Annotated in this window: 55 protein-coding genes and 5 tRNA genes (1 of these 60 running past the window's edge); 30 read left to right on the forward strand and 30 right to left on the reverse strand. The window is 39.3% G+C overall.

Annotation, left to right across the window (positions count from 1 at the left end; genetic code table 11):
- Positions 1–107: 107 nt before the first annotated feature.
- The 12 genes from OCV82_RS07635 to OCV82_RS07695 form a co-directional block, all read right to left on the reverse strand.
- Complete coding sequence (locus tag OCV82_RS07635; protein WP_154043857.1) at positions 108–983, reverse strand: DNA-methyltransferase; 876 nt, start codon at positions 981–983, stop codon at positions 108–110.
- On the reverse strand, positions 980–2647 hold the full coding sequence (locus OCV82_RS07640) for a DUF262 domain-containing protein (RefSeq protein WP_154043858.1): 1668 nt from the start codon (positions 2645–2647) through the stop codon (positions 980–982). The genes OCV82_RS07635 and OCV82_RS07640 overlap by 4 nt, the downstream gene beginning before the upstream one ends.
- Before the next feature lie 220 nt (positions 2648–2867).
- On the reverse strand, positions 2868–3647 hold the full coding sequence (locus OCV82_RS07645; RefSeq protein ID WP_154043859.1) for a type II restriction enzyme: 780 nt from the start codon (positions 3645–3647) through the stop codon (positions 2868–2870).
- Complete coding sequence (locus tag OCV82_RS07650; protein WP_154043860.1) at positions 3634–4455, reverse strand: type II restriction endonuclease; 822 nt, start codon at positions 4453–4455, stop codon at positions 3634–3636. Before OCV82_RS07650 ends, OCV82_RS07645 begins: the two co-directional genes overlap by 14 nt.
- Positions 4456–4503: 48 nt before the next feature.
- Positions 4504–5481 carry a DNA adenine methylase gene (locus tag OCV82_RS07655; RefSeq protein WP_154043861.1) on the reverse strand — a complete coding sequence of 326 codons (978 nt, stop codon included), beginning with the start codon at positions 5479–5481 and terminating at the stop codon, positions 4504–4506.
- Between the two features lie 163 nt (positions 5482–5644).
- Positions 5645–7060, reverse strand: coding sequence for a hypothetical protein (locus OCV82_RS07660; protein WP_154043862.1), 1416 nt, complete (start codon positions 7058–7060; stop codon positions 5645–5647).
- Between the two features lie 1217 nt (positions 7061–8277).
- Positions 8278–9099, reverse strand: coding sequence for a Fic family protein (locus OCV82_RS07670; protein ID WP_154043863.1), 822 nt, complete (start codon positions 9097–9099; stop codon positions 8278–8280).
- A gap of 156 nt (positions 9100–9255) precedes the next feature.
- Entirely contained in the window at positions 9256–10767 is a 1512-nt protein-coding gene (locus tag OCV82_RS07675) for a DUF3843 family protein (protein ID WP_154043864.1), read from the reverse strand.
- Between the two features lie 20 nt (positions 10768–10787).
- The gene (locus OCV82_RS07680) at positions 10788–12068 is read right to left on the reverse strand and encodes an ATP-binding protein (RefSeq protein WP_154043865.1); all 1281 of its coding nucleotides are present in this window, start codon (positions 12066–12068) and stop codon (positions 10788–10790) included.
- A 343-nt stretch (positions 12069–12411) separates the two neighbouring features.
- Positions 12412–13005 (reverse strand): HU family DNA-binding protein, encoded by a 594-nt coding sequence (locus OCV82_RS07685; protein ID WP_154043866.1) that lies wholly within the window; start codon positions 13003–13005, stop codon positions 12412–12414.
- Positions 13006–13265: 260 nt separating this feature from the next.
- A complete protein-coding gene (locus OCV82_RS07690; protein WP_154043867.1) occupies positions 13266–13937 on the reverse strand; it encodes a bifunctional 4-hydroxy-2-oxoglutarate aldolase/2-dehydro-3-deoxy-phosphogluconate aldolase in 672 nt (223 codons plus the stop codon).
- Positions 13938–13967: 30 nt separating this feature from the next.
- Positions 13968–14990, reverse strand: a complete 1023-nt coding sequence (locus OCV82_RS07695) for a sugar kinase (RefSeq protein ID WP_239469235.1) — start codon at positions 14988–14990, stop codon at positions 13968–13970.
- 214 nt (positions 14991–15204) lie between these two features.
- On the opposite strand from OCV82_RS07695, the gene OCV82_RS07700 reads away from it, so the two are divergent.
- From OCV82_RS07700 to OCV82_RS07715, 4 genes are all read left to right on the forward strand, one after another.
- Positions 15205–16293, forward strand: a complete 1089-nt coding sequence (locus OCV82_RS07700; RefSeq protein ID WP_154043869.1) for a LacI family DNA-binding transcriptional regulator — start codon at positions 15205–15207, stop codon at positions 16291–16293.
- Positions 16294–16301: 8 nt separating this feature from the next.
- A complete protein-coding gene (locus OCV82_RS07705; protein ID WP_154043870.1) occupies positions 16302–17603 on the forward strand; it encodes a Na+/H+ antiporter NhaC family protein in 1302 nt (433 codons plus the stop codon).
- 117 nt (positions 17604–17720) lie between these two features.
- Positions 17721–17794: transfer RNA gene (locus OCV82_RS07710), tRNA-Arg, on the forward strand.
- Between the two features lie 27 nt (positions 17795–17821).
- A tRNA-Arg gene (locus tag OCV82_RS07715) sits at positions 17822–17895 on the forward strand.
- A gap of 68 nt (positions 17896–17963) precedes the next feature.
- Here OCV82_RS07715 and OCV82_RS07720 read toward each other — a convergent pair.
- A complete protein-coding gene (locus tag OCV82_RS07720; protein ID WP_235339686.1) occupies positions 17964–18929 on the reverse strand; it encodes an alpha/beta hydrolase in 966 nt (321 codons plus the stop codon).
- A 66-nt stretch (positions 18930–18995) separates the two neighbouring features.
- On the reverse strand, positions 18996–19556 hold the full coding sequence (locus OCV82_RS07725; RefSeq protein WP_154043872.1) for a sugar O-acetyltransferase: 561 nt from the start codon (positions 19554–19556) through the stop codon (positions 18996–18998).
- A gap of 155 nt (positions 19557–19711) precedes the next feature.
- Between OCV82_RS07725 and OCV82_RS07730 the strand changes: the two genes are divergently transcribed.
- The 5 genes from OCV82_RS07730 to OCV82_RS07750 all read left to right on the forward strand — a co-directional run bounded on the left by OCV82_RS07730 (position 19712) and on the right by OCV82_RS07750 (position 24912).
- Positions 19712–20614, forward strand: coding sequence for a helix-turn-helix domain-containing protein (locus tag OCV82_RS07730; RefSeq protein ID WP_154043873.1), 903 nt, complete (start codon positions 19712–19714; stop codon positions 20612–20614).
- A 62-nt stretch (positions 20615–20676) separates the two neighbouring features.
- Positions 20677–22665 (forward strand): OPT family oligopeptide transporter, encoded by a 1989-nt coding sequence (locus OCV82_RS07735; protein WP_154043874.1) that lies wholly within the window; start codon positions 20677–20679, stop codon positions 22663–22665.
- Between the two features lie 6 nt (positions 22666–22671).
- Positions 22672–23511 (forward strand): alpha/beta hydrolase, encoded by an 840-nt coding sequence (locus OCV82_RS07740; RefSeq protein WP_375338170.1) that lies wholly within the window; start codon positions 22672–22674, stop codon positions 23509–23511.
- Positions 23512–23631: 120 nt separating this feature from the next.
- On the forward strand, positions 23632–24171 hold the full coding sequence (locus OCV82_RS07745) for a 30S ribosomal protein S16 (protein ID WP_154043876.1): 540 nt from the start codon (positions 23632–23634) through the stop codon (positions 24169–24171).
- A gap of 192 nt (positions 24172–24363) precedes the next feature.
- Positions 24364–24912, forward strand: coding sequence for a sigma-70 RNA polymerase sigma factor region 4 domain-containing protein (locus OCV82_RS07750; protein WP_154043877.1), 549 nt, complete (start codon positions 24364–24366; stop codon positions 24910–24912).
- 523 nt (positions 24913–25435) lie between these two features.
- On the opposite strand, the gene rplT is transcribed toward OCV82_RS07750, so the two are convergent.
- From rplT to OCV82_RS07795, 9 genes are all read right to left on the reverse strand, one after another.
- Positions 25436–25786, reverse strand: a complete 351-nt coding sequence (gene rplT / locus OCV82_RS07755; protein ID WP_007560377.1) for a 50S ribosomal protein L20 — start codon at positions 25784–25786, stop codon at positions 25436–25438.
- 109 nt (positions 25787–25895) lie between these two features.
- Positions 25896–26093, reverse strand: a complete 198-nt coding sequence (gene rpmI, locus OCV82_RS07760) for a 50S ribosomal protein L35 (RefSeq protein ID WP_154043878.1) — start codon at positions 26091–26093, stop codon at positions 25896–25898.
- Between the two features lie 75 nt (positions 26094–26168).
- On the reverse strand, positions 26169–26753 hold the full coding sequence (gene infC, locus OCV82_RS07765) for a translation initiation factor IF-3 (RefSeq protein ID WP_154043879.1): 585 nt from the start codon (positions 26751–26753) through the stop codon (positions 26169–26171).
- Positions 26754–26861: 108 nt separating this feature from the next.
- The gene (gene thrS, locus OCV82_RS07770) at positions 26862–28802 is read right to left on the reverse strand and encodes a threonine--tRNA ligase (RefSeq protein WP_154043880.1); all 1941 of its coding nucleotides are present in this window, start codon (positions 28800–28802) and stop codon (positions 26862–26864) included.
- Between the two features lie 88 nt (positions 28803–28890).
- Positions 28891–30891 carry a tetratricopeptide repeat protein gene (locus tag OCV82_RS07775; RefSeq protein WP_154043881.1) on the reverse strand — a complete coding sequence of 667 codons (2001 nt, stop codon included), beginning with the start codon at positions 30889–30891 and terminating at the stop codon, positions 28891–28893.
- Positions 30888–31442 carry a peptide deformylase gene (gene def, locus OCV82_RS07780; RefSeq protein ID WP_154043882.1) on the reverse strand — a complete coding sequence of 185 codons (555 nt, stop codon included), beginning with the start codon at positions 31440–31442 and terminating at the stop codon, positions 30888–30890. The genes OCV82_RS07775 and def overlap by 4 nt, the downstream gene beginning before the upstream one ends.
- Before the next feature lie 21 nt (positions 31443–31463).
- Complete coding sequence (gene ruvX / locus OCV82_RS07785; RefSeq protein WP_154043883.1) at positions 31464–31880, reverse strand: Holliday junction resolvase RuvX; 417 nt, start codon at positions 31878–31880, stop codon at positions 31464–31466.
- Between the two features lie 71 nt (positions 31881–31951).
- On the reverse strand, positions 31952–32905 hold the full coding sequence (locus OCV82_RS07790; protein WP_154043884.1) for a PCMD domain-containing protein: 954 nt from the start codon (positions 32903–32905) through the stop codon (positions 31952–31954).
- A gap of 109 nt (positions 32906–33014) precedes the next feature.
- Positions 33015–33512, reverse strand: coding sequence for an SPOR domain-containing protein (locus tag OCV82_RS07795; protein WP_154043885.1), 498 nt, complete (start codon positions 33510–33512; stop codon positions 33015–33017).
- Positions 33513–33803: 291 nt separating this feature from the next.
- Between OCV82_RS07795 and OCV82_RS07800 the strand changes: the two genes are divergently transcribed.
- The 7 genes from OCV82_RS07800 to OCV82_RS07830 all read left to right on the forward strand — a co-directional run bounded on the left by OCV82_RS07800 (position 33804) and on the right by OCV82_RS07830 (position 39009).
- The gene (locus OCV82_RS07800) at positions 33804–34007 is read left to right on the forward strand and encodes a YtxH domain-containing protein (RefSeq protein ID WP_154043886.1); all 204 of its coding nucleotides are present in this window, start codon (positions 33804–33806) and stop codon (positions 34005–34007) included.
- A gap of 155 nt (positions 34008–34162) precedes the next feature.
- Complete coding sequence (locus tag OCV82_RS07805) at positions 34163–34546, forward strand: phage holin family protein (RefSeq protein WP_154043887.1); 384 nt, start codon at positions 34163–34165, stop codon at positions 34544–34546.
- A gap of 6 nt (positions 34547–34552) precedes the next feature.
- Complete coding sequence (locus OCV82_RS07810) at positions 34553–34816, forward strand: hypothetical protein (protein WP_154043888.1); 264 nt, start codon at positions 34553–34555, stop codon at positions 34814–34816.
- Positions 34817–34894: 78 nt separating this feature from the next.
- Positions 34895–35482 (forward strand): LemA family protein, encoded by a 588-nt coding sequence (locus OCV82_RS07815; RefSeq protein ID WP_154043889.1) that lies wholly within the window; start codon positions 34895–34897, stop codon positions 35480–35482.
- 7 nt (positions 35483–35489) lie between these two features.
- Positions 35490–36422 (forward strand): TPM domain-containing protein, encoded by a 933-nt coding sequence (locus tag OCV82_RS07820; RefSeq protein ID WP_154043890.1) that lies wholly within the window; start codon positions 35490–35492, stop codon positions 36420–36422.
- 140 nt (positions 36423–36562) lie between these two features.
- Entirely contained in the window at positions 36563–37642 is a 1080-nt protein-coding gene (gene aroC / locus OCV82_RS07825) for a chorismate synthase (RefSeq protein ID WP_154043891.1), read from the forward strand.
- A gap of 2 nt (positions 37643–37644) precedes the next feature.
- The gene (locus OCV82_RS07830; protein WP_154043892.1) at positions 37645–39009 is read left to right on the forward strand and encodes a dipeptidase; all 1365 of its coding nucleotides are present in this window, start codon (positions 37645–37647) and stop codon (positions 39007–39009) included.
- A gap of 73 nt (positions 39010–39082) precedes the next feature.
- On the opposite strand, the gene OCV82_RS07835 is transcribed toward OCV82_RS07830, so the two are convergent.
- The 3 genes from OCV82_RS07835 to OCV82_RS07845 all read right to left on the reverse strand — a co-directional run bounded on the left by OCV82_RS07835 (position 39083) and on the right by OCV82_RS07845 (position 44603).
- Positions 39083–42040, reverse strand: coding sequence for a PEP/pyruvate-binding domain-containing protein (locus OCV82_RS07835; RefSeq protein WP_154043893.1), 2958 nt, complete (start codon positions 42038–42040; stop codon positions 39083–39085).
- A gap of 89 nt (positions 42041–42129) precedes the next feature.
- Positions 42130–43143, reverse strand: coding sequence for an endonuclease/exonuclease/phosphatase family protein (locus OCV82_RS07840; protein ID WP_154043894.1), 1014 nt, complete (start codon positions 43141–43143; stop codon positions 42130–42132).
- A 2-nt stretch (positions 43144–43145) separates the two neighbouring features.
- On the reverse strand, positions 43146–44603 hold the full coding sequence (locus OCV82_RS07845; RefSeq protein ID WP_154043895.1) for an aminoacyl-histidine dipeptidase: 1458 nt from the start codon (positions 44601–44603) through the stop codon (positions 43146–43148).
- Positions 44604–44838: 235 nt separating this feature from the next.
- Here OCV82_RS07845 and OCV82_RS07850 point away from each other — a divergent pair, with 235 nt between their 5' ends.
- The 3 genes from OCV82_RS07850 to trxA all read left to right on the forward strand — a co-directional run bounded on the left by OCV82_RS07850 (position 44839) and on the right by trxA (position 46162).
- On the forward strand, positions 44839–45066 hold the full coding sequence (locus OCV82_RS07850) for a hypothetical protein (RefSeq protein ID WP_154043896.1): 228 nt from the start codon (positions 44839–44841) through the stop codon (positions 45064–45066).
- 25 nt (positions 45067–45091) lie between these two features.
- Positions 45092–45694 carry an OmpH family outer membrane protein gene (locus OCV82_RS07855; RefSeq protein WP_154043897.1) on the forward strand — a complete coding sequence of 201 codons (603 nt, stop codon included), beginning with the start codon at positions 45092–45094 and terminating at the stop codon, positions 45692–45694.
- 168 nt (positions 45695–45862) lie between these two features.
- On the forward strand, positions 45863–46162 hold the full coding sequence (trxA, locus tag OCV82_RS07860) for a thioredoxin (RefSeq protein ID WP_154043898.1): 300 nt from the start codon (positions 45863–45865) through the stop codon (positions 46160–46162).
- A gap of 92 nt (positions 46163–46254) precedes the next feature.
- Here trxA and OCV82_RS07865 read toward each other — a convergent pair whose 3' ends face one another.
- On the reverse strand, positions 46255–47646 hold the full coding sequence (locus OCV82_RS07865) for an MltF family protein (RefSeq protein ID WP_154043899.1): 1392 nt from the start codon (positions 47644–47646) through the stop codon (positions 46255–46257).
- 424 nt (positions 47647–48070) lie between these two features.
- On the opposite strand from OCV82_RS07865, the gene OCV82_RS07870 reads away from it, so the two are divergent.
- The 8 genes from OCV82_RS07870 to hisB all read left to right on the forward strand — a co-directional run bounded on the left by OCV82_RS07870 (position 48071) and on the right by hisB (position 55019).
- The gene (locus tag OCV82_RS07870; RefSeq protein WP_154043900.1) at positions 48071–48490 is read left to right on the forward strand and encodes a hypothetical protein; all 420 of its coding nucleotides are present in this window, start codon (positions 48071–48073) and stop codon (positions 48488–48490) included.
- Positions 48487–49443: a PDZ domain-containing protein gene (locus tag OCV82_RS07875; RefSeq protein ID WP_154043901.1), complete on the forward strand. Its 957-nt coding sequence runs from the start codon at positions 48487–48489 to the stop codon at positions 49441–49443. The genes OCV82_RS07870 and OCV82_RS07875 overlap by 4 nt, the downstream gene beginning before the upstream one ends.
- A 115-nt stretch (positions 49444–49558) precedes the next feature.
- Positions 49559–49858: a Dabb family protein gene (locus OCV82_RS07880; protein ID WP_154043902.1), complete on the forward strand. Its 300-nt coding sequence runs from the start codon at positions 49559–49561 to the stop codon at positions 49856–49858.
- 12 nt (positions 49859–49870) lie between these two features.
- On the forward strand, positions 49871–50362 hold the full coding sequence (locus tag OCV82_RS07885) for a PaaI family thioesterase (protein WP_154043903.1): 492 nt from the start codon (positions 49871–49873) through the stop codon (positions 50360–50362).
- 253 nt (positions 50363–50615) lie between these two features.
- Positions 50616–51467: an ATP phosphoribosyltransferase gene (hisG, locus tag OCV82_RS07890; protein ID WP_154043904.1), complete on the forward strand. Its 852-nt coding sequence runs from the start codon at positions 50616–50618 to the stop codon at positions 51465–51467.
- A 95-nt stretch (positions 51468–51562) separates the two neighbouring features.
- Positions 51563–52837, forward strand: a complete 1275-nt coding sequence (gene hisD, locus OCV82_RS07895) for a histidinol dehydrogenase (protein ID WP_154043905.1) — start codon at positions 51563–51565, stop codon at positions 52835–52837.
- 11 nt (positions 52838–52848) lie between these two features.
- Positions 52849–53886 carry a histidinol-phosphate transaminase gene (gene hisC / locus OCV82_RS07900; protein ID WP_154043906.1) on the forward strand — a complete coding sequence of 346 codons (1038 nt, stop codon included), beginning with the start codon at positions 52849–52851 and terminating at the stop codon, positions 53884–53886.
- Positions 53887–53897: 11 nt separating this feature from the next.
- Entirely contained in the window at positions 53898–55019 is a 1122-nt protein-coding gene (gene hisB / locus OCV82_RS07905; protein WP_154043907.1) for a bifunctional histidinol-phosphatase/imidazoleglycerol-phosphate dehydratase HisB, read from the forward strand.
- A 337-nt stretch (positions 55020–55356) separates the two neighbouring features.
- Here the strand turns inward: hisB and OCV82_RS07910 are convergent.
- The 3 genes from OCV82_RS07910 to OCV82_RS07920 form a co-directional block, all read right to left on the reverse strand.
- Positions 55357–55430: transfer RNA gene (locus OCV82_RS07910), tRNA-Thr, on the reverse strand.
- A 36-nt stretch (positions 55431–55466) separates the two neighbouring features.
- A tRNA-Thr gene (locus tag OCV82_RS07915) sits at positions 55467–55540 on the reverse strand.
- Between the two features lie 36 nt (positions 55541–55576).
- Positions 55577–55650, reverse strand: a tRNA-Thr gene (locus tag OCV82_RS07920).
- Positions 55651–55951: 301 nt separating this feature from the next.
- Here OCV82_RS07920 and OCV82_RS07925 point away from each other — a divergent pair.
- The 3 genes in view from OCV82_RS07925 to OCV82_RS07935 are tightly spaced (at most 33 nt apart) and all read left to right on the forward strand, a layout consistent with a single transcriptional unit that may run on beyond the window.
- On the forward strand, positions 55952–56485 hold the full coding sequence (locus OCV82_RS07925) for a DUF4199 domain-containing protein (protein WP_154043909.1): 534 nt from the start codon (positions 55952–55954) through the stop codon (positions 56483–56485).
- 33 nt (positions 56486–56518) lie between these two features.
- Positions 56519–57469 (forward strand): glycosyltransferase family 2 protein, encoded by a 951-nt coding sequence (locus OCV82_RS07930; RefSeq protein ID WP_154043910.1) that lies wholly within the window; start codon positions 56519–56521, stop codon positions 57467–57469.
- 6 nt (positions 57470–57475) lie between these two features.
- Positions 57476–57671 carry the start of a DUF6452 family protein gene (locus tag OCV82_RS07935; RefSeq protein WP_154043911.1) on the forward strand. The gene runs 353 nt beyond the window's last position, so only the first 196 of its 549 coding nucleotides appear in the window; it begins with the start codon at positions 57476–57478; the stop codon falls past the right edge of the window.

Below are 57671 nucleotides of genomic sequence, written 5' to 3' on the forward strand. Positions count from 1 at the left end.
AATATCTTCAACATTTTCAGAGACAAGTCGAAATTTTTAATAGACAATCTATGCCGGCTTTACCAGTTCTAATCATACGGGGTTTACTGAATGCTTACAATACATTACTACCACGGAATATTATAATCATGTTTTGCTTCTTCTGCAACAAAAAAATTATCTGGAGGAAGAATGTTCTTTTTTTTCGCTAATCGTTCTAAATACTCAGAACGTACTTGAATATTTTCTATCTCCTCTCTACGCGCTTTACTTATGGATAGGAATTCTTCTTCTACTTCTAAACCAAGGTATTTTCTACCAAGTAAAGATGCAGCAATACCTGTTGTAGCACTTCCGCTAAATGGATCAAGTATCCATGAGTTAGGCCTTGTTGAAGCCAAAATAAGGCGAGCCAACACACCTAAAGGCTTTTGTGTAGGATGCTTTCCACACGATTTTTCCCACTTGCCAATAGCTGGTAAATGCCAAACATCAGTCATTTGCTTATTCCCATTAAGTCTCTTCATCAAATCATAGTTGAAATAATGAGGTTTCTTCTGAGACTTTCTTGCCCAAATAATAAACTCTGTTGAAAAAGTGAAATATCGGCATGAAATATTTGGTGGAGGATTTGTCTTTGCCCAAGTTATCACGTTTAATATCTTAAAACCAAGTTTCACTAGTTGCTGTTGGACACTAAAAATATTGTGATGTGTACCCGAAATCCATATTGTTGCATCCTCTTTCATATGGTCGCGTACTGAAGTAAGCCAACGAAGGTTGAACACATCCATTTCCTCTGGGGCTGTTGGTTTATCCCATTCACCTTTATCCACACACACAATCTGGCCACTTTGATAGCTTATACCACCTCCAGAGAGGAAATACGGTGGATCGGCAAATACCATATCAAAGCCGAACTTAAACTTTGATAATGTCTCAACGCAATCTCCTTGTATGAGAGTGAAATCATTGTTAGGGGATTTGTAATAAGAAGGAATCATTTAAGCCACATTTTTTTATACATTTCTTCTATTAATTCATCTCTCCTTTGTTTTATTTCTGTATCTGTCCAACTTTTGTATTTATTAAATAATTGCTTTGCCGTTATCATCTGGCTATTATTTAAAACATAAGTTTTTTTGTCATCATACTCTTTGTTGCCAATTTTGGAGTTTACAGAGTCTTCAAGAAGAACTAGATTTCCAATATTTATTATTAGATTGGGATCTGTAAGTGTCATATTCTTAGGCGTTTCTGGATAAATATGCTCAATACTTGTTGCTATAGGAATAGAGTGTGTATTCTTTTTTCGTTCCAGTTTCATTAATACATATTTTACAAGTTCTTTCTGTTTCTCATCTTTTCGGGTATAATAAAGTTTACTGTCAACACTTGCTTCAAAGTCTGAGAGAGTTGCAACTCTTTTTGTTAATTCTTGACAAATATTAGTTATAATTATATGTTTTTCTTGTTTGGATTTTGCTTGATATAAATCATGTGCATATTTTGCATACAAAAGATCTATGCCAGATGATCTCTTTGAACATACAGCGTTATTAACGAAATGGAATCGTTCCATTACAGATAAAATCTTTATACACATTGATTTTGAAACAGTATTTTTCTTATAGTCTCTAATTAAAGCAATTAGAAATGAATTAGAAACTTGTATCTTAAATTGTTTCGTTATTGCATAAATAGATTCATATATGTCATAATCATTTTTATTAAAATTAGTTGATACGGGGGTATTTATTAGTTTAAATAATTCAGAATCTTCTAACATTTGTTGCAAAAACTCTTTTGCTGCAACACCATGGTCTTTATGGTTAAGGTTTTTAATTGTATTTTCCACTTCATAAAAAATTCTTTTATCTGAAACTTTTTTATATCTAGAAGCATAAAAATTATTTAAGAACTTAACATTATTATTTATGTTATCACTTATTTTCTTCCATGTGTCATTGGGCTCATTGACGAGAGGCACTTTTTTATATTTACTAAAAATGAGAGATTTAACCAAATCTAGTGGAGTCAAATCTTTGCCTGTTGAATTCAATGTCATAAAAATAGTACATGCATTAGAAACACCTTCTGCAACTACAGATACTGTTTCTAAATTAAGTATTTTATCTCTAAAACTTTTAAGCTCATCTATTGTCTTTTCTTGAAATAAGGAGTGAATTTTCACATATGCATTTATTATCTTCTTTTCTCCATTTTTCTTGGGAACAATACTGTTATCTTTTTCCTGAGGTATATTTTGAACTCTTGCTTGTAAAACTGGATATGGCATATCATTTACTAATCTCGCAAATTTCTTATTGTCATCGTTTATGGAAAATATGTATTTGTCATTAATACCATTTCCCAAATCTATCTCCTTTCTCTCATAGAATATATCACGAAGACAACACAAGATAATAGTTATGGTTGTTATACGCTGTTGTCCATCAATAACAATATATTTTGTACCATTCCTTTTGCCTTCAAAAACCATGTGGCCAATAAAATAGCTCTCATCATTACTGATTTCGTTTATATCATTTATAAACTCTATTATTTCTTTTTCTTCCCAATCATATTCTCTTTGATAATCAGGAATAATATACTTGCCTTCTGTAAGTAATTTCCTTATTGGCATTCCTTGAGCATCAACTATCATATTATTTCTTTAATTTCCTAGATTAACTCATAAAATATTACAAATAATGTCTGAACTAGAATCTGATAATTCTAATATCATTGATTAATCTTTGACATACTCCGTTGTAAAAACAAGAGCAAAGCAGCACATAAACTTTCTTTCCGTGCACCAATCTGGTTCTCTTCGAAACAGTGGCTAAGTCTAAATGATTTTTATTACATGCTATAAATATAAGAGCTTATTTTGGATTTTTTATGCGATACCTACCTGATTTAACAAGTTGAATACTATTATAGTCCTCAATATCAGTAAATTCAAATTGCCAAATGTAGAATATATTTTCATTATTTAGTTTTCTCTTTTCAAAAAATACAGGATAAACTTTCTTTGTGGTATTCTCACTCCATTGTCTAAATGGATAATACAATTGTCTTATAATTACATCTGTAGCCGAAAAATTTTTTGCTTCAATTAGAACGATTGATTCTTTTCCCTCATAACCTGCATCAACCTCAGTTTGGACACTTTCTGTGTCCAAAGAATTCGTTCCCACGTTAAAAGAAAATGGAGGTGTATATTTTCTACCTCTAATTGTTAAAACAAGAGAGGGATCATTCATAAACGTTCTAATTAAAGAATTTGCATATGCGAAATCCAAAAACTGCATTTCTGAATCACCAATCATCGAACTCTCTAACTCAAAGTCAAGTTTGCTTTCGTAATCTTCTATTGGTGTTGTTATATCAGGAACATCAACATAACCTTCTCCTTTTAGAATATAATACGTTCCATTTTTCTTGGGTAAAATAAACAATCCTTTCTTGACAAAAACATCAGGTCTATCAAAACGAGTATCTTGTTTACATAAGATTCGTGGTTCCTTATCTGCAGTTTCTGTAAAAGCTTGACAAGATCTCTTTATTTGATTAGCAGTTAGTTCAAATGGACCTTTATCAAAATCATGATTATTAATTCCATAATCACGAAATATTTTATTCCATGCTTTATTTGATGCCATTTATAAATTCATTTATGTTTGTTAAGTTATATATACTTGGAATGATAGAATAAGCTTCCTGAAGTTTATTCTTTGCACTTTTCCATCCAATACCATCTGTAATCCAGACGAACTCAAAACTAGGAATAGAGTTAATCTTAGGAGCAATATCCGAATAAGAACGTGCAACTTCATTTAATTTGCTACCGCCACCACTATAAAAATTAACTTCCATCAGATAGATTTTAGTCGAAGTCTCAATAACAAAATCAAAACGTTTTTCATCATCACCAAGTACTTTTGTGATATCAGGCCATTCACTAGAATAAACCTCCTGACGATAACTTATACCATTTTTATCGAAAATACGCGCAACCATATTTTCCATCATATGTCCGCTTCGATTCTTTCGAGCATTCGTGTCCAACCCTGTTTCTATTCCAAAAACATAATCAACAAGATCGTTTATTTTCCTTGATTGAAAAATGTCTGTTAATCCAGTATTGTCAAGAAACTCCATAACACCATCAATAGACTCAAAAAGAGAATCAAGAACGATACAATTTCCCAAGCTATTTAAGATCTTCTTTTTGCCTTCACTACGTACTGCTATTAGTATGTCCATAACATCGAAAGCTGATTTGTCTCGGTTCCAAATCCTTTCAACAGATTTCCGCATATCTGTAGAACCAATGAGACTGTTAAGCATACAAAGACTGAGTTTAATATCTTCGACATTCCGAGATATCTTGTCGAAATCACAGAAGAAATCTAATGTCTGATTCGTCTCTTGGAGCTGAGACATAAACTTGTTAAAATCTTTAGCCATATACTCTAATTGAGGCGAGAACGCCATATTTAATGTTTCAAATTGATGTTAATAGTTCACGGCAAAATCAACAATTTCTTCTGCTGCATATATTGGTTCTGGTCGTAAATAGTTACCATGGGGATTTGCTTTTGTTGCGACATAGTTGTGCACAAGAATCTCCGTTAATTTACCCCGCTTACTGGGATTTGAATTAATACTACGTGATGCCCAAACCCTTTCTACATTATAGGCCTCATAGAGCAAATCAAAAAAATTATCCTCTTCATTCCTTCCTCTACAATCAGAATTACTAAGCATAAAACGAAAACCAGCTTCATTGATACGATCGCAGTATTCTTTCAGACGAATTTGGGCATCATCGTTAAAAGCTTCTTTCGAATAATCGTTAAAACTGGACGTATCGCTGAGAGGACGATAAGGAGGATCTAAATAGAAGAGTGTATAACCTTGAGCGCGATTAAAAGTTGCATCAAAATCACCAGTCATAATTTCCACACGTTGAAGGACCTCACTGTCTTTTCGAATGGTATCAGGATCACAAATTTGTGGATTTGAGTACTTGCCAAAAGGGACATTAAACAGTCCTTTCTTGTTCACGCGGTATAGACCATTAAAACAAGTGCGATTAAGGAAAAAGAACTTTGTGGTATTCTCCAGTGGATTAAGATTTTTCTCATTATAGCGATCACGAACGGCAAGGTAGAATTCCTTGCGTCTTTCTTCCGTTTGTAATGCATTGTAGGAATCTTGTATTTCCAATAAGGAAGTTATCAACTCCTCTGGCATATCCCTTACTATACGATAACATGTAGTTAAGTCTGGGTTCACATCGTTAATAACAGCATGACGGATATTAGGATACCGCTGCAGCATATAAAATAGCATAGCACCGCCACCCACAAATGGTTCAATATAGGTCACATCATTCCAATTACCAAAATCTGCCGGCAACAATGCATCCAGTTGCTCAATGAGTTGAGTCTTGCCTCCCACCCACTTGATAAAAGGTTTCGCTTTTGTCATAATTATGTAAAATTTATTATTACAGATAAATTAGTTAATTTTCCCCCAATAACACTACAAGTGTACTTGTATTCTTTAAAGTACTACCCTACCTTCTCTTTAATTTCTTTTGAAATTACTATCATTGTCTTTTTGATTAAGTCAGCTGGAATTTCCCATTTGTTCATTTATTATATAATTTTGAAATTATCTTTTCAAGTAATAATATTATTTTTTGTTTCTTACGGACTATTATCATAGGCAGAGGAACGACAGACTCTGGATCTGCAATAAGTTCGATTTGCCATTTTTTAAAATAGAAAAATGTCCTTATAGAAAGAAAGATCCCTTTATTTCTCGTGAGGAATTTATCAATAACCTCTTTTTGAAAATTTGTCTTTTCCTTGTCAGACATGTTCTCCATCAAAAGATTAAAGAAATGTTTTAGTTCCGTATAGTAAATGTAACCATTGGGAGCAAGATTTACTTTTAATGCTAAAGTATTTGGTGCTTGTGGAATCCTGATACAATTGGTAAATAATCCCCAAATAGGAGATGGTACGTTTTTATATGCAAGTTTCCTCTCTCCACGGTCTTCTCCTTTTGAATATTTCGGAATTACTTCATGTTGAATATAATCTAGATTATATTGATTATGCAATTCCGTTTCTAAGAATGTGCGTAATTCTTCAATTTCAATAATACGTGTCGGTGAATTGAAACGAAAAAATTCTGCCTTAGCCTTTTTCTTCATGCCATCATCCTTTGTAACAAGTACATCACAACGCATTGCATAAAATGCATGAAGCGCATCTGTCATAATATTAAGGATGTTCCTCTTTTTATCTCGACAATAACCACAAAGTGCAAGAGTTGTATATTCCGCAAGAAAATAGTTATAGCTATTTATTCCATTAATTGTCTCAAGAGTGGAAAGAATGGTATCTGTTAGGTTCTTGTTAGTTCTCCTAATGCATAATTCATTTAAGTAATCAAAGATATCAGAACTATCTATATTTTGCATCTCCTGAATACTTCTTTCACCTTCAAGTTTACACATTGACTTGTATATCTCTACTTCAAGTTTTTTGTCTCTTAACAGCAAAGAAAAATTCTCAAGTGAAAATGTTAATGCGTCCCATAAATTAGAAATTAATAATCCGTTATTAGGGTTTTGTATAGGAGTTGCTAATGGATAAGCAAGAAGAAATTTATGGATGTTTTCAAATGACGTTACATCCATCACTGATCTAATAAGTTCTGTAAAATTAATAGGTTCAAATCCTGATGTATAAGCTTGTAAAGTTAACGACTCTCTTTCTATATATTGACGAGGTGTACATTCGTATGGATATTGCGCATCTATGTTATCATTATATTCTAGCAGATGAGTCTGACAAATTTCCGTAAGGGTATCAAGGTCTTGTTTGAATTTTACATCGTTAGTGGGAGATTTAGATTGATATAAATCTTGAATATGAGCTCTAGAGTATGGAAAAATAAAGAATTCATTGACTTGCGCAATATAGTCACGCAAATCTTTGTATTCCTCATTCTTGAGATAACTTATAATATTCCAATCTAAATATATTTTTAACATAAAATTAAGACTAAATCTCTTTAATAGAATCAAAGTTTTACTATCAGTTAATAACTGAATCAAAGTTTGTTGTAGAACTTAAATCAATAGCTTTATCAATCAATATCAGAATATACCTTCTCAATTATTGAAGTTGCTATTAATATACCTATCTATGTAGATTTTATAAATCAAATTCATATTCAGTATGTGTTATTTAGTACATTTTAATAATATATAGTTTTAGTCTGATGAATCATTGACTTCATTACTATATCGACCACAACAAATACTTTACATCCAAATCAAGAGCTTTGGCAATGGTTACCAATGTTTCTTAATTAGATTGCATTGTATTTGTACACAATTTTGGAACAGTAGCAGGAGCTTTTTCCACCTATTCTGATAACCATTTATTAGTGTACTTCTTTTCTGTAAGAACCACTTTAAGGCGATTTATATCCTGCGCCATATCTATTTTTATATTTATCAGTTCGTTTCGTAAATAGCTTCAATTACTCAGCCAAATTTTATTCTTCAAGTATATCTTCAAAACACATTTCACTGGGAACTCTTTTCTCTTTCATATATCCAGCCAAATCTAAAATTAATAGCATTCACTAAATGTATGCAAAATATCGTATTAGGGTACAATATAGTCATATAAAATTCCAGTCTTCTTCAAGCAACTATATATCTCTTATTGGGGCAGTTTCAATAATATGGAAAGTTTACTTATGCAAAAAGTCACAAATTCAAGTACCTTTTTACCCATAATATCTTACCTAATTATAATAATATTTGCCCTGCTTTTATAGCACAATTATAAGCAAAAGTAATAAGAATATATGAGAATAAAGACATTTTTGTTGTTTACTTCGATTTTTCTTAAAAATATCATCAAAAGATTTAAAAATGAAGCATTTATTTGAAGAAATATTAAGCGTATCATTCTTTTCTTTGACAGCTCAACAAACTCGACACAGAATACCTTGACGATGACTATGCCATTAAAGACGTAACAATCAGCCGCAAGCTCTTTACTCTTACTATTGAAACAACCGACGGAATAAAGGAATATTCAATCCCGATTGACTCATATCCTTTCCTTAGGAATTTAAGAGTATTCGATGAGGTTACTATCAAGAAAGATACACGTACAGAAGAACTCTTCGTTAGCTGGCCATGGGCTGGGTATGAAATATCGTTGAGTGAATTCAAGATTAATATGTAATCTTTTATTTTTTAGACTCAGAAATAAAACGAAAACCGTCTATAAAATTATCCGTAAGATTCTTCTTCTCAGATATTTCATACTGAAGCCTGTTAATAGAAGTCTTAAAGAAGAAATCAATAAGAAATTCATCAGTACGTTCCTTCTTTATATATTTTAAAGCTGCAATATATTCTTCTCTATGACTGCTGGGTATTATCAGCAATGGTTGTCCCATTTTGAGAAGAATAAAATTTGACATAAGCCTTCCCAAACGTCCGTTACCATCGCGGAACGGATGAAGATACTCATAAAAGCCATGGAACTTTGCGGCTATAACCATAGGATGCACCTCACCGCTATCTATAGCACTTTGCGTGCTTTCAAGAAGACGTGGAACCTGCCTTATCAGTTTTTCATGTTCTCCGAATATTGTATCACCTACACACATATCGACAGTGGTATATTCTCCGGGCTTACTCGGAACTTCATCATTCCTCGTTTTATACTCTAAAGTATGCTCCGTCAACAGTCTGTGAGTCTCTTTCAGCAGTTCTTCGGTAAGCGGTTTATCCAAATTATTCAACAAATACTCGTATGCCTGGAAATGATCAAGAATCTCAAATGCTTCAAAAAGAGTCTTTCCATGAGGAATCATACCCAATCCTTTCTTCTTCAAAGTACGGGTTTCATCTACAGAGAAACTATTACCTTCTATGGCACAACTATGTGCTGAAAACAGAATCTCATTATATTCTATAAAGTCGGCCTTACTGAATCTATCGGCTACTATTTCTTTATATTCTGTTACCAATGAATCATATTGCGGAATCAATTCTTCGTACATATGATATTGCTGATTATGAATTTATACAAATAAAGTTTCCTATTTTCACAAAGATAGTGTAAACCGAGTGAAATGCAAAGTGGGGATATTGTTTTCAACTTAAAAAATAGAGCAAATTAATTGCAAAGCATTTGCAATTAATTTGCAAGTCCTTTTCTATGCCAAATCCTTCTCCCTGCACATGTTGAAGAAATAATCCAACATAAACCGACCATTCTTCCTAACCAGCTCTTTACCGTGTTCCAGTCCTTTGGTGCTATTCAAAGCTGCATCCTTCAGGTAGCCTCTATCAAGAAGTTCGCATGCTGTTTCGTATGGTATCAATCGGCTATTCGTCAGGAAATTAATTGCATTCTTTTCTGCCTTTTCCTTATTGTAATATGGATTGTCAGGCGAAGCGATACATTCACAATAGTAACGCACAACAGATATTCCTTGTTTAGGAGTAACACACAACATCAATACGTCATTTCCCATATCAGGAAATTTTAGACCGGAAGCTGTTTTATATTTCATCCTATTATGAATGAAATCGCTCATCTCTTCTTTTCCTTTCAGAAATACAAAGTGTTTTCCTTCTGTTGCCGCAAGGAAGTCATCGTATGATGCCTTTATGTTAGATTCATTCTTAATGTCATCAAGTTCCGGAAAATCTTTAATGCTATAGATATTCATAATACCATTGTGTTGCCAATACTTTCCAAACTTGAACAGAATTGATGTAACTACCGTATCACCCGGAATCAGCTTTGGAGCGTTAAGTTCAATAGAATCTTTTATTACTTTATAAGTATCCTCCTTGTCTGAAACCTCTTTGAACAAATAATAATCTTCTGCTTCGTCCGTCACCAAATATAATGCTTCCATCCTGCCGTCCATGTTCATATATGGTGCATCTACAGGATTCACAGTCTGTTCCTCAAGAAGAAGTTTCAGATATTCAGGAGCAGTAATGGCAAGAAGAGGTGTTCTACCCGACAACACGTTATTTATCTTAAAGGAATATATCATCAAATCCATCGTACGTGCATCAAGGTCCTCACGTTTCTCTAATTCCTCCATATACTCGGAAAGGCTATCCAAATAACATTCATAACAGCCCATGTTGATATATGAATTAAAATAGAACCACTCCACTTTACTTCTGTATTCCATAAAATCATCCTCAGTCAAATAAGAGAAATCAAAGAAATCCTGAAGTCTTTCATTCACTGGGGCTGTCTCGAACTCCTCGTCAAAGATATCGTATATTTCATTTGCCAATGCCAAAATACCGGTGTTTTCCGGATTATAGATTTTCTTCCCTATTTTATCTCTCTGAAAGCAATGCCAAAGAATGAAGCGTACATCTTCCACGTTTATCTCGTCCGGATAATAATCTTCGCCCGGTTCATAGAAAGGCAATCGGCTGCCATACCGTTTTTCGCACTGCGAAGTGAACACCTGCCAAACGCCAGTCTGCGAAATGATATCTTCGAACCATCCGACAAGAAATATCGCCGTATCTTCGTAAATCTCGTCTTCAGGCTCAATTTCCCCTTCCATTATATCATAATCATATAGTACGTCAATTATTCTGTTTACCAATCTACAGTAATAATTATCTGTCGCACCTGTTTTAGTATATGGATGTATAGACACCCATTCTTTAGGATAAATTTTTCTCATTTTATTAATTACACTTTAAATCAAACTACATATAAAGGTACACATTTCAGTTGCCCCTGTTCTTTATAAGGCAACATAGAATACCTGACAGCCTCCATATCAGGATTTCTTGCAAGCAGTGTCGTCAACGAATTGGCCCTTACATTTCCTTCGGCCTTTACCTCAACAGGCAATAATTTCGCATTTTTCTGTATTACGAAATCAAGTTCCAGCCTGGAATCGTCCGTTTTATGATAATAAACAGGAGACACACCATGGCTTTTCATTTGCTGAAGCACATACTGCTCCGTCATTCCTCCTTTATATTCCACAAAAACATTATTATTTATCAGAACCTGTACAGGCTCTGTATTGACCATTGCACCTAAAAGACCTACATCAAGTATGTATAATTTGAAACTGCTTAAATCCTCATAAACATCAAGTGGCAAAGCAGGTTTTGTACACTTTGGCACCTTATAGACCAGACCTGAATCAACCAGCCACTGGATAGCAATCTCAAAATCGTTTGCCCTAGCACCTTTTCTTAATGCGCCATATATGAATTTCTTGTTGTCCTTGAACAATTGCGACGGAATACTTTTCCATACCATGCGAATACGCGCCACTTGTTCTCTTGGAGCATGCTTGGATAAGTCCATTTCATAACCGTTAAGAATCTCGCCCTGTATTCTTCTGACTTCCAGTAGAGAATCTGTTTCAACATATTTCTTTACTGCTTCGGGCATTCCTCCCACGTAATAATATTGCCTCAACAAATCGACCATCTTCTCATGAATCATATTCATCGTCATGTAATCATGGTTGATGATGAGTTTAAAAATCTCTGTTTCCCCTTTCGCCAAAACAAACTCCTCAAAATTCATAGGATAGACATAAATTTCATTTACCTTACCTACAGGATAGGAAACTCCATGATGCAAAGATATGCCTAACAGAGAACCGGCAACAGCAATGTGATATTCCGGCGCTTCCTCACAGAAATATTTTAGAGATTCAAGTACTTCCGGTACATCCTGAACCTCGTCAAGAACTATAAGTGTGTCTCCCGGAGTAATGTCAACACCTGACAATGCACGTAAAGCGCGCAATATCCTGTCAACATCAAAATCTTGGGTAAATATTTGCCTGACAATGTCATTTTTACGGCAAACGATATATGCCTCCTTTACAAACTCAGTCCTTGCGAACTCACGAAGAAGCCATGTCTTTCCCACCTGACGGGCACCATTGACTACTAATGGTTTTCTGTCAGGCCGAGACTTCCATTCTATAAGTTTTTGAAAAACAACCCTTTGCATAGTAAATATACATTTTTTACGGATAATTCATGGCCATAACTACATTTTTCTGCAGATAAATCCACCACAAATATACATTTTTCTACACATAATTCATACTATAACATACATTTTTCCGCACATAATTATATTAAAAAGTAGCAAATGCAATTGGGCATCCCATTTCATTGGCTTATCTTTCGGATTATATTATCAGAAATGTTCCACAGTGCATACGGGGGATGATAGTGAACAATATTCATGTTTTGAGATACCATGCCGACACGGATTATGCCAACAGTATCCTTGAGTTTGGAGCGGCCTTCACCGAATGGGAGGATAAGCTACTAGCATGAAACAAAACCTATCGTAGCACATAAATAGGCATCCGCATTGTACCGATATTCTTCAGCATACCTTCTTCAACAAGCAACTTTAATGTCCTTATTGATTTGGACTTATTGAAACCTGTCAGCTTCTCGAAATCAGGACGTCGCAGGATCTGATTATCTGTAAAATATTTTTCAATCTTTTCAGTAATTTCAGAAAGGTTCATTTTACTGGAATGACGACCGCTGTTTTTCATATGTACGAATTCCACGTTAGATAATCTTCTTGACAATTCCTTATCTGGCTGAAAACGTATTCCTTTGACTTTTATATCAGAAGATGATATATTATTAAGATTTATATCGGGAGAACATTTCAGACTAAGACTGAAATAACCTATTCCGTGCAAGTAAACAGAATAACCATTACTAAAGGCTTCAAACATTTCATCACCCAACGCTGTAAGCACAGCCTCAACGTCAGATGCCGTGACAGTACATTTTTTCTGGATACTCTCACGTAGAGTTCTTGTCGTCTCAAGTCCTTTAGTTATAACTTTAGCATGAAACTCAGGAACTTCAACACCTTCTCTTTCAGGATTTTCAAACAAATCAAACTTTATTGGCATAGTATATTATATTAGGGTTATTATTACAAATCAATAAAACATATATAACTTTAAACCGTGACACGTTCGTGTGACGACGGTTACACTAACGTGTGACTATAGTGACACCAACGTGTAACGACAGTGACACGAACGTGTGACAATAAAGATAGGATTTTTTTTGATCTAAAAAAAGAAAATCCATAAAAAAAGCACCGGCACACCTGTCGGAAACGACAAGCACACCGGTGCTCCATAAATACACCTTTTATAACCTTTTATTACTTATTTCTAGCTTCTGCTATATAGCCGAGAGCTTCAGCACATTTGTCTGTTACGTAAGCCCAGTCTTCCGCTGCAACTTTATCTTTAGGGAACAACTTAGAACCCATACCTACGCAGAATACACCAGCTTTGATCCATGCTGTAAGGTTTTCCTTAGATGGTTCTACACCACCGGTTACCATAAGCTTAGACCATGGCATTGGAGCCATCATACCCTTAACGAAGTTAGGACCGTAAACATCACCAGGGAATACCTTACACAAGTCGCAACCAAGTTCCTGAGCGAAACCTACTTCAGAAACAGTACCGCAACCTGGAGTGTAAGCTACAAGACGACGGTTACATACCTTAGCAATTTCAGGGTTGAACAATGGGCCTACAACGAAGCAAGCACCAAGCTGAATGTAAAGAGCTGCAGTAGCAGGATCAACTACTGAACCTACACCCATTGCCATTTCAGGACATTCCTTCGCAGCGTATTTCACTACTTCAGCGAATACTTCGTGAGCAAAGTCGCCACGGTTTGTGAATTCGAATGCACGAACACCACCGTCATAGCAAGCCTTTACAACTTTCTTTGCAACTTCTGCATCTTTGTGATAGAATACAGGAACCATACCGGTTGAACCAATCTTGTTCAATACCGCAACTTTATCGAATTTTGCCATTTTGAATATTCTTTTTAAATGATTAGACTATTAACGCTGTACACGACCGCTTGCGTCACCACCTGCAAGAGCTTCAACTTCTTCAGCAGAAACAAGGTTGAAGTCGCCGTTGATAGTATGCTTCAATGCAGAAGCAGCAACTGCGAATTCAAGAGCAGCACCCTGGTTAGGCTTAGTAAGCAATCCGTGGATAATACCACCTGAGAATGAGTCACCACCACCTACACGGTCGATGATAGGATCGATGTCGTAACGTTTTGAAGTATAGAATTCTTCGCCATTGTAAATCATAGCTTTCCAACCGTTGTGAGTTGCAGAGAATGATTCGCGGAGAGTAGAGATTACATATTTGAATCCGAATTCCTTAGCCATTGCAGTGAAGATACCTTTGTAGCCTTCCGCATCTGTCTTACCGCCTTCTACGTCAGCGTCTGGTTTGAAACCAAGGCAAAGTTCAGCATCTTCTTCGTTACCTATACATACGTCAACATACTGCATCAAAGGACGCATGATAGACTGAGCTTTTTCCTTTGTCCAAAGTTTCTTACGGAAGTTAAGGTCAACAGAAACTGTTACACCGTGACGTTTAGCAGCCTCGCAAGCAAGTTTTGTAAGTTCGGCAGCCTTGTCAGAGATAGCAGGAGTGATACCAGACCAGTGGAACCAGTCAGCACCTTCCATGATAGCATCGAAGTCGAAATCACATGGATCAGCTTCAGCAATAGCAGAATGAGCACGGTCATAGATAACCTTACTTGGACGCATAGAAGCACCAGTTTCAAGATAGTAGATACCTACACGGTCGCCACCACGAGCGATGAAGTCTGTCTTAACACCATATTTGCGAAGTGCGTTTACAGCAGACTGTCCGATTTCGTGTTTAGGAAGTTTAGTTACGAAGTATGCATCGTGACCATAATTTGCACAGCTTACAGCTACGTTAGCTTCGCCACCACCATAAACTACATCAAATGAATCTGACTGAACGAAACGAGTATTACCCGGAGTGGATAATCTCAACATAATTTCTCCAAGTGTAACAATTTTTGCCATAATAAAATATTTTTATTGAAATAGGTTTATTTATTCTTACATATAATAAATCAAACAAATACACGCAATTGATATTGATTAAGAAATCAATTCGTGTGCGCACACAAAGGTACAACATATTTTCATAATACCAAAAAAAGTTGTAATTTTGTATCGAAAAAAAAATTTATTTCCGTAATAATTCATCTTACGGCATATATAATAAGGTGTAAATATGAGAGAAAACAAGTCTGAAAGAATACGCATAAAGGACATAGCCATAAAGGCGGGAGTTTCTGTGGGAACAGTAGATAGAGTAATACACGGCAGATCGGGTGTATCGGAATCAAGCAAGAAAAAGGTTGAAGAAATCCTGAAACAGATGAACTACCAGCCAAACATGTATGCCAGTGCATTGGCGTCCAACAAAAAATATAATCTGGCATGTCTTCTCCCACTACACACAAATGAGGACTATTGGATAGATATTGAGGCAGGTATGGAACATGCCGTAAGTACATACAAGGACTTCAATATAAAACTGAACATCTCATATTATGACCAATATGAATCAGGAGCCTTTGCCGAAGCCGGACAGAAAATGCTTGAATCAATGCCGGACGGAGTGATTATGGCCCCAAGTTCGGAAGACGAAACTAAATCAACTGTCTTACAACTGAAAGAAAGAAACATTCCATTCATATTTATTGATTCAAACATAAAATCACTTAATCCGCTGAGTTTCTACGGACAGAGTTCGCACAGCAGCGGATATTTTGCAGCCCGCATCCTAAGCCTTATGGCAGAACATAACGAGCCGGTTGTGATATTCCGCCTTATATACGGAGGAAGACTTGGCTCAAACCAGCAAAGAAACCGTGAAGAAGGTTTCCGCGAATACATAAAGAACAATTGTCCTGGAATAAAGCTTTACGAATTGAACTTCTACGTAAAAAATCCGGAGAACAATGAAAAGCTAATGGAAGAGTTCTTTGCCGAACATCCTGAGATAAATTGCGGAATTACGTTCAACTCGAAAGCGTATATCATTGGCGAATACATGCAGAAAATAAACCGCAAAGGCTTCAAGCTGATGGGCTACGACCTACTGAGAAGAAACGTAAAATGCCTAAAGGCGGGAACTATTGATTTCATTATAGCACAGCAGCCTACAGAGCAGGGACAAAGCTGTATAGAATGTCTGTTCGAACATCTCATTCTGAAGAAAGAAGTCAAGCCATATAACTATATGCCTATAACTCTCATATCGAAAGAAAATATTGATTTCTACCTCGACGCTCATGTCAGGACTAACAACATCTGAAATATATAATGAACTTAAACAAACTTACACCTATTATAAACAAGCCTAGCGGGGCCGCACTTATGCCTCTGGCTGTATTCCTGTGTCTCTATCTGGTAACGTCTATAATAGTGAATGACTTCTACAAGGTTCCTATTACAGTTGCATTCCTTGTAGCATCGATATATGCAGTAGCTACTACAAAAGGCCTCAGCCTGAACGACAGAATAATACAATATTCCATCGGAGCTGCCAATAAGAATATCATGATGATGATATGGATTTTCATTCTGGCAGGAGCATTTGCACAATCAGCAAAAGCTATGGGAGCTATAGACGCCACCGTAAATCTAACTCTTCATCTCCTTCCGGACAGTCTGCTGCTTGCCGGTGTGTTTCTGGCTTCATGCTTCATTTCGTTATCTATCGGAACATCAGTGGGTACAATAGTGGCACTTACACCTGTTGCTGTGGGAATAGCCGCAAAGACAGACGTGGGAATTCCATTTATGACGGCATTGGTCATCGGAGGGGCCTTCTTTGGGGATAACCTTTCATTTATATCAGACACTACCATTGCAGCAACAAGAACGCAAGGCTGCCAGATGAGAGACAAGTTTAGAATGAATATGCTCATAGCACTGCCTGCCGCAATTCTGGTCTTTGCCTATTACATATTCTATGGGAATAATGTAGAAACCGTTGCTCCAACCGGAAGCATAGAATGGGGAAAGGTAATACCTTATATAATAGTATTGGTAACGGCAATTGCAGGAGTGAATGTAATGTTAGTCCTCCTGCTCGGAATTATATCTACAGGTATAATAGGAATGGCATACGGAGCATTCGATTTCTTCGGATGGTTCGGCTCGATGGGACAGGGAATAACAGGAATGGGCGAACTCATCATCATTACTCTTATGGCCGGAGGAATGCTTGAACTGATACGTTTCAACGGAGGAGTGGATTACATACTTCACAAACTCACCAAAAAAGTAAGCGGAAAACGAGGAGCTGAATTCAGTATTGCAGCACTGGTAAGCCTGGCAAATATGTGTACCGCAAATAACACAATAGCCATAATTACCGTAGGACCTCTTGCTTCAGAAATAGCTGAGGAATACAAGATTGACAAGAGAAGAAGCGCCAGCATACTAGACATATTCTCATGCGTAATTCAGGGAATAATCCCTTACGGCGCACAAATGCTGATTGCGGCAGAACTGGCATCCGTCTCTCCGCTAAACATCATGGAATATCTGTACTATCCTATAGTATTGTGTATTTTTGCAATACTCAGTATCATATTGCGAATACCAAGGACTGTGTAATAAATAGGGATAAAGTAGAGCCATTTAAAAGAGAACTCGGACAAAACGAGAAAAAAGAGACATGAAAAACTTGTATAATTAAAAAATTACATCTACCTTTGCACCGCAATTAAGGATGGTTCCGTAGCTCAGCTGGATAGAGCAACGCCCTTCTAAGGCGTGGGTCCTGCGTTCGAATCGCAGCGGAATCACTTAAATGCAGAAAATATTATAAGGATGGTTCCGTAGCTCAGCTGGATAGAGCAACGCCCTTCTAAGGCGTGGGTCCTGCGTTCGAATCGCAGCGGAATCACGAAAAAAGAGAAAATCAAAAGGCATAGCCAACTGATTTTCTCTTTTTTTCGTTTTATCACACTGTAATCATTTCATATTGTCGCGTATGAATTTCTCAATCTTGTCGTATGGAATCACGCCTGCTACATTGTCATACAAATCGACATGACTCGCACCGGGAACAATGAGAAGCTCTTTATTATCACCTTTGAGTTTCTTGAAAGCATCTTCAGAGAAATAACGCGAATGTGCTTTCTCACCATGAACCAGAAGTACGGCACTCCTTATCTCACTGCTATATGTCAACAGAGGAGTATTGATGAATGAGAGTGACGAAGTGACATTCCATCCGTTGTTTGAATTGAGCGAGCGTGGATGATAGCCGCGCGGAGTCTTGTAGTAAGCATAGTAATCCTTGACGAATTGTGGAGCATCTTCAGGCAGCGGGTCAACCACTCCACCGGCAAGGGCATAGCTTCCGTTTTTAGCGTCGATAGTACGCTGCTCGTTTAGTTTCTTGCGAAGTTCATAACGTGCGTCCTCATCCATAGAGTCGAAATATCCGTTTGCAGTTACACGGCTCATGTCGTACATGGTCACTGCCACAGTAGCCTTTATTCTGGTATCAATGGCTGCGGCATTCAAGGCAAATCCTCCCCATCCACATATACCTATTATTCCTATTCTCTCAGAATCGACATCCGGACGAGTTGTCAGATAATCCACCGCGGCACTGAAATCCTCGGTATTTATATCAGGCGATGCCACATATCGCGGCTCTCCCCCACTCTCGCCAGTGAAAGACGGATCGAAAGCTATTGTAAGGAATCCACGTTCAGCCATAGTCTGTGCATAAAGCCCGGACGACTGTTCCTTTACCGCACCGAAAGGACCGCTCACAGCCAATGCAGGCAACGGACCTTCTGCATTTTTAGGACGATACATATCTGCAACTAGAGTTATGCCGAAACGGTTCTTGAACGAAACTCGTTCTGTCACGACTTTATCGCTTGGTGCGAAAGTCTTTTTGTCTTGCGCATTTAGATTTGTCATAGCACTAATTATTAGAATTTGAACGATTAAAAGTAATTTTGTTTTCATATTATATGCATATCTTTATTATATCCTTTTTATGAAACGGGCAGGTACGCCGCCTACTATAGTTCCAGCCTCAACATCCTTGGTCACCACAGCCCCGGCAGCTATCACGGCATTGTCGCCTATTGTTACTCCCTGAAGAATAGTAGAGTTTGAACCTACCCAAACATTCTTACCGAGAACAATCGGAGCCGGATAAGTGATGCCACGTTCTTCAGGCTGCAATCCGTGATTGAGAGTTGCAAACACCACATTATGACCTATCTGACAACCATCACCAATAGTCACACCTCCATGGTCTTGAAAATGGCAACAGGCATTTATGAAAACATTTTCACCAACGTGTATATTCTTCCCGAAATCAGAATATAAAGGAGGAAAAACACGCAGCGATTCAGGCACTTTATATCCGAACAGTTCGGAAAGCAATTCTCTAACCTCAGACGGAGTGTGATAAGATGAGTTCAGACGGAATGTCACACGGCGTGCCTCTTCACTCATCTCACCCATAATGGCATGTATCTCATCTGTACTGAGAGCCTTGCCGGTCTTTACATAAGATAAAAATTCGTTTAAAAGCATATCTGTTATAATGTATATTATTTCATGATACAAAAGTATTATATACACTCAGACAAACCTGTATATGGATTACGGCTCTTTGTACCAATATTACAGAATGTTGCTTATACGGATAATATGTATTAAATTTGCTACGAACACAATAATTCTTATAAATGAAACAGGAAGTTATCAAACTGGAGGAGGTCAATAAATTCAATGATATATTCGGACTCGAAACACTGCATCCTATGGTGAGCGTTGTCGATCTGTCCAAAGCTAAGAAATGGCCTGAAACTCTCACAATAAATTATGGCGTATATGCCGTTTACCTGAAAAAAACGAAATGTGGCGATCTGACATACGGAATGCAGGAATACGACTATGACGAAGGAACTATAGTATGTTTCGCACCTGGACAGGTAGTGACATCTTATATGAATACCGATACAAAGCCGGAAGGCTACGGAATACTGTTTCATCCCGACTTTATACACGGCACTGCACTCGGCAAAGACATAAAAAGATATTCGTTCTTCGCTTACGACTCGAAAGAAGCTCTTCACCTGTCAGAAGATGAAAAGAAGATAATCATGGAATGTTTCGGCAATATCGAAAGAGAACTACGAAGCCATCAGGACAAACACAGCCAGAGGATTATTACAGCGAACATCGGACTGATGCTTGACTACTGTCTGCGTTTCTACGACAGGCAATTCGAAACAAGAGAGGTATCAAACAAGAACGTGATAGTGCAGTTCGAACGTCTGCTTGACGATTATTTCGACAGCAAGGCTCCAGCCGAAAACGGATTGCCCACGGTGAGATACTTTGCCGAAAAGGTGTTCCTGTCGCCAAACTATTTCGGCGACATGATAAGCAGGCAGACAGGAAAAACGGCATCGGAATATATACACGGCAAAGTAGTAGATAAAGCAAAAGAAAAACTGCTATCCACACAGATGACAATGACTGAAATAGCCTACGAACTGGGGTTCCAGTATCCGCAACACCTGAGCCGGATGTTCAAAAAAGAAGTTGGCTGTACACCAAACGAATACAGGACGCAAAGGTTATGAGTTTTTTTATTACTTTTGGACACGAAAATGAAATCATTAACAATATAATAACATAATCGAACATGAAAACAGAACAAGAAAAGCCGACGGGGCTGCCTGAAAACGCGTTCCGTCCGCTGAAACCGGGCGAGAAATATGAGCCTCTCATGTCGCCTTCGAAGAATTATCCTGAAGTAAACCTGTGGTCGGTGACATGGGGTATAGTGATGGCTGTTATTTTCTCGGCTGCAGCCGCCTATCTTGGACTTAAAGTAGGTCAGGTATTCGAAGCCGCAATACCTATTGCCATAATAGCGGTTGGTGTGTCAAGCGCCACAAAGCGTAAGAACGCGCTGGGCGAAAACGTAATGATACAGTCCATCGGAGCATGCTCCGGAGTAATCGTAGCAGGTGCAATATTCACTCTGCCCGCTCTCTATATCCTTCAGGAAAAATATCCTGAAATGACAGTGAACTTCATGCAAATGTTCATTAGCTCCCTCCTTGGAGGTGTATTGGGTATCCTCTTCCTTATTCCATTCCGTAAATATTTCGTAAAGGACAAGCATGGCGAATATCCTTTCCCTGAAGCTACAGCCAGCACACAGGTCTTGGTGTCGGGCGAGAAAGGCGGCGACCAGGCCAAACCTCTTCTCATGGCAGGACTTATAGGAGGTCTGTACGATTTCATAGTAGGTACCTTCGGATGGTGGAACGAAAACTTCACAAGCCGCATCTGCAATGCAGGAGAAATGGTGGCAGAGAAATTCAAACTTGTTTTTAAAATCAATACAGGAGCTGCAGTACTTGGATTGGGATATATCGTAGGTCTGAAATATGCAGCCATAATATGTGCCGGTTCGCTGGTGGTTTGGTTCGTTATAGTACCTGGATTCGCGCTTGTTTTCGGCGACCAGGTTCTAAACACATGGAACCCGAACATCGCTACAGCTGTTAAGGACATGTCGCCGGAAATGATATTCAGCGAATATGCCAAGAGTATAGGTATCGGCGGTATAGCAATGGCCGGTATTATCGGTATTGTCCGTTCATGGGGTATTATCAAGGGAGCAGTAAGTCTTGCAGCCAAGGAAATGGGTGGCAATAAAGCTGAAGGTAACGTAGAACGTACTCAGCGCGACATTCCTATGAAGATTATTGCTTTCGGTTCTATCTTCACATTGCTGCTCGTCCTGCTTTTCTTCTACTTCGACGTCATGCAGGGCAACGTGCTTCACACTGTAGTGGCACTTCTTCTTGTGGCAGGTATAGCATTCCTCTTCACTACTGTTGCAGCTAATGCTATTGCCATAGTAGGTACAAACCCTGTTTCGGGTATGACGCTTATGACTCTTATCCTTGCATCAGTAATCATGGTGGCTGTCGGACTGAACGGGGCTACAGGTATGGTTGCCGCACTGGTTATGGGTGGTGTGGTATGTACAGCACTGTCAATGGCAGGTGGTTTTATTACAGACCTAAAGATAGGTTACTGGCTGGGAAGCACTCCTAAAAAACAGGAGACATGGAAATTCCTCGGAACACTGGTTTCGGCTGCCACTGTAGGTGGAGTTATCATGGTCCTGAATGATTCTTACGGATTTACAAGCGGACAGCTAGCCGCACCTCAAGCAAATGCTATGGCAGCCGTTATCGACCCTCTTATGAACGGTGTAGGTGCTCCATGGGCCCTTTACGGAGCAGGTGCTGTATTGGCAATTGTACTTACTTATTTCAAGGTTCCTGCACTGGCTTTCGCACTCGGTATGTTCATTCCTTTGGAACTTAACCTTCCTCTATTGGTAGGTGGTGCAATAAACTGGTACGTGACAACAAGAAGCAAAGACGAATCAGTAAATCAGGAACGTGGAGAGAAAGGAACATTGCTCGCATCAGGTTTCATTGCAGGAGGTGCACTTATGGGTGTAGTAAGCGCAGTGATGAGATATTGCGACATCAACCTCATAAACGAGTCATGGCTGGCAAATCCTATGAGCCAGTTGGTTTCGCTCGTAGCATATGCTCTCCTTATTATATATCTGGTAAAAGCCAGTATGTCTATCAAAAAATAAACGGTTATGAAAAAAAATATATTAATTATGAGTTTTATTATAATCTCATCTGTTCTAAGTGCACAAAAACCTATTGAAATCAAACTATGGCCTAACGGTGCACCAAACGACAATAATCTGAAAGAACAAAAAGAAAATGGACCATTATATGTTGCAGAACCAACATTGTATGTATATCCGGCCGAAAATCCAAACGGAATGGCTATTATCGCTTGCCCTGGAGGAGGATACTACGGATTGGCGACTGCTCACGAAGGTCACGATATGGCTGCCTGGTTCAACGGCATGGGTATCACATATTCAGTTCTTATCTACCGTATGCCTAACGGCAACAATGAAGTACCTTTAAGCGATGCACACCAGGCTATCAGAATAATGCGTGGAAAGGCACAGGAATGGAAATTCTCCAAACTTGGAATAATGGGATCTTCCGCAGGAGGACATCTGGCAAGCACTGCAGCCACTCATTTTGATGAAACGACAAGACCAGATTTCCAGATACTCTTCTACCCTGTCATCACCATGGACAAGAGATATACCCACATGGGATCAAGAAACAATCTACTTGGAGAAAATCCGGACAATAAACTGGTAGAGAAATACTGTAACGAAAAACAGGTAACACCACAGACTCCTCCTGCTTTCATCATGCACAGCAGCGATGACAAAACTGTACCTGTGGAAAATAGTATAAACTACTATATGTCGCTTGTAAACAACGGAGTTCCCGCATCATTGCACACATACCCTATCGGCGGACACGGATGGGGTTATCGCGACAGCTTCATCTATAAGAGACAATGGACAGGCGAACTGGAAAAATGGTTGAGAGAATTAAACAAATAAATATACAGAAAATTATCCCAACTATTTGTAAAACAAAAGAAAAGCAGTATCTTTGCAGCCGCTATTACGAGATAATAGCATAATTCAAATCATTAACATTAAAAATTTAACGTTTAAAAAATGGCAACTAAAATCAGATTGCAGAGAAACGGACGCAAAGGTTATGCGTTCTATTCAATTGTTATTGCAGACGCAAGAGCACCACGTGATGGTAGATTTACTGAGAAAATTGGTACTTACAACCCAAATACCAATCCTGCCACAGTAGATTTGAATTTTGAACGTGCATTGCACTGGGTATTGGTAGGTGCACAGCCTACAGACACAGTTCGCAACATCCTTTCTAAAGAAGGTGTTTACATGAAGAAACACTTACTTGGTGGTGTTGCCAAAGGTGCATTCGATGAAGCTCAGGCTGAAGCTAAGTTCAACGCTTGGAAAGAAAACAAACAGAACGGTCTTGCTGCTTTGAAAGCAAAGCAGGAAGAAGCTAAGAAGGCAGAAGCTAAAGCACGTCTTGAAGCTGAAAAGAAAGTAAACGAAGAAATAGCTAAGAAAGTAGCTGAAAAGAAAGCTGCTGAAGCTGCAGCAAAAGCTGAAGCAGAAGCTGCAACAGAGGAACCAGCTGCTGAAGCTGCAGAAGCTCCTGCAGAAGCATAAAACTTCAAGCTTATCTTTAAAGAACACAAAGAGATGTTTCCCCAAAGGAGACATCTCTTTTTTTTGCATATTCAATAAATAAAAATCCAAAAACGTAAAAATTATAAGAAAAATGTATTATTTTTAATGAAATATTTCTTTTTTCATATCTTTTACTTTATATTTACAAAAACAATATAAAATACAAGAGATATGAACATTTTCAATTTAGACGAAGAGACTTGGGACAGAATACTTAAGGACATTGAAAGCGTAGTTTCTTTATTCCCATTTAATGCAAATGAAAAACAAGATGTAATCCATGATGCCATATTACATGTCATCAATCGTTTGAGTACAAGTTACTATGAAAAAGGCAAATTTGATGTCTGGGTTAAAAAAGTTACATTAAACTTTTGCAAAGACAGAGTTACAGACCCGCGTAAGAAAAACACTAGTTACTATGAAGATTTGTCCAAAGAGCCAACTTTCCCATATAAATATTACTCAGACGACATTAAAGACAAAATAGCCTTGGAAATAATGGATGAATCAATAGAGGAACTTGAATATCTGGAAAAACAAATTATAATAGGAAGGATAAATAAAGAGTCATATTTTACATTAGCAACAAAATTCAATAAGAATAAGAAAACAATAATAAAGTATTGCCACAAAGCTCTTACTGAGCTACGGGAAATAATAAATAAAAAATACTCAGAAAGGTACGGAGAAAAATATATGGACAACAAAGATGAATGACTTATTTTCCCTATAATAGACGAAAAGAACTGAATTGATAGATATTACTGATATAGTTAGAAATAAGCGTATATTGACAATATATCCCACTGATTCGTACGTAAAATATACAAATTAGTGGGATATATAGTTTTAAAATAAGAAATGTGTGAAATGAAAAAACACAAATCATTTACACACACCTAATATAAAGTATTTTCTGAATGAAGTTTAGATATAAAAGAAGCCGCACCCGAGGCGTGACGAAACTCCGATAGACATGATTTGAGAGCTCAATTCCTTTGTAATCCACCGGCATAAATGCTACCCGAAGGCGTGGCCCGCCATTAGAATATGAAGCTTGTCTCGGTATTTCTTATAATTTGATGAGTTTCCCGATTCTGCAAGTGCGGCTATATTTTTGTATTACAAATATAATACAAAAAATTAATATTACAAAGTTTCACCATCATTTTAATACAAAAAAAAGCTGCTCTCATTTGTGAGAACAGCTTTTTAATAACTTTTTATTCCTTAGAAGCTATTAAGCAGCTTTTGCCTTAGCAACAACAGCTTTGAATGCTTCTGGATGATTCATAGCTAAATCAGCTAAAACCTTACGGTTGATTTCAATACCAGCTTTGTGCAAAGCACCCATCAGTTTAGAGTATGACATACCTTCCAAACGAGCAGCTGCATTGATACGCTGAATCCACAATGCACGGAAGTTACGTTTCTTATTCTTACGGTCACGGTAAGCATAAGTCAAACCTTTTTCCCAAGTATTCTTGGCTACTGTCCATACATTCTTTCTAGCACCAAAGTAACCTCTGGTTAAACCTAAAATTTTCTTTCTTCTTGCTCTTGAAGCAACGTGATTTACTGATCTTGGCATAGTTTTAATTCTTTTTTGAATGAAAGCGCCGATATTTTACAATCGGACTTAAAGCTAATACATTCGGTTAATAATTTAAATGATACAAAATACGCTTTTAAAGCTAAAATTACTTCATGCAAAGAAGTTCCTTTACCTGGCTTAGGTTTGAGTTGTGAACTAATCCTGAGTGTACAAGGTTTCTTTTTTGCTTTTTAGTCTTCTTAGTCAAAATGTGACTATGAAAAGCGTGCTTTCTTTTGATTTTACCTGTTCCGGTAAGAGTAAATCTTTTTTTAGAACCGGAGTTAGTCTTGATCTTTGGCATCTTGTTTAAATTTTTAATTATTATTATTCTAAAGGCAATAACGCACTATACCTGCGCGCTATACGCTCTTGTTTTTTAATCTTCTTCCTCTTCAGTTTTAGCAGCCTTAGCTTGTGGAGCAGCTTTCTTTGGAGCCGGACCTTTCTTAGGAGTCAATGATATTATCATTCTTTTACCTTCAAGCAACGGCATCTGCTCTACTTTAGCATACTCTTCAAGGTCATTTGCAAAACGTAACAAAAGAACTTCGCCCTGTTCCTTAAAGAGGATTGAACGTCCCTTGAAGAATACATAAGCTTTCACTTTATCACCGTCCTGCAAGAAGCCTATTGCATGTTTAAGCTTAAAGTTATAGTCATGTTCGTCTGTCTGTGGTCCGAAACGGATTTCCTTTACATTAACCTTAACCTGCTTAGCTTTCTGTTCCTTAGCGCGTTTTTTTAACTGATAAAGGAATTTAGAATAATCTATAATTCTACAAACCGGTGGAACAGCATTGGGTGAAATTTCAACTAAGTCAGCTTCATGCTCTTCGGCCATCTTTAAAGCTTGCGCCAACGGATAAACTGCTGATTCAATATCATCGCCCACTATGCGGACTTCTTTGGCACGAATCTGTTCGTTGATTCGATGTTGCCCTTTTAAATTGTCATTCTTCATTAATAACTTTTATTCCAGTTTGAATTACGTTTTTATAAATTATTCTTTAATAGTTTTTACACCGTTTTCATGAATATTTAATTCGTATTCATGAAAACGGTTGCAAAGTTACCATTTATTTATCATATTATGAACTTCTTCTGCAATATTTTTTGCAAAATCTTCTATTTTCATGCTTCCTTTGTCGCCTTCACCCTGTTTTCTTACGGCTACCTCGCCATTTTCAGCTTCTTTTTCACCTACGATAAGCATGTAAGGGATACGTTTCATTTCATTATCACGTATCTTACGTCCGATTTTCTCGTTTCTGTCGTCAACCAAGGCACGAATATCATATTTCTTAAGTTCCATACGAACATGGTCAGCATATTCATTGAATTTTTCAGAAATAGGAAGAATTGCAACCTGATCAGGAGTCAACCACAATGGGAACTTACCAGCTGTATGTTCGATAAGAACAGCAACGAAACGTTCCATAGATCCGAATGGAGCACGGTGAATCATCACAGGACGGTGCTTCTGGTTATCCGATCCCATATATTCCAACTGGAATCTTTCCGGCAAGTTGTAGTCAACCTGAATAGTACCCAACTGCCAACGGCGTCCCAGAGCATCCTTAACCATAAAGTCTAGTTTAGGACCATAGAATGCAGCCTCACCATATTCGATCTTTGCAGGCAATCCTTTTTCCTGGCAAGCCTCGATAATAGCCTGTTCAGCCTTTTCCCAGTTTTCTTCAGATCCGATATATTTTTCACGGTTCACTTTATCTCTCAATGAGATCTGAGCCTCAAAGTTTTCAAGTCCCATCGAAGTAAACACGATTGAAATGATATCCATTACACGCAAGAACTCGTCTTTCACCTGGTCAGGACGGCAGAACAAGTGAGCATCATCCTGTGTAAAGCTACGTACACGAGTCAATCCGTGCAACTCACCACTCTGTTCGTAACGACATACAGTACCGAACTCAGCGATACGCAAAGGAAGGTCACGATAAGAACGTGGAGAGTTCTTATATATCATACAGTGATGAGGGCAGTTCATCGGTTTCAAGAAGTACTCTTCTCCTTCTTCCGGTGTATGGATTGGCTGGAATGCATCCTTACCATATTTTGCATAGTGACCTGAAGTGACATAAAGAAGCTTGTTACCTATTGGCGGACACATTACTTCCTGATAGTCATATCTTGCCTGGATACGACGCAAGAAATCCTGAAGACGGATACGAAGAGCTGTTCCCTTTGGCAACCACATAGGCAATCCCTTACCTACTGTATCAGAGAACATGAACAGATCCATTTCTTTTCCTATTTTACGATGGTCGCGTTTCTTAGCTTCTTCCAGCAATGCAAGATATTCATCGAGCATTTTCTTCTTAGGGAAAGAAATACCATAGATACGTGTCATCTGCTTACGGTCTTCCTGTCCTCTCCAGTATGCACCTGCCACTGACAACAGTTTAACGGCCTTGATAGGAGCTGTAGAAGTCAAGTGTGGACCACGGCACAAGTCAGTAAATGCACCCTGAGTATAAGTAGTGATATGTCCGTCTTCCAGTTCAGAGATAAGTTCGCACTTATAAGTTTCTCCTCTTTCGCCGAACATTTTCAATGCTTCTTCTTTTGAAATGTTTTCACGAACCAACGCCTCTTTCTTGGCAGCCAGTTCAATCATTTTCTTTTCTATGGCAGGAAGGTCACCTTCTTTAATAACAGCCTCACCCGGATCTACATCATAATAGAAACCGTTTTCGATAGCCGGACCGATACCAAACTGAATTCCAGGATAAAGTTCCTGAAGAGCCTCAGCAAGCAAGTGTGCACTTGTATGCCAGAACGCATGTTTACCCTGTTCATCATCCCATTTGTAAAGAACAAATTCAGCATCTTCGTTTATAGGACGACTCAAATCTATAGTCTCACCATTTACGCTGCACGCCAAAACATCCTGTGCCAAACGTGAGCTTATGCTTTCTGCAATCTGCAGACCGGTTACGCCTTCGTTATATTCACGAACGGAACCATCCGGGAAAGTTATCTTAATCATGATTTTTATATATTAATCTTATTTTTACTCAGTTTTATCCGCAAAATTAGTAAAAGTTTCTATAATAGGTTTCTTTTTGATATAAAAGTTAGTTTTCTTTAGCCGTAAAACGTTTTATGATATTATAAGCAGAGAATATACCCAATTCTCCTGCCTTGCTCAAATCCTGTATTCCAAGCCTATTGTTTCCAAGGAAAATATGAGTCAATCCTCTATTAAAATAAGCATCCGCAAGATTTGGTTCTATCTCCAAAACCTTATTATAATCAGCTATTGCTCCACGATAATCTTTCATTATGGTAAGGATATTGGCCCTGTTATAATATGCATATACAAAATCAGGAGCCAGCTCTATCACCTTATCCAAATCATCACGTATCTTAGCATAATCCAAAGACCTCACCTGTGCTGTCTTATCGTCTGCAACTACTATCTCGAAACTCTTTTCACGCTTTCTATACTCCAGTTCCTTATAATGAATTAATGCACGACTGAAGTATGCAGGGAAAAACGTACTGTCTTTCTTTATACATTCATTCAAGTCATTGATAGCATTGTCAAAATCCTGAACCAGATAAAAATCCAGCGCACGTGAATAATAATTCAATGCATTTTCCGGATTATTGGCTATAGAAGCCGACAGACGGTCTATGGAAGCAAAATGCTGCTTAACCTGATCCTCGCTTAAAGCCATTTCACTATTCGTGATAATCAACCTTTGCGGGAACAGGTGTTTTTCATTCATTCTGGCTATTCTATCATTGAAGTTAACCTGTCTTCTCACCTCATCCTTACGTTCATAATAAGTCAAGGCAAACATTGGCTGAGGAAGAATATTGATATTCTTATCCTGCACCCTACCGCGATAGTTAGTCCTGTATTTGCTATCTTCTTCATCATTGTCGGCAACAACGATTTTGCGATAGTTGTTCATATTCTTATCAGACTTCTTTCTTGTCTTGTCATTCGAAGCTGTATTATTCTTATTTCCGGTCTGTGCGTCAATTTGAGCTTTAAGCATTACTATCTCATCAGCGTCAGCCCTCTTAAGGTCTCCCATTTTACGATAAGCCTCAGCCCTACACTGATAACCAGGCATAAAGTTCGGATATTCGTCCAACACCAAAGTATAATCTTCCACAGCTCCTTTATAATCTCCAGTCTTACTACGGAGCAATCCTCTATTAAATGCAGCCATCAGATTGTCCGGTTCCACATTCAATACGAAGTCAAAATCCTCTATAGCCCTGTTGTCATCACCTACTTGGGCTCTTAACAGTCCTCGGTTGTAATGTCCAATCAAATTATCCCTATCAATATCCAGAGCAATGTCATAATCAGCCATAGCGCCTCGCAAGTTATTCTGATAATACCTTGCCAAAGCCCTGTTTATATATATTCCAGAATTTTTAAACGAAAGTCTTGCAGCCTCATCAAAATCCGATTCCGCCTCTGCATATTTACTTCTCTGCATAAATAATACAGCCCTTGAAGCCCACGGGTCCGGATTATAACGGTCCATTTCTATAGCTTTGTCAGCGTCAGACATGGCCTGTATTGTATCCTTCATTTTCAATGACACTTCCGTACGCATCAAATAAGCATCAGTATATTTCGGAGATAATGAAATGAGAGTATCAAGTTCGGCTCTTGCCGTAGGATAGTCTTTTTTCTGAATTCTACATAGTATAAGATTATGCCAGAACGCTTCATTTTCAGGCTCTATAGTCAAAGCCTTACGATAATCGGCTATCGCACCGTCAAAATTTTCCTGACGTATTCTGGCTATTCCCCTTATCTGGTATGTATTGGCAACAAACGGATTCCTGTCTATCGACTGCGTACAGTCAGCTTCAGCACCTTGCAAATCATCCAGATTCAGTTTTGCAAGCCCACGATAAAAGAAAGGTTCCGCCAAATATGGTTTTGCATTGATAACTTGATTAAAATATTGTATTGACAATACATAATCCTCAAAATAGAGAGCATTCTTACCTATAGTCATAACCCTGTCCGTATTTATTTGCGACAGGGCCACTACAGGTGTCATCAAGCCTATATATAATATGTATAGAAGCTTTTTTATCATTTTACAGTTTTCACCTTGTAAGCACAGCGTGCTTTACCTTCAACCATCTTGTTAAGTTTTCCTCTAATCATCTGTTTTCTCAATGGAGACAGATGGTCAATGAACATAGTACCATCCAAGTGATCGAACTCATGCTGCATAACTCTTGCCAGATATCCTTCCACCCATTCATCATGAGGATTAAGATTTTCGTCAAGGTATGTCACATGTATTTTGTCAGGACGTTTTACAGTCTCATGAACTCCAGGCAAACTAAGGCAACCTTCTTCCATTGAGACAATTTCATCACCTGTTTCAATGATATGTGCATTGATATATGCACGTCTGAAATCCTTGAATTCCGGCATTTCGTCTGAAAGAACATCAAGATTTATCACAACCACACGGATTGGCAATCCTATCTGTGGAGCAGCCAGACCTACACCATCGGCACGGTCCATAGTCTCAAACATATTTTCAATCAATTCTTTCAGGTTCGGATAATCCGGAGTTATATCTTCAGCCTCCTGACGCAATACAGGTTGGCCATATACGTAAATCGGTAAAATCATCTTTATTATTTTATTCTGTTATTAATATTTTTTCGATTCGAGATACGACTGTAAAATTATAGTTGCGCTTATCTCATCCACCAGCGCCTTGTTTTGCCTGTCCTTTTTCTTCAAGCCTCCAGCCAGCATAGCCTGATGAGCCAATACGGATGTAAACCTTTCGTCAACCAATTCCACAGGAATTGCAGGAAGCAATTTCTTCAGTCTGTTCATAAAAGGAATAATATTCTTCATATTCTCCGAATCCTCATAATTCATCTGTTTAGGATGACCGATGATAATCCGTTCCACCTTTTCCTGAGCGACATATTTCATAATGAAATCCGCAAGTTCATGTGTAGGCACAGTTGTAAGTCCGCTTGCAATAATCTGCATCGGATCTGTAACAGCTATCCCAGTACGCTTTCTTCCGTAATCAATTGCTAAAATCCTACTCATAAGTGGCAGCAAATTTACAAATTAATTTATTACAGCCTTATATATATAACTAAAAAAATCCTAGCATTTGGTTAATACACCAGACCTACATTATCAATCCAAAGAGTATTTCCAGGTGAACCAACAAACGCACCGCCTATGCTTGAAGTGAACTGTACAATGATATGAGTTGGAGTTTCATCCTTGTCTGCCCATCCGTCTTCTTTTATCATCACGCTCTCGCCTTTGCTGTTGCGTGCATGATATCCACCGGTTCCCAAAGCCATAAGTTCAGGAACATAGTTAGCGTTGCCGGTTATATCGCCATACATTATCTCATATGTAACACCTTTCTTCCAGTCAGAATTATCCGAGTATTTCACCGCAGCTGTTCCAACTCGCTTCGCTATTATATTCCCTTCAGCATCTTCTGTTCTTTTTTGAAGATAACAAACCATTATTGCCGCATCCTTACCTTTCACTACAGTTTTCTTGCTGAAGCCAGTCATACGTATCCTATCTTTCTGATCAGACATTTTCACTTTATAGTCATAACGTATAGCCTTTGGCCTTTTCGAGAAGAGGATACCACAATTCAACTTTTCTTCACCATCCTTAGTACCGGTTATGGGTTCTTTAATATCTCCAAGAAACATAGAACCTGATGCCAGCACAGAGATATTTACCAGTCCCAACACCTTGACACTTTCAATATGAGTTTCCAGACGTGCACACTTGCCATGAGTGAGTTTTTCCGGAAACACACTCGTATTTGTCTTTACTATACCTGCCACTTTAGCCATGACATTAGAATTTCCCCATGGCGAACCACCCTGATTTTTATATGGAATATTTCCGTCAAAATCCATCTCAGGCCCCAGTTCATACAAATATTTAACGTTACCACCTATAATGGACGACTCTTCTATCCTACGCGTTACCCAACTGTCCATGTCACCATACTTAAACAATTCAAATTTCTCTTGTGCCACAGACGACATTGCTACCAACAAGCAAATTATACAAACATAATACCTATTCTTCATAATACATCAAAATAAAAAAACAATTCGCAAATGTACAAAAAAAAGCGATAGCCTAGATGCCATCGCTTATAATATGAAAATTAGAATAATAATTCCGAGCTATTTTCCATTAATACACACGGTATAACAACCATGAGCCCTGGAAATCCTGACGGTTAGGATATTTAGCCTTAAAAGCATCTCTTGCAGCAGCAGCTTCTTCTCTTGTATCGAAAGATGCTACAACAACGCGATACATATTACGTTCCGCATTATATACAACTTTCGCATTATAACCCTGTCCGTCAAGTGTTGATTTCAAGCCATCAGCATTAGCTTTTACACCAAAACTTCCACACACAACACTGAATGCCTTAAGTCCATCTCCTGAAACAAGTTCAACTTTCTCTTCACGAACAGGAGCAGGAGAAACAGGAGCAGGAGTCTGAACAGGAGCAGCCTCTACCACCGGAGCCGGCTCAACCACTTCTTCCTGAGTTTTTGCCTCAGCCAATTCGTTTTGTTTAGCTTTCTCATATGCTTTTTTATAAGCACTTTCACTTGATTTGCAAGAAGAGAATGCCAATACAAGGCATAATCCCATTCCTAATACGAATAATTTTTTCATGTCGTCTTTATGTTTATTTTGATTTATAAATTCACCTTCCTGGCTTTTCGTGGCAAAAGTAGTAATATAAAGCTTTCAATGCAGTTAAAAACCGTTAATTATACATTTATCAGAATAAAATGATAATTTTTCACGGATTAAGACGGACAAAATACAATCTTTTTTATTAGATTTGTAGAAACTAAAACAATAAACCTGTTTATGATACCGTCATTCAATATTGTCTGCATATCAATTTCCATGCAACAATAATTAAAGACGCATCATACACAACGATAAAACACTATTATCATGAAAGCATTGAACATTGTAGCAGCATTCTTGGGCGGAGTAGCTCTTGGTGCAGCAGCCGGAATTCTATTCGCTCCGGAAAAAGGCGAAGACACTCGTAGAAAAATAGCTGAAATCCTTCGCCAGAAAGGAATCAGACTAAATCGTGCTGAAATGGAAGACTTGGTTGACCAGATTGCAGCAGAAGTGAAAGATGCAGAGTAAAAAGACCTCAGACAGAAAAGACAAGACTTCTGTCAGTTTAAGATTTTGAGAAAACTCATTAGGGATTTTAAAAGGAAAAGCCGCTCACGCTAACGCGACTGACGGAACTTCCTTTTAAATTTCCCTTTTTTATTAATTATAAAGTAAAGACAAATATGTTTGCCAACGACAAAAGCATTGACAATCTGGAAGCATTGTTCAAGGAAATAAAAAAATATATAGAGCTTCAGGGACAATACATCAAGCTTGACCTGGTGGAAAAGCTTACCATTCTCATATCAACACTCATCCTGATATGCGTCCTCATCGTTCTGGGGATGACAGCCTTGTTTTATTTCTCGTTCATGCTGGTTTATACGATAGACTCTTTTGTCAATAATATTATTGCCAGTTATGCTATAATCGGTGGCTGTATATTACTACTTGGCATTGTAATATATATCCTCAGACAAAAAATAATCTTCCAGCCGATGGTCAATTTTCTGGCACGACTATTCCTAGAGGATAAAGATAAAGAAGAAAACAACCCTAAACAATAATATACAATGAACGAAACAACCAAATACAGCATACAAATCATCTCTGACAGGAAAAACAGCAAAAAGGCAGAGCTGAGAGCGTCAAAGGAAAGAATCCACGAACTGACGCAGAACCTTTTCTCACCACCTGAGACAAAAAGCAAAATGGATCTGATGATGCACCATTTCAACACCGGAATGGCTGCATACGACGGTATTATGACAGGAGTAAAGATATATAGAAGAATAAAAGAAATATTCTCCGGCAAAAAACACAAAAAACTATCATAGGCCAACTGTTTATGACACGGTTATTTTTATTATGTTTGCGCTAAATTTCAATTTAATATTTATAAACCAAAAGAAATTATGAAGAAAACTTGGACAATCATCACTGTTATAGCAGTAATTGCAATTTTAGTAATTTACAGTATTTCATCTTATAACTCACTCGTTTCGCAAGACGAATCGGTAAGCACAGCATGGAGCAATGTAGAAAACCAGTACCAACGCCGTGCCGATCTTATCCCTAACCTTGTGAATACCGTGAAAGGATATGCAGCACACGAAAAAGAAACTTTGGATGCTGTAGTATCGGCAAGATCGAAAGCTACACAGGCCACTATCAGCATTGAGGATCTTACTCCTGAAAAGCTTCAGGCATACCAGAAGGCACAAGGTGAAATAGGTGCCGCGCTCGGCAGACTGCTTGCTATTACAGAGAACTATCCGGACCTTAAAGCAAACGAAAATTTCCAGGCTTTGCAGGCTCAGCTTGAAGGAACAGAAAACAGAATCAGCGTGGAACGCAGAAAATTCAACGAAATAGCCAAGAGTTACAACACAACAATCCGCCGTTTCCCTAAAAATATCATAGCCGGACTTTTCGGATTCGAGAAACGTCCTTATTTCGAAGCAGCCGAAGGTTCTGAAAAAGCACCGGAAGTAAAATTCTGATACGACTATGAGAAGACTGCATTTCGTAGCAATACTGCTCGCATTGTGCTGCTGCATGACGGCTACCGCAAAAGAATATAAGGTAAAGGATGTTCCTATGGTGCATCTCATGGATCGTACCCGCTACGTCAGCAATCCTGACAATATTCTTTCTGCATCTACTGTTGCCGCCATAGACACCACACTGTTTTCACTGGAGCAGAAAACAGGAATACAGGTTCTTGTAGTAGCCGTAGAACAGATTGAAGGTGGTGACTGTTTTGATTTTGCATATCGCCTCGGTCAGGAAAACGGAGTCGGACAGAAAGAAAAAGACAACGGTCTTGTTATACTTCTCGTAACAGGCGAACGCTGCATACAGTTTGCAACCGGATACGGACTTGAAGGTGTATTGCCTGATGCCATCTGCAAGAAGATACAGGTACGATACATGAACAAGGCCTTCTCACAAGGGAATTGGGATGCAGGAATGCTTGCCGGAATAAAAGCCGTAAGAGGATATCTTGACGGAGAAAACGGAACGCCGGATAAGCCTGGCTCCGGATCAGGTGAAGATTCTATAATATTGTTCCTGCTGCTTTTCGGTGTCATTGGATTTACAATGTTCTATCTTTGGCTTACCGTCAGACGACAAAAACGTTGTCCTAAATGCCATAAACAGACAATGAAAGTCATTTCCAGACGCACCATAGCCAAATATCCTACATACCATATCGAAGAAATAGTATCATGCTGCTCAAACTGCGGCCACTATGTACGCAAGGAACAGCGTGTGGATGATGAGAATAATCATCACCACGGAAGGCGAAGCGGACCGTTCGGTGGAGGCATCTTCATGGGAGGAGGCTTCGGACGGGGCGGTTTTGGAGGCGGTGGCTTCGGAGGAGGAAGTTTCGGCGGTGGCAGCTTCGGAGGTGGAGGAGCCGGAAGTAAATTCTAATCAAAATACCGACATTATTTGCTGCCGACCACTGTCAGCAACACAGCCCACACCTGTCGGCAACATGAGTTATAATATTATTTCTACCATAAATCCGGTAATAAACCAACCTACTAATATAAATATAAAAACGAGATAAAATGTACAACAACACATTTGGAAATATATTCCGTCTGACCAGCTTCGGCGAATCACACGGAAAAGGTATAGGAGGAGTAATAGACGGCTTCCCTGCAGGAATACATATAGACATGGATTTCATCCAAAAAGAACTCGACAGAAGAAAACCCGGACAGTCTGCCATAACAACTGCACGCAAGGAATCAGATCAGGTTGAATTTCTTTCTGGAATATACGATGGAGTTTCCACAGGATGCCCCATAGGTTTCGTGGTATGGAACACCAATCAGCATTCAGGCGATTATGACAACATGAAGGATGTCTTCCGTCCGTCGCATGCTGATTTCACATATACTCAAAAGTACGGACTGCGCGACCATCGCGGAGGAGGCCGTTCATCGGCACGTGAAACCATCTCACGAGTTGTTGCCGGAGCACTGGCAAAAATAGCCTTGAAACAACTGGGAGTTGAGATTACAGCTTACACATCACAGGTGGGTGAACTGAAACTCGACAAGGATTATACTTCATACGATTTAAGCGAGATTGAAAAGAATCCTGTGAGATGTCCGGACCCTGTTATGGCACGGACAATGGCTGAACTCATTCTGAAGACAAAAGGTGAAGGCGATACCATAGGAGGAACTGTTGATTGCGTGATAAAAGGATGCCCTATCGGTCTCGGCCAGCCGGCATTCGGTAAACTCCATGCAGCATTAGGCAATGCAATGCTCACAATCAATGCCGCAAAAGGTTTCGAATACGGACAGGGATTTGGCAACATGAACATGAAAGGCAGCCAGCAGAACGATATCTTCTATAACGACAACGGCAAGATAGCTTTCCGTACAAACCGTTCAGGAGGTATCCAGGGAGGTATAAGCAACGGACAGGACATATACTTCAAAGTAGCATTCAAACCCGTTGCAACAGTACTTATGGAACAGCCTACAGTGGATAAAGACGGTAACGAAACAATATTAAAAGCGAGAGGTCGCCATGACCCGTGCGTACTTCCAAGAGCAGTACCTATAGTGGAAGCTATGGCAGCCATGACAATACTCGATTATTATCTGTTAAACAAAACAACAACTCTATAACCATGGAAATAAGGAAATACATTGAAGAAAACGAACAGCGTTTCATCGACGAACTTTTCAGTCTGATACGCATACCTAGCATCAGTGCCCTGCCTCAGCATAAGGAAGATATGCTGGCATGTGCCGAAAGATGGAGACAACTCCTAATCGAAGCAGGTGCAAACGAAGCTATTATCATGCCTTCGCAAGGCAACCCATTGGTATATGCCGAAAAGAGAGTAAGTCCTGTTGCGCCTACCGTATTGATATATTCACACTACGACGTGATGCCTGCCGAACCGCTCGAACTCTGGAAAAGCAATCCGTTTGAACCCGAAATCAGAGACGGACATATCTGGGCCAGAGGTGCCGACGACGATAAAGGTCAGGCAATGATTCAAGCCAAAGCATTCGAATATATGGTGCGCGAAGGCCTCCTGAAGCACAACGTAAAATTCATTTTCGAAGGAGAAGAGGAAATAGGTTCACCTAGTCTTAATGCTTTCCTGAAAGAACATAAGGAACTTCTTAAGGCTGATGTTATCTTAGTATCGGATACAAGTATGCTTGGCAAGGATCTTCCGTCACTCACTACAGGTCTGCGCGGACTGGCATATTGGGAAATAGAAGTCACAGGCCCTAACCGCGACCTGCATTCCGGACACTTCGGCGGTGCTGTAGCAAATCCTATCAACATATTGTGCAGCATGATAGACAAGATTACTGATGCCGACGGACGCATCACCGTACCTCATTTCTACGATGATGTGGAAGAGGTTCCGGCAGAAGAACGCGAGATGATAGCAAACATTCCTTTCGATGAAGAAAAATACATGAATGCAATCGGAGTGAAAGCATTGAAAGGCGAAAAGGGATATTCCACTCTCGAACGCAACAGTTGCCGTCCATCGTTCGACGTATGCGGTATCTGGGGAGGATACACTGGCGAAGGTTCCAAGACAGTACTTCCGTCAAAGGCATACGCAAAAGTTTCGTGCCGACTTGTGCCACACCAGAACCACGAAAAGATCTCAAAACTATTTGTTGACTATATCAACGAAATAGCTCCCGAAGATGTACAGGTAAAAGTAACCCCTATGCACGGTGGCGAAGGCTATGTATGCCCTATCTCACTTCCTGCATATAAGGCAGCCGAAAAAGGATTCGAAAAAGCATTCGGCAAGAAACCGCTGGCAGTACGCCGCGGAGGTAGTATTCCTATCATAAGCGATTTCGAACAGATTCTTGGAATAAAGACAGTACTGATGGGATTCGGACTTGAAAGTAATGCCATCCATTCTCCAAATGAGAACTTCCCTCTAGACATATTCCGAAAAGGAATAGAGGCTGTGGTTGAGTTCCATAAGGAATACAGCAATCAGCTATAAATCAAGACATAAAAAAACGGTTTCATCATCATTTTCAGATACATGAAACCGTTTTTTTCATTTATAAGGTTGCTTATTCAGGCAAAGCCACAATTCCCAATTTCTTCTTACCGTCCATCTTAACTATAAGCGGAGATTTGAATCTTACCCAACGCAAATATTGTGTTTCTTCCACAGCCGGCAGACTGTTCAGAAATTCCTGATTATAGATACCGTCGTTCATAAACGCATTGATGGTGAAATATCCCACTCCGAATGATGTCAGATTCTGGAAGAAGTGAGTACCCTGACTTGGGTCCACACGATAATTTGTCAGTCCGGCTTCTACTATTATTCTTGCAGCTGAGATATTAGGCCACTTTACCGGTATTCCAAGCCATGTGTCGCTACTACCCCATCGGCCCGGACCAACAAGTACATAGTGCTTTCCTTCGTCCAGGAATTTACGGTTCAGTTTCTCTATATCATATGCTATCAGCTGATTGTTCGAAGCAGAATATCCATCAGTCTTGACATATATCAAATCGCATATATCGTCCATTACTCCATGACCAAGAGAGTTCTCACTCTTCAATATTATCTTATCTTCAGGAATCAGGCTTAGGTCTTCATCCAAGTCTGCCTTGATATCAACCATCGGACGTATCTGAAGAAGATAGAAAACTCCTGTCTTGTTGTTTGCATCGAAGTTCACGGCGAACTCAATTTCTACAGGACGACGCATCTCGCCCTGACCATACTTCTGCGCCAATTGCAAAAGGCGAGGCAATGGAAAAACATCATGCTGAAGAATATTGGCAAATGTTATCACCTTTCTTCCGCCAGGATAGATACCATCGCGTATCACCATATCATATGGATCGTATGTAGAGGCAATATAGTTCAATGCACCATCGGCCTCAGCATCCTTGACATGCAGTTTAAGAAGATTGAAACCATCATCAAGCGAGAAATTCTGTCCTGTGTTCTTGAGGTCTAGCGCATAAAAGCGTGTCTGCGTCTCGCGAAGAGCAATATCCATCTCACTAGTCTGCAGTACCTTGTCAGGATGATAAGGACAAACCCTCAAAGTAAGCCCACCATCTACTATATATTTACCAAGTCCCAAAGCCAAACTTACTGTTCCCTCTTCGGCAAGTTCATCATTTATAGGATAATAATTGATTGAACGTGCCACACCGGAAATGGCAGGATAATATCTGTCGCCATACTGTGTACCAACCACTTCTTGAAGTATCACAGCCATCTTTTCCTGGTCAATCAAGTTACTGGTAGCCTGCATGTATGCCTTACTGTCTTTATAGAATACTGATGCATAAACTCCTTTTATGGCATCACTCAGCATACGGAGCATCTCGTATTTGTCCTCCATATATGGTATCATATATGTGGAATATATACCTGCGAAAGGCTGATAATGAGAATCCTCAAGAAGGCTGGACGAACGTATGGCTATAGGTGATTTCACCACATCGAAGAAAGCAAAGAAATCCTCTACCAGTCTGTCCGGAAGCTTGGCACGAAGAAAGGCCCTCAAGATAGTTTCATCATCAGCATCACTCAATGCCAACTGGTAAAGACGGTTGCTGTCCATAAACTCATCGAATATATCAGTACACAGAACAACAGTCTTAGGTATGGCAACAGATGCATTCTCAAAATCATCGAAATCAGGATGACGCTTAATCATATTGTCGATAAATGCCAGACCACGTCCTTTACCTCCCAAGGAGCCTTCACCTATACGTGCAAAATTAGAATAGCGGTCGAAACGCTCGCGCTTGAATTCTGCCACAACACCCTGATTTTTCATTTTCCTATAGCGTACTATGGCTTCGAATATAATCTGCCTGTGAGCATCAAGGTCTTGAAGCGACTCCCACGTTACCTGTTTCAAAAACTCAGCTACAGGGAAAATGGCGCGTGAATAAAGCCAGCGTGAAACGTGGTTACGACTAATATGATAATGGAATGAATCTGCCGGAATTGAGAATACTATATTCTGTAGTTCCTTCAGATTATGAACTCTAGCCACTTCTTCCTTGGTCTTTGGATTGATAAATACGAAATCACCAAAACCGAAATTATCCGAAACAGCCTCACGGAGGTCGATATTCATCTTCTTCGAGTTCTTGTCAACGAAGACAGCCTTACACTCATCGGCATACTTACGGTTATCTTCCTCCGACGACTGGAGTATAAGTGGCATGAACGGATCACGACTGCGCACTTCTTTTAGAAGTTTTACTCCTGCCAAAGGATCTATCTTGCCGTCATGAGGAAATCTGGCATCGGATATTATACCCAATACGTTATTGCTGAATGTTTCATACAGTTTCATCGCTTCTTCGTATGAACGTGCAAGTACTATTTTAGGACGACCACGCATACGCAACGTACGCTGGTGCTCGTTCAACGCCTCGGTGGCAAATTCCTGACTTTGCTTAAGCACGAACTTGTACAGATTAGGAAGAACAGACGAATAGAAACGTATTGAGTCTTCCACAAGCATTATCATCTGCACACCCACTTCCTTTATATCGTGCTCCAGATTCATCTTATCCTCTATCAACTTGATGATTGACACAAGAAGATCTGTATTACCAAGCCAGCAAAACACATACTCGAACACACTAAGGTCTTCATGCTCCATTCTTTCTCTGATACCATGCGAGAACGGAGTCAGAACTACGATAGGTATATGAGGATATTTTGCCTTGATATCACGGGCAATATCGAAAGTGTCGCTACTGTCTGTTCCTGGCATACAGATTACAAGATCGAAAGTAGTATTCCCCAACTGTTTCCATGTTTCTTCCGGAGTGGAAACCTGAGTAAAACGTGGAGGATAACGCAAACTGAGATTCATATATTCTATGAATATCTTTTCGTCTATACGTCCGTCGTCCTCCAGCATGAAAGCGTCGTATGGATTTGCCACGAGCAAAACGTTGAAAATTCGTTTTGTCATCAGATTGGCAAACTGAGTATCCTTGAAATAAAGCTGATTTAACTTTAACTTACTTAGCATGAGATTTTATGATTAATATTCCTAAAAAACAAAAGTCGGTATTTCAATTGACTTATGCAATAAATACTTCTCAAAAAAGTGGATTGAGGTCAGTGATGCATATTCAATTCAAGCAAAACAGGCAGATGGTCGCTATATCCTCCTTTATACCTCATGCCGTTATACATACGGAAAGGAGTAGTGCCACCATACTTGTCGTCCTCCTCCAGGAGAAAAGGAAAGTCAATGATGCATGCCTTGGAATAACCGGTCCGTATATTACCTTCTCCCAACAAGTTCCCATTTACTATAATCTGGTCCAGTATTCCCCACTGACCGCGATAACGGTACGTACCTCCTTCCCTGCCATCCATAAGATTGTATAACGCATTTTTCTCAATAGTATCTCCCGGTCTGGAAGCAGCAAGCACATCCGATATTGACTTATTCTGCGGATAGTCATTGAAGTCACCCATTATTATAACATTTGGATTTGAACGCATGTTCATGATGCTGTCTGCCGCCGATTTCAATATTCCTGCAGCCATGAGTCTGAACTTTTCGGATTTTCTCCATCCTCCGGAACGTGAAGGGAAATGCACTAGAAAAACATCCAGAGTGTCACCTGTCACGACACGCCCCGATGCATGGAGGATATCGCGTGTTGGCCGTCCGCCGATACTAACGGTTGGAACATGAATGAATTTTTTGTTCAGGAGTCTGAAAGTATAAGGCTGATAAAGCAAAAGCACATCAATACCTCGTTCGTCGGGCGAATCTGTAATTATATATTCATAACCGGCTTCTTTCAATTGGGAATATCCTACAAGTGTTTTAGCACAGAATTCGTTTTCCACCTCACAAAGCCCTATGATATCGGGAACATTCTCACGCGAGGCGGAAAGTATGACACGGGCAATATTCTCTATCTTTTTTCTGAATTTGCCGTAATTCCATCCCCTGGGACTGTCCGGCATAAATTCCAAATCATTTTTAAGGGTATCGTGACGGCAGTCGAAAAGGTTTTCCACATTATACTCCATCACCAGAAAAGACTGTTGGGCAGCAAGGTTCAATGATATGAACCATGCTACCCAACAAATCAATATTCTTATAAAGCCCATAATCAAGCTTTAACTGGTATATTCTTCAAAACATCAAGCAAATGTCTCCAGAACTTATCTACTGTAGGAATAAGCATTCTTTCATCAGGTGAGTGTACTCCACGCAATGTAGGTCCGAATGAGACCATGTCAAGAGAAGGATATTTCTCGAGGAACAGACCGCATTCCAATCCTGCATGGATAGCTTTCACTTTAGGTTCTGTACCGAACAAAGCTTTATAACTGTCAACAGCCACTTTCAGGATTTCAGACGAAGGATTTGGTTTCCATCCCGGATAGCCATCACCTGTAGTTACTGTCGCTCCACCAAGTTCGAATGCAGAACGTACTGTCTGCGACATATCCAAACGTGAAGAAAGGATTGAACTGCGCTGACTTGTCACAACCACAATCTGTCCGTCGCGCATCTTGACAGAAGCCAGGTTAGACGAAGTTTCAACCAATCCTTCCATATCCTGACTCATAGCAAACACACCGTTATGAACTGCATGTATAGAGTTGAGGAATCTGATCATCGCTGTCTTCTCGATTACTTCCGGCAAAGCTGTTTCCGACTCCAGATCCATTCTGATGTTAGGCTCAGTAACAGAGAATTCATTTTCCACTTCAGCAAGGAATATATTCAAATCCACTCTTACCGATTCTTTATCCTTCATAGGAACGGCACACACGGCATGAGCCTCGCGAGGTATCGCATTATGGAGGTTTCCTCCATCTATTTCTGCGAGATACAAGTCGTATTTCTGTGAGATCTGCATCAGATAGCGATTCAATACCTTATTGGCATTGGCACGTTTCTTATTGATATCATCTCCCGAATGACCTCCCGTAAGACCTTTCACTGTAACACGGAAGAAGAAATAACCTTCAGGCGATTTCACCATAGGACATGGGAACTGGGCAGTTGTTCCGGCACCTCCGGCACATCCGATAAACAGTTCGCCTTCGTCTTCAGAGTCAAGATTAAGAAGAATATCTCCGTTCATAAAACCTTCTTTCAATGCAAATGCTCCTGTAAGACCTGTTTCTTCATCCACTGTGAACAGACATTCAACAGGACCATGCTGCAAATCATCTGATGCCAGTACAGCCAGCTGAGTTGCAACACCGATACCATTGTCCGCACCGAGAGTAGTACCTTTAGCCTTCAGCCATTCACCATCAATATATGTCTGGATTGGGTCGTTTTCGAAATCATGTACAGTATCATTATTCTTTTCGCAAACCATATCTATATGCGACTGCAGAATTACGGTCTTTCTGTCTTCCATTCCAGGAGTGGCATTCTTTTTTATCAGGACATTTCCGGCTTCATCCACTTTATATTCCAATCCTTTGCTTTCGGCAAAAGCGATAAGATAAGCACGGATTTTCTCTTCCTTTTTAGAAGGACGGGGAACCTGACATATTTCGTCGAAATAATGAAAAACAATCTTAGGAGTCAAATCTTTTACTTCCATAATAATCTGTATTAAGCATTTATGTATTTATTTTCTATGCAAAAATAAGTTAAATAAGCCGATTTACACCTTTATAATGACTTTTTTAAAAGCATTGTGAAGTTTTAATCGTAACAAAACTATATATTTGCACCACAAAAATAGTGAAAGGTGAGCGGAGAGGCAAATGAAAAAGGCAGTTTTTCAAATTTTGACTATCCCGAACAGTATCCTATTTATCATAAAAACTATAGCAATGCTTAAGATAATACTCGCTACACTTATAATAGTAGCTGTCTGTATAGCACTATTATGCGTAAAAATACTGTTCAAAAAGAACGGACGTTTCCCTAATACACATGTTAGCGGAAGTAAAGCCATGCGCGAAAGAGGCATCGGATGCGTACAATCGCAGGACAGAGAGCAGCGTAAAACCAATCCTAACGCCATCTCGGAAAGACAGAAAAATGAAGAAGAAGAATAATTAACTTAAATGATATAGAAAATTTATGAGAAAGACTAAGTACATCCTCAAAGGATTTTTAGCTGTGGTTATGGCTGTAATGTTTGTACAGTGCGCAGGAAACAATGGTGAATCAACACAGACAGCAGCACCTGTTGCAGCTACCGGTACAACAAACATGAAGATTGCATACGTAGAAATAGACTCGCTTCTTACAAAATATCGTTTCTGGAACGACCTGAACGAACTTATGATTAAGAAGGAAGAAAATATCCGTACTACTCTTAACGAAAAGGCTAAAGCTCTTGATGCTGCAATGAAAGAATTCCAGCGTAAATACGAAAACAACGGTTTCGTAAGCGCAGAAAGCGCTCAGCAGCAGCAGAACCGCATCATCAAACAGCAACAGGATCTTCAGGCTTTGCAGGAAAAACTTAGTAAGGACCTTGCTGACGAAAATCAGAAGAACAGTCTTCAGCTGAGAGACTCTATCAACTCATTCCTTAAAATCTACAACAAGGATAAAGGTTATAGCTTGATTATCAGTAACACAGGTTTCGACAACCTTCTTTATGCAGATCCTGCATATAATATCACACAGGAAATTGTTGACGGACTTAACGCACGTTACTCGGGTATCAACAAATAATAACTTTTTAAATAGTGTTTAAACAGCATTTAAACACTATTTAAAGCACAAAAAGAAAATAAAAAAAAGGTGGATTTTTTCCACCTTTTTTTATTTTTGTATCGAACAAAAGCTATGTCTAGTTTGTTTTATAACTAAATCACGACAACATACAACGATAGACATATTATGGAAACTTTTCACGAATTAATATCTTCATCAGACGTACCTGTAATTGTGGATTTCTTTGCTGAATGGTGCGGTCCTTGCAAAACTATGTCTCCTATTCTGAAACAGGTTAAAGATATGCAAGGCGACAAGGTGCGAATAGTAAAAGTAGATGTTGATAAAAATAATGCACTTGCCATGCAATACAGCATACAGTCTGTACCTACACTGATGATTTTCAAAAACGGAAAACAAATGTGGAGACAAAGTGGGGTAATTAACGCTGGCGAATTAAACAAAATCGTAGAAATGTTCAAATAAAAAAATAATTAAACTCTCATTTTTCATCATTTATTTCTCAAACATGGCTGAAAGTTCCCCTCCCAATAAGGCTTTCAGCCATTTGTTTTTTATCACTCCTTTATATTCTTGATATATACATCGGCCCGTGTCAGCACATCACGTACAAAATTATAAGTCTCAGTACCTCTGAAATACCCGTTCTTGCAGACAGGATCATTATAATATTCCTCCTTATTCTTTAGCAACATATATATTGACACACTTCCATTCCATACATATTTGTCTTTTCCGTATTTCTCTGCCAGAGCCATAGCGTCAAACACATGCCCTATGCCGGAATTATACGATGCCAGCACAAACAGGATGCGTTCCTTATCATCCTTCACTTTAGAAAAAACCTTCTGCAACTCGGATATGTATCTGACTCCACCCTTTATACTCTGTTCCGGATCACTTTCCATTCCGGCAGGAACACCGTATGCTCTGGCTGTGGAAGGCATCATCTGCATCAATCCTTTCGCCCCCGCCCAGGAAACAGCAGACGGATTAAAATTTGACTCAGTATAGACTAGAGCGGCAAGCAATCTCCAGTCCCAGTTTATCTGCGGCGCATACTTTCTGAACAAATCGTCATAATAGGATATTCTTCCATCTTTAAGCGAAAGAATAGAACCTTGGGGAGTATGTTTGTTAAGTTCAAAATATCTTCTGGCACTAGCCTCGAACTCGGCTGAGTTTATATTCTCTCGATGCCATTTATCCGCAGCCTCAGCCAGTTTAGGAGATGTCTTTCTTACTGCCCACGCAGAACGCTGGTCGAAACTTATCTCCATACTTATATCCAGATTTGGATTATATGTCTTATTGATTTTAGCCAGCTCATTGTTTGTCACAGTATAGTCAATCTTACCTTTGGCTACCATTTCTATAAGATCTTCATTAGTTATACTGTCTTCGGTAATTTCGTGTATTGATATACCTCCCCCAAGCTCATGATTCAAATTTTCAAGTCGTTCCTCATATTTTCCAGGCATGACATACACTTCTTTACCTACAAGTTGGGTAACATCATCCAAAGCATCATTACCGCTTCTTTGAACCAATACCTGATGCGATATATTCTCTTTTCCACAATATATCAGTTCTTTTTTCCTTTCATTCGTTATGGCAAGATTATATGCTATAAGATCTCCTTCACCCCTTAGCAAGGCATCCACCAACTCAACTTCCGAGTTCAAGACCTTGACTTTCAATTCTACCCCCAGCGATTTTGCAAATCCCTGTGCAAGTTCATATTGAAATCCCATAGGAACTTCCCTATAATTAAAATATGATGCATAACTGTTTATCGTAAGAACTATAAGTTCCCCATCCTCTATAACCTGCTCCAGATCATCATGAATAATTTCAACTTCATGTTCCTTGTTTATAACAAAAGTTATGGTTATCAAGGCTACAATAAGCACTATTATCGAAGGAATTAACAATTTACGTTTCTTCATTGCATCACATTTTAATAATTAATGAATATTTATCGCTATACTTGTTGTAATCAGGCCAGTTATTGTTTGATTTTTAACTGATTGGATGAAACTTGCACGAGAACTGGCAATGGATAAGAAAAAGCCGGACTGTTCCGCCCCCTATATTTCTTATGCTTTTAAACAACTCTTAATCTCAATTGTAAAGATAGCATTTCTTTCTGAAAAAACAGCAATAACAGAAGACAATCATACAGAATATGTAAACACTGCTCCCAATATACATTTCCACAAACATATAGAATTCAGTTTGTTATCAAGAAATTAAGAAACTTGCCTAATCCATCTGCTTTATAAAAAAATTCTGTAACTTTGCTTTATATGAATATAGCAATTTTCCCAATTTACAGCCACTTGTTTTCAACAAACCCAATTAAATAATGAAATGAATAAAAAAACAAAATGCAATCTGATTATTGTGGCGATATTGCTGGTCTTGCTACCAGTCTCTCAATTTGCTATCCTCTCTTGTTCATCAAATAAAAAGATCCAACAGATAGCAGACAATACAAATTTGCGCATTGACCAGGACAGAATCTTTACTCCCGTCATAATCAATGCAGCGGACACATTGGATATGCTTTTCAATACAGGATGGCCGAGAAACAGCCTCTTTCGTCTTGAATCTGTAGCGGAGAAATTTGAGTACGACATGTTAGGTCATCCAGTAATCGAAACGGAGTTGGACTCAGCACATACATGTAGATTGATTTTTGATACAGGGAGTGCCGGAATGCTGATTCTGAACAAAGAATTTGCAGAGAAAAATGGTTTGATTAATCGGTTTTCCCTACTGAGTCTATGACATCGGGATGGAATTTCAAGCGTGACATCCCATGCATGACTGTGAAGAGTCCTGTCTCTCTATCAATAGGAAACAAACGAATTAGCTATTCCGAGTATAGAATCGTTGATAGGCGGGCTCTGAATTTCCTTACAGCTGATGGAATTTTCTCCATACCCAATGAAGATACTCACATGTGGGAGATAGACTGCAAGAATAAACTTCTTTCTGCATATGACTACCCGGTTTTTCCATGGCTAGGAGTCTCATTACAATTGGATGTAGTAGGAAACCAGTTTGTCATTAGAGATTTTCCGTTTCAGTTTCGCCATGGAAACGAATATGTGCACCCACAAGCAGACTTGGTAATGGACACAGGAAGCTCTGCATCTCTTGTTTACCTGTATTCTGAACCCGACAGTGCGATGCGTGCAGCTTTAAGTGACGAAACAACCGGAAAATACGTTTGTCCTCAAAAAAATGGTATCATCCCAACACTCTACCTGCTGCATGAATGTGGACTGCTAAACCGAAAATTATGGATTGAACACCGTAAATTATTACGCGAATGGCATATATCAGGAGAACGTGAAATGATTGTAGCTGGAATGGACTTTTTAAAGTCGTTCAATCTTAGACTCTATCCGGCCGAACACCGTATAGAGCTTATACCCATTGAATATACCTCGTTGCAGGAAGATATAAGCCGACAGAAAGGGAATGAAAAATTCCGTTTTCGTGCCTTTCAGAGCAGAGAAGGGCACGCCGTAGTCGATTTTGTGAAAGAGGGATCATTTTGGCAAAATTTCGGGATAAAAGAAGGTGATGTGATTCTCGATATAGACGGCCACCGTTTGTTCGATCTTCACCTGTCCTATTTTGAAGAAGCTGTACCTATAATACATCACTCGTTTACGATTATCCGTAATCAGGACACTCTATTCATTCGAACTGGAAATTCATTCAACCAGTGAAACTTTAAGAGGGTTGTATGGCACTTCATAATCCATATTAATCCAACGTGTTAAACAAAAATTTCCGTATCTTTGCCACATACTAAAATACTATAATAAATAAAATATACAAACTATGGTCAAGCACATTGTTATGTTCAAGCTGAAAGAAAGCTTGTCTGAAAATGAGAAAATTGAAATAATGAACAATTTCAAATCGGCTATTGAATCGCTGCCTGAAAAAATCAAATTCATAAAAGATATTCATGTAGGGCTAAACATCAACCCATCCGAGAAGTGGGATATCTGCCTTGACAGTACATTCGATTCGCTGGAAGATGTAAAAGCATATTCTGTCCATCCAGATCACGTGGCTGCGGCTGGAATTATTAAAGAAGCAAAAGAAGACAGAGCATGCGTGGATTTTGAAATATAATTGAAACAGCCTATGAAAAAGATTATTAACCCCTGGAAAGGTCTCGACGGATATTACTGCTTCGGATGTGCGCCAAACAACGAAGCTGGAGTAAAAATGGAGTTCTACGAAGACGGAGATGATATAGTAAGTATCTGGCATCCTGAAGCAAAATATCAGGGATGGGTAAACACTCTGCACGGTGGAATACAAGCTACACTGCTGGACGAAATCTGCGCATGGGTGATAGCAAGAAAGCTTCAGACTACGGGCGTAACGTCGAAAATGGAAACCCGATACATGAAATCCATAATGACTACTGACGATTATGTGGTGTTACGCGCACATATCAAAGAACAGAAACGAAACGTCATACTGGTAGATGCATCAATCTATAATATGAAGGGAGAAGAGTGTACCAAAGCTACTTGCACATACTTTACTTTTCCAAAAGAAAAAGCGCAGAAAGACATGTTTTTCTACGGATGCGAAACAGAAGACGAAGATGTCAATCCGCTAATTTGAAAGAAAAATCAAACTTTTTGCATTAAATATTTGGAATTATAAATCTTTCACTATACTTTTGTCGCAAACAATAAGAAAAAGTTATGATTTTTACAACTGCTCTACATCACCATCATCATTTCCTGACGAAATAATCGGTAGGCTGATGGCTCATGCAGTTCATTATAGAAAAAGATTTATTCAAGGCTTGCCGTAAAACAAACGGTGAGCCTTTTTTATTAATGTAGATTATAAACTTTTAAAATCGAAAGATATGCTAAGAATTGCCGTACAATCAAAAGGCCGCTTGTTCGAAGACACAATGGCCCTGCTTGCAGAAGCTGACATCAAACTGTCAACATCAAAACGCACATTGCTCACACAGTCAACAAACTTCCCTGTAGAAATCCTGTTCCTGCGCGATGACGACATACCTCAATGCGTGGCAAGTGGAGTTGCCGACATGGGTATAGTAGGTGAAAACGAATTTGAAGAAAGAGAAGAAGAAGCTGATATTGTCCAAAGACTGGGATTCAGCAAATGCCGTCTGTCTCTAGCCCTGCATAAAGAAATTGAGTATAACGGTCTGGAATGGTTCAACGGAAAGAAAATTGCTACTTCCTATCCGGTAATTCTGAAAAAATTCCTCGATAAGAATAACATAAAAGCTGATATACACGTTATAACAGGTTCTGTAGAAATAGCTCCTGGAATAGGATTGGCAGACGCCATATTCGACATAGTAAGCTCAGGCTCAACACTTATCAGCAACAACCTGAAAGAGGTAGAGGTGGTAATGAAAAGTGAAGCTCTGCTGATTGGCAACAAGAGTATGAGTGAAGATAAAAAAGAAATCCTCAAGGAACTGCTGTTCAGACTGGATGCCGTAAAAGCTGCCGAAGACAAGAAATATGTACTGATGAATGTTCCTACCGACAAGGTGAAAGATATTATTGAAGTACTTCCAGGAATAAAAAGCCCTACGGTCATGCCACTTGCCACTGAGGGATGGAGCAGCGTACACACAGTACTGGACCAGAAATGCTTTTGGGAGATAATAGGAAAACTGAAAGCTATCGGCGCACAGGGAATATTGGTTCTTCCTATCGAAAAGATGATCCTCTAAGAATAAGAATAAAGATTTAAAGTTGTTAGTTTTTAGTTGTTAGAAATCTATGCTGATATAACTAAAAACTAATAACCAACAACTAAAAACTAAAAATGAACATAATAATATATCCTGCACGGTCAGAATGGAAAAACCTTCTGAGTCGTCCCACATTAAACACGGCAACACTTCGCGACACAGTGCTACAAGTACTTGGTGATATACGCGAAAAAGGCGACAAAGCCGTTATTGAATACGAAGAGAAATTCGACAAGGTAAAACTGTCGTCACTCGAAGTAACTGAAGAAGAATTTGCTGAAGCTGAAAAAGCTACCGATAACACACTGAAGGAAGCCATCGGCAAGGCATTGGAAAATATTCGCACATTCCACGCATCACAAAAGTTTGAAGGACAGAAAGTCACTACTACAACAGGAGTTACATGCTGGCAGAAAGCAATAGCCATAGAGAAAGTAGGTCTATACATTCCAGGAGGAACAGCTCCCCTTTTCTCTACAGTGCTGATGCTCGCAGCTCCGGCAAAGATTGCAGGATGCAAAGAAATAGTCCTGTGTTCACCTCCAAACTGTGAAGGTAAAATCAACCCAGCTATACTTTATGCAGCCAAGGCAGCCGGAGTAAGCAGAATATTCAAAGCCGGTGGCGTACAGGCTATAGGAGCAATGGCATACGGTACTGAAAGCATCCCAAAAGTATATAAGATATTTGGGCCGGGCAACCAATACGTAATGGCAGCCAAGCAGGAAGTATCACTACACGATGTAGCTATAGATATGCCTGCCGGACCTTCGGAAGTAGCTGTGCTTGCAGACGAAACAGCCAATCCGGCATACGTGGCATCCGACCTGCTTTCACAGGCAGAACATGGAGTGGACAGTCAGTCAATATTGATTACAACTTCAGAACAGCTCATCAATGCCGTTAAAGAGGAAGTGGAAAAACAGCTGGCTGTATTACCAAGAAAGGAAATAACAGAGAAATCACTTTCACACAGCAAACTTATATTGGTAAATACCATTGACGAAGCTATAGAAATGACTAACGAATATGCACCTGAACACCTGATTATAGAAACTAAGGACTATATGCAGGTAGCAGAACGAATAGTCAATGCCGGCTCGGTGTTCCTCGGTCCATACACACCGGAAAGTGCAGGCGACTATGCTTCGGGAACCAATCATACCCTTCCTACCAACGGATATGCAAAAGCCTACAGCGGAGTAAATCTGGACAGTTTCACCCGCAAGATTACATTCCAGGAAATCACACGCGAAGGCATAATGAACATAGGACCTACAATTGAGACAATGGCGGCAAACGAATATCTTGACGCCCACAAGAATGCCGTGACAGTAAGACTTAAATAACGGACAAGACAATGAAAGAATTAAAAGAACTTATACGCCCCAATATATGGTCGCTTAAACCTTACTCATCTGCCAGAGACGAGTATAAAGGCGCTACGGCATCTGTATTTCTCGATGCCAACGAAAATCCATATAACACACCGAACAACCGTTACCCCGACCCATTACAGACAGAACTGAAAACTTTGGTTTCAAGGGTTAAAAACATAGGCAAAGACAGAATATTTTTAGGAAACGGAAGTGATGAGGCAATAGATATTCTCTATCGTACATTCTGCATTCCCGGTGTTGACAATGCCGTAGCAATAGACCCTACATACGGAATGTATGAAGTATGTGCCGACATAAACGATGTGGAATACCGCAAGGTATTGCTTGACGAGAACTTTCAGTTCAAGGCTTCAGACCTTCTGGCAAAGACTGACGACAAGACAAAGCTTATCTTTCTCTGCTCGCCAAACAATCCTACCGGCAACAACCTCTGCAAAAAAGAGATAGAAACAGTACTGCAGGAATTCGGAGGAATAGTGGTTATAGACGAAGCTTACATCGACTTCTCGGATGAAGTTTCATTCACCACGATGCTTGACAAATATCCTAACATGGTAGTACTGCAGACATTCTCAAAGGCATGGGGATGTGCAGCCATCCGTCTCGGTATGGCGTTCGCTTCGGAAGAAATCATATCTGTGTTCAACAAGGTGAAATATCCTTATAATGTGAACCACCTGACACAGACAGAAGCCATCAGCATGATAGGAAAAGAGTATCAGATAAAGGAATGGGTGAAGACTCTGCTTGCAGAAAGGACAAGACTGATAGAGAAATTCGGCAAACTGGCATGCTGCGAACATATCTACCCTACCGATGCCAACTTCTTCCTAGCAAAGGTGACCGACGCCAAAAAGATTTATGACCATCTTGTTGGCAACGGTATAATTGTGAGAAACCGTACCAACATCACCTTGTGTCACAACTGCCTCAGGATAACTATAGGCTCGCGTCCGGAGAACGACAAGCTTATAGAGGCACTTGAGAACTATAAATAAAAGGAGTAGCAATGAAAAAGATATTATTCATAGACCGCGACGGCACACTGGTGATAGAACCACCTGTCGATTATCAGCTCGATTCTTTCGAAAAACTTGAGTTCTACCCTAAAGTTTTCCGAAATCTGAGTTTTGTGCGCGAAAAACTGGACTACGAATTCGTAATGGTAACCAATCAGGACGGATTAGGTACAGACTCGTTTCCGGAAGACACATTCTGGCCTGTACACAACCTCGTAATGAAAACTTTGGAAAACGAAGGAATTACATTCGACAATGTATGTATAGACAGAAGTTTCCCTGAAGACAATGCACCTACCAGAAAGCCACGCACAGGAATGTTGACAAAATATATCGACAATCCTGAATACGACCTGGCCGGAAGCTATGTTATCGGCGACCGTGCCACAGACGTAGAACTGGCGAAAAATCTGGGATGTAAAGCTATTCTCCTGCAAGACGACAAAGAAATCCTGAAAGAGAAATCACTGGAAGAATATTGTTCCCTTGCGACAAAGGACTGGGACAAGATAGCCGAATTCCTGTTTGCCGGAGAGAGAAAAGCTGAAGTAAGACGAACAACAAAAGAAACCGATATCTATATAAGCCTCAACCTCGACGGGAATGGAGCTTGCGATATAAGTACAGGTTTGGGATTTTTCGACCACATGCTGGAACAGATTGGCAAACATGGGGGGCTGGATCTTACGATAAAAGTAAAAGGCGACCTCGAGGTAGATGAACATCACACTATAGAAGACACAGCCATAGCTCTTGGAGAATGTATCTACAAGGCATTAGGCAACAAGCGCGGAATAGAACGATACGGCTTCTGTCTGCCTATGGACGACTGTCTGTGTCAGGTTGCACTGGATTTCGGCGGACGCGCATGGCTGGTTTGGGACGCAGAATTCAAACGGGAGAAAATAGGCGATATGCCTACAGAAATGTTCCTGCACTTCTTCAAGTCATTAAGTGACTCGGCACGAATGAACCTCAACATAAAGGCTGAAGGCCAGAACGAACACCACAAGATTGAAGGCATTTTCAAAGCCCTTGCAAGGAGCATTAAAATGGCAGTAAAACGCGATGTCTATCATTTTGAAGTACCGTCAAGCAAGGGATGCATATAAAACCACAAACAGAAAAATCAGAGGAGGCTTAAATGCCTCCTTTTTTGTTAATAAGATTTTCAAATAGAAGAAATTAGTTAAACCATGTTATAAAACACGTGTTTTCGCACACAAAACTTGCAGATTACGAAAAAGTCCGTACCTTTGCAATGTGTTTTTCATAGTATTAGATTTTAAGGTTAACAAAGGTTGGAGTACGGCGGTGCTCCTTTTTTTATGTCTATACATTTCATATCTATATATACAAAATGCCGTCCGAACATCCCAAAAGATTTCCGGACGGCATTTCGTTTATAACAACAAAAAAATCAGATTGAATATTCAACCTGATTTTCTGAGCCTCTTGTCGGATTCGAACCAACGACCCCGAGATTACAAATCACGTGCTCTGGCCAACTGAGCTAAAGAGGCAAAGGGAATAATATTCCAAAATATGTTTGTTTTTTGAGCCTCTTGTCGGATTCGAACCAACGACCCCGAGATTACAAATCACGTGCTCTGGCCAACTGAGCTAAAGAGGCAAGGGGAATAATATTCCAAATATGTTTGTTTTTTCGAGCCTCTTGTCGGATTCGAACCAACGACCCCGAGATTACAAATCACGTGCTCTGGCCAACTGAGCTAAAGAGGCAGGTGGGTAAGCTTACCATATCGCGCCGCTACAACCAACTACCTTTGCTGCGATCAAGCCCTGGAGGATTCGAAGGGAGCTGGCCGTATGGGACTTACCCATGTTATGTCTGCTTTCGATTAAAACCGTATCGGTGTTTCTCGATTGCGGGTGCAAAGGTAGGCATTTTTTTTTATTACGCAACTATTCTTCGATAAAAAAATAAAGTTTTTCCCATAAAAAGATGATTTTTCCTCGTTTTATATACTTCCTATGCCGAAAAAACTTACTTTTGCACTATAATTACATATATAGAAAAGACATGGAAGACAAACCAAAGACACTACAAGAACATGCAATGCGTTTCGGTACGATGATGGGAATATTCTGGATAATAAAATTCTCGTTCCTGCCTATGGGATTCAAAACACCACTTCTGCAACTTCTGTTCATATTCATGACATTATTTGTCCCCATACTAGGATATATATACATCCGTAAATACAGAGAACGCTACTGCGGCGGTGAGCTGTCATTCATACGCGGATGGGTATTCTCGCTCTACATGTATTTCTTCGCCTCACTCCTTACCGCAGCTGCCCATTATATCTATTTTCGTTTTATCGACAACGGCTATCTCATGGGAACATACATGGAGCAACTGGAAAATCTTAAATCAACTCTGACCGGAGACCTGGAGACTTCCATAGACCAGCTGATACAAAATCTTGAAACCATAGCATCAATGTCTGCACTCCAGCTTACCATGCAATTAATATTCCAAAACATATTCTACGGAGCACTGCTATCACTTCCTACAGCATTATTGGCAATGCGAAGAAAGAAGAATCCATAAAATAAAATAATCAAGAAATAAAAACATATCCAAATGGACATATCAGTAGTAATTCCTTTATATAATGAAGAAGAATCCTTGCCGGAACTCCAGGCATGGATAGAACGAGTAATGAACGAAAATGGTTTCAGCTATGAAATAATTTTTGTAAACGACGGTAGTACCGACAACTCGTGGAACGTTATAGAAGATCTTAGCAAAAAGCACGATAATATTAAAGGTATAAAATTCCGCCGTAACTACGGTAAGTCCCCTGCCCTTTTCTGCGGTTTCGAGAAGGCTGAAGGAGATGTAGTCATTACCATGGACGCTGATTTACAGGACAGCCCAGATGAAATTCCGGAACTATACAGAATGATTACAGAAGACGGATACGACCTGGTTTCAGGATGGAAACAGAAAAGATACGACCCACTTTCGAAAACAATACCTACAAAACTGTTCAACGCTACAGCCAGAAAAGTTTCCGGCATCAAGAACCTGCATGACTTCAACTGCGGACTGAAAGCATACCGACGCGAAGTGATAAAGAACATTGAGGTTTACGGCGAAATGCACCGCTACATACCATATCTAGCAAAAAATGCAGGTTTCAGCAAGATTGGCGAAAAAGTGGTACACCATCAGGCACGCAAATACGGAAAGACGAAATTCGGAATAAACAGATTTGTAAACGGATACCTGGATCTCATCACTTTATGGTTCTTGTCTAAATTCGGAGTCAAACCTATGCATATTTTCGGTTTCCTGGGATCAATAATGTTTTTCCTAGGATTTATGGCTGTAATAGCTGTTGGAGCAATGAAGATTTATAACATGCATGCCGGCAACCCATACAGTCTAGTAACGGATAACCCATATTTCTTCCTTGCACTGACTACTATGATATTGGGTACACAGCTGTTCCTAGCCGGATTCCTCGGAGAACTTATAGCACGCAACTCCACAGAGAGAAACAAGTATCAAATTGAAAAAGAACTTTAACACACGATGAAGAGACTACCCATAATATTCATAGCGATAACCTTGCTTGCAACACTTATCCTGAACAGTTGCGAAGGTGAAAGCTGTCCGCCAAATGCCATGGCATATGCCAAATTCACCATGGTAAACCAGCACGGAACGGCAGTAGCACCTACTGTACCTACAAGCATAATAGGACAGATAACTACCGACGTAACGGTTT

Origin of the sequence: Bacteroides cellulolyticus, from assembly GCF_025567135.1 — a bacterium.
GTDB classification, from domain to species: domain Bacteria; phylum Bacteroidota; class Bacteroidia; order Bacteroidales; family Bacteroidaceae; genus Phocaeicola; species Phocaeicola cellulolyticus.

Coding starts and splice junctions, on each gene's coding strand:
- OCV82_RS07635 (WP_154043857.1), bottom strand. CDS start 983: ATGATTCCTTCTTATTACAAATCCCCTAACAATGATTTCACTCTCATA.
- OCV82_RS07640 (WP_154043858.1), bottom strand. CDS start 2,647: ATGATAGTTGATGCTCAAGGAATGCCAATAAGGAAATTACTTACAGAA.
- OCV82_RS07645 (WP_154043859.1), bottom strand. CDS start 3,647: ATGGCATCAAATAAAGCATGGAATAAAATATTTCGTGATTATGGAATT.
- OCV82_RS07650 (WP_154043860.1), bottom strand. CDS start 4,455: ATGGCTAAAGATTTTAACAAGTTTATGTCTCAGCTCCAAGAGACGAAT.
- OCV82_RS07655 (WP_154043861.1), bottom strand. CDS start 5,481: ATGACAAAAGCGAAACCTTTTATCAAGTGGGTGGGAGGCAAGACTCAA.
- OCV82_RS07660 (WP_154043862.1), bottom strand. CDS start 7,060: ATGTTAAAAATATATTTAGATTGGAATATTATAAGTTATCTCAAGAAT.
- OCV82_RS07670 (WP_154043863.1), bottom strand. CDS start 9,099: ATGTACGAAGAATTGATTCCGCAATATGATTCATTGGTAACAGAATAT.
- OCV82_RS07675 (WP_154043864.1), bottom strand. CDS start 10,767: ATGAGAAAAATTTATCCTAAAGAATGGGTGTCTATACATCCATATACT.
- OCV82_RS07680 (WP_154043865.1), bottom strand. CDS start 12,068: ATGCAAAGGGTTGTTTTTCAAAAACTTATAGAATGGAAGTCTCGGCCT.
- OCV82_RS07685 (WP_154043866.1), bottom strand. CDS start 13,005: ATGCCAATAAAGTTTGATTTGTTTGAAAATCCTGAAAGAGAAGGTGTT.
- OCV82_RS07690 (WP_154043867.1), bottom strand. CDS start 13,937: ATGGCAAAATTCGATAAAGTTGCGGTATTGAACAAGATTGGTTCAACC.
- OCV82_RS07695 (WP_239469235.1), bottom strand. CDS start 14,990: ATGGCAAAAATTGTTACACTTGGAGAAATTATGTTGAGATTATCCACT.
- OCV82_RS07700 (WP_154043869.1), top strand. CDS start 15,205: ATGAGAGAAAACAAGTCTGAAAGAATACGCATAAAGGACATAGCCATA.
- OCV82_RS07705 (WP_154043870.1), top strand. CDS start 16,302: ATGAACTTAAACAAACTTACACCTATTATAAACAAGCCTAGCGGGGCC.
- OCV82_RS07720 (WP_235339686.1), bottom strand. CDS start 18,929: ATGACAAATCTAAATGCGCAAGACAAAAAGACTTTCGCACCAAGCGAT.
- OCV82_RS07725 (WP_154043872.1), bottom strand. CDS start 19,556: ATGCTTTTAAACGAATTTTTATCTTATGTAAAGACCGGCAAGGCTCTC.
- OCV82_RS07730 (WP_154043873.1), top strand. CDS start 19,712: ATGAAACAGGAAGTTATCAAACTGGAGGAGGTCAATAAATTCAATGAT.
- OCV82_RS07735 (WP_154043874.1), top strand. CDS start 20,677: ATGAAAACAGAACAAGAAAAGCCGACGGGGCTGCCTGAAAACGCGTTC.
- OCV82_RS07740 (WP_375338170.1), top strand. CDS start 22,672: ATGAAAAAAAATATATTAATTATGAGTTTTATTATAATCTCATCTGTT.
- OCV82_RS07745 (WP_154043876.1), top strand. CDS start 23,632: ATGGCAACTAAAATCAGATTGCAGAGAAACGGACGCAAAGGTTATGCG.
- OCV82_RS07750 (WP_154043877.1), top strand. CDS start 24,364: ATGAACATTTTCAATTTAGACGAAGAGACTTGGGACAGAATACTTAAG.
- rplT (WP_007560377.1), bottom strand. CDS start 25,786: ATGCCAAGATCAGTAAATCACGTTGCTTCAAGAGCAAGAAGAAAGAAA.
- rpmI (WP_154043878.1), bottom strand. CDS start 26,093: ATGCCAAAGATCAAGACTAACTCCGGTTCTAAAAAAAGATTTACTCTT.
- infC (WP_154043879.1), bottom strand. CDS start 26,753: ATGAAGAATGACAATTTAAAAGGGCAACATCGAATCAACGAACAGATT.
- thrS (WP_154043880.1), bottom strand. CDS start 28,802: ATGATTAAGATAACTTTCCCGGATGGTTCCGTTCGTGAATATAACGAA.
- OCV82_RS07775 (WP_154043881.1), bottom strand. CDS start 30,891: ATGATAAAAAAGCTTCTATACATATTATATATAGGCTTGATGACACCT.
- def (WP_154043882.1), bottom strand. CDS start 31,442: ATGATTTTACCGATTTACGTATATGGCCAACCTGTATTGCGTCAGGAG.
- ruvX (WP_154043883.1), bottom strand. CDS start 31,880: ATGAGTAGGATTTTAGCAATTGATTACGGAAGAAAGCGTACTGGGATA.
- OCV82_RS07790 (WP_154043884.1), bottom strand. CDS start 32,905: ATGAAGAATAGGTATTATGTTTGTATAATTTGCTTGTTGGTAGCAATG.
- OCV82_RS07795 (WP_154043885.1), bottom strand. CDS start 33,512: ATGAAAAAATTATTCGTATTAGGAATGGGATTATGCCTTGTATTGGCA.
- OCV82_RS07800 (WP_154043886.1), top strand. CDS start 33,804: ATGAAAGCATTGAACATTGTAGCAGCATTCTTGGGCGGAGTAGCTCTT.
- OCV82_RS07805 (WP_154043887.1), top strand. CDS start 34,163: ATGTTTGCCAACGACAAAAGCATTGACAATCTGGAAGCATTGTTCAAG.
- OCV82_RS07810 (WP_154043888.1), top strand. CDS start 34,553: ATGAACGAAACAACCAAATACAGCATACAAATCATCTCTGACAGGAAA.
- OCV82_RS07815 (WP_154043889.1), top strand. CDS start 34,895: ATGAAGAAAACTTGGACAATCATCACTGTTATAGCAGTAATTGCAATT.
- OCV82_RS07820 (WP_154043890.1), top strand. CDS start 35,490: ATGAGAAGACTGCATTTCGTAGCAATACTGCTCGCATTGTGCTGCTGC.
- aroC (WP_154043891.1), top strand. CDS start 36,563: ATGTACAACAACACATTTGGAAATATATTCCGTCTGACCAGCTTCGGC.
- OCV82_RS07830 (WP_154043892.1), top strand. CDS start 37,645: ATGGAAATAAGGAAATACATTGAAGAAAACGAACAGCGTTTCATCGAC.
- OCV82_RS07835 (WP_154043893.1), bottom strand. CDS start 42,040: ATGCTAAGTAAGTTAAAGTTAAATCAGCTTTATTTCAAGGATACTCAG.
- OCV82_RS07840 (WP_154043894.1), bottom strand. CDS start 43,143: ATGGGCTTTATAAGAATATTGATTTGTTGGGTAGCATGGTTCATATCA.
- OCV82_RS07845 (WP_154043895.1), bottom strand. CDS start 44,603: ATGGAAGTAAAAGATTTGACTCCTAAGATTGTTTTTCATTATTTCGAC.
- OCV82_RS07850 (WP_154043896.1), top strand. CDS start 44,839: ATGCTTAAGATAATACTCGCTACACTTATAATAGTAGCTGTCTGTATA.
- OCV82_RS07855 (WP_154043897.1), top strand. CDS start 45,092: ATGAGAAAGACTAAGTACATCCTCAAAGGATTTTTAGCTGTGGTTATG.
- trxA (WP_154043898.1), top strand. CDS start 45,863: ATGGAAACTTTTCACGAATTAATATCTTCATCAGACGTACCTGTAATT.
- OCV82_RS07865 (WP_154043899.1), bottom strand. CDS start 47,646: ATGAAGAAACGTAAATTGTTAATTCCTTCGATAATAGTGCTTATTGTA.
- OCV82_RS07870 (WP_154043900.1), top strand. CDS start 48,071: ATGAATAAAAAAACAAAATGCAATCTGATTATTGTGGCGATATTGCTG.
- OCV82_RS07875 (WP_154043901.1), top strand. CDS start 48,487: ATGACATCGGGATGGAATTTCAAGCGTGACATCCCATGCATGACTGTG.
- OCV82_RS07880 (WP_154043902.1), top strand. CDS start 49,559: ATGGTCAAGCACATTGTTATGTTCAAGCTGAAAGAAAGCTTGTCTGAA.
- OCV82_RS07885 (WP_154043903.1), top strand. CDS start 49,871: ATGAAAAAGATTATTAACCCCTGGAAAGGTCTCGACGGATATTACTGC.
- hisG (WP_154043904.1), top strand. CDS start 50,616: ATGCTAAGAATTGCCGTACAATCAAAAGGCCGCTTGTTCGAAGACACA.
- hisD (WP_154043905.1), top strand. CDS start 51,563: ATGAACATAATAATATATCCTGCACGGTCAGAATGGAAAAACCTTCTG.
- hisC (WP_154043906.1), top strand. CDS start 52,849: ATGAAAGAATTAAAAGAACTTATACGCCCCAATATATGGTCGCTTAAA.
- hisB (WP_154043907.1), top strand. CDS start 53,898: ATGAAAAAGATATTATTCATAGACCGCGACGGCACACTGGTGATAGAA.
- OCV82_RS07925 (WP_154043909.1), top strand. CDS start 55,952: ATGGAAGACAAACCAAAGACACTACAAGAACATGCAATGCGTTTCGGT.
- OCV82_RS07930 (WP_154043910.1), top strand. CDS start 56,519: ATGGACATATCAGTAGTAATTCCTTTATATAATGAAGAAGAATCCTTG.